Here is a 40,611-nt window from a genome sequence, read left to right on the forward strand (position 1 = left end):
TGGTCTTTCCCGTCCCACCCCGAAGGGGCATGATTGTCCGGGCGCTGTGGTTCGTCGAACCGCTCAACCGGGCAATAATGCCCGCTTTTCGCACCTCTCCTCCCACAGCATCCCGGACAATCATGTCTCGATCCTCGTAATTAATGGGTTCTGACCCTATACAATCTATCAGCAGTTGCTATCGCCCCCAGAACCAAATTCTAGCATCGCATGGGAGACATTGGTGAGCAGGAAAAAGCTGATCGTCGGAAACTGGAAAATGAACGGACTGCTGGCGCAGGTCGCGGAAGTGGGAGCGATCGACAAAGTGGCGGCTGCTCATCCCGGTGTCGAAACCGGCCTTTGCCTGCCGGCTACACTGATTCATCCTGCGAGGGTGTCCGCCCGATCGATCTTTATCGGAGCGCAGGATTGCCATATGGCTGATAGCGGCGCTCATACCGGCTGCCTGTCCGCCGCAATGTTGAAAGAAGCGGGCGCGGATAGTTGTATAGTGGGGCATAGCGAACGGCGCACCGATCAGCATGAAAGCGACGACGACGTCGCGGCAAAGGCCCTCGCGGCTCGGCGCAATGACTTGAATATCATTCTATGCGTCGGGGAAAGCGAGGCTCAGCGCGATGCTGGTCACGCCGAAGCGGTTGTTTCGGATCAATTGCTTGCCTCTTTACCCGATGGCGCTGCGGCGCAATGGCTGTCGGTCGCTTATGAACCGATATGGGCCATTGGCACAGGGCGAACGCCAACGATGGAGGAGGTTACCCGCATGCACCGGTCGCTGCGCGATGCATTGCGTTCGCGGATTGGTGACGAGGCAGACGCCATGCGTATCCTGTATGGCGGGTCGATGAATGGGGCGAACGCCGCTGATCTGCTGGCTATAGCCGATGTTGATGGCGGCCTTGTTGGCGGAGCCAGTCTGACAGCCGAAAAATTCGCGCCGATTATTCAGGCTGCTGCTGCTTCCGGTTGAAGATTGGAGCGGGAGGCGTTATGTGCCCGCTCAAGCAGTTCATTACGGGTTTTGATTTTTCATGTTCACCTTCATCCTTGTTGTTCAGGCCATTGTGGCCGCGGCGCTGGTCGGCGTTATCCTGATGCAGCGGTCGGAAGGTGGGGGCCTGGGCGTTGGCGGCAGTCCTTCGGGATTAATGTCAGCCCGCGGAGCAGCGGATTTTCTGACTCGTTCGACGACAATCCTGGCGACGCTGTTTGTTACGCTCAGTGTGACGCTCGCCGTTATCGCTTCGGTCAAGCATGCGCCGATAGAAATCGACACGTCGCTGTCACGGACAGCACCAGCGCAACCGGCCGGCGATGCACCTGCTGCTAACAGCGACACCGATCCACTGGCTGCCGCGGCCAATGCCGCCGCGCAAAATGACAGTGCAGGGAAAGACGACAGCGTTCCTCTCGCGCACTAATCTGCAAAAAATTCAAATTATTTCACGGGCGGCGGATTCGCACGCTTGCTTGTTGTGACCTTTAAAGGATAAGTCTTTCCTCCCATGGCGCGGTTCATTTTTATCACCGGCGGCGTGGTCTCCTCGCTTGGCAAGGGTCTTATGGCCGCCAGCCTTGCAGCATTGCTGCAAGCGCGGGGTTATCGCGTGCGTATTCGCAAGTTCGATCCCTATCTGAATGTCGATCCGGGCACCATGTCGCCTTATCAGCATGGCGAAGTCTATGTGACCGACGACGGGGCTGAAACCGACCTCGACCTTGGCCATTACGAACGCTTTACCGGCGTGCCGTCGCGCCAGTCCGACAATGTGACGGCGGGCCGTATCTATCAGACCGTTATCACTCGCGAACGGCGTGGCGATTATCTGGGCGCAACGGTGCAGGTCATTCCGCATGTTACCGACGCCATCAAGGCATTCGCGCAGGATGAGATTGAAGACCTGGACTTCGTGCTATGTGAAATCGGCGGCACGGTGGGCGACATCGAAAGTCTTCCTTTTATCGAGGCGATTCGACAGCTTCGTAACGACATTGGTCGGGAAAACACCGTGTTCGTCCATGTGACGCTGGTCCCCTATATCAGCGCTGCTGGCGAGCTGAAAACCAAGCCTACTCAGCACAGCGTACGGGAACTGACATCTCTGGGCATTCAACCCGATATTCTGCTTTGCCGGTGCGAACATCCTTTGCCGGACGGCGAGCGTGCCAAAATCGCGCTGTTCTGCAACGTTCGTAAGGAAGCGGTCATTCCTGCGCTCGATGCGCCCAATATCTATGCGGTTCCTCTGCAATATCATGACGAGGGACTGGACGATGAAGTGCTACGCGCCTTTGGCATCACGGACGCACTGGAACCGGAAATGGTCCAGTGGGTCGACATCATGGACCGCTACAGCAATCCCGAAGGCGAAGTGACCATTGGCGTGGTTGGCAAATATGTTGGGCTGCCTGATGCCTATAAATCTCTGCATGAGGCACTGGTCCATGGCGGTTTTGCCAACCGGGTAAAGGTCAATATCCGCTGGCTCGATGCCGAAATGTTTGAAAATGAGGAGCATCTCGCCGCCCAGCTTGAACCGCTGCATGGCATCCTGGTGCCCGGCGGCTTTGGTGAGCGCGGCAGCGAAGGCAAAATCGGCAGCGTCAAGTTCGCACGCGAACGCGATGTACCCTTTTTCGGTATTTGCCTCGGTATGCAGATGGCCTGCATCGAAGGTGCGCGAAACACCGCGGGTATCGCCAATGCATCCACGACCGAATTCGGTTCTACCGACGAGCCGGTCATCGGCCTCATCACCGAATGGATGAGCAAGGAAGGGCTTCAGCAGCGGCAAGAAGGCGGCGATATGGGCGGAACCATGCGCCTTGGCGCGTATCCGGCAAAATTGTCCGGCAATAGCGTCGTAAGCTCGATCTATAACAGCGAAGAGATCAGCGAACGGCACCGTCATCGCTATGAAGTCAATGTGCATTACCGGGAGCCGCTGGAAAAGGGCGGCCTTATCTTTTCAGGAATGTCGCCTGATGGCGCCTTGCCTGAAATTGTCGAACGGCCCGACCATCCATGGTTCATAGGGGTTCAGTTTCACCCGGAACTCAAATCCAAGCCTTTTGATCCCCATCCTCTGTTCGCCAGCTTCATCGCGGCAGCCGTCAAACAAAGCCGGCTCGTTTAACATCAGGCCGAAGAGGGTTACCTCCTGTGACGAGGGTCACAGAAGAATTTACCATATTTTGGCAACATAATGCTGATAGAACCGATTCGGTTGATTGATGGGGCCAAATGGACGCGCGGGATCTTCACGGAAAATTGCCTGAGCACAGCCTTCTCCATACTTTGGAGGAGTCCGAGCTTTCGCAATTGCTTGATAGTGCAAAATTCCACGATGCGGCCAAGGGTGATGTGCTGTTACGGCAGGGGGATATCGGCGATTCGCTCGTTATCCTGCTCGATGGTCAGGCCCGCGTGACAGTCTACACGGCGAACGGTCGGGAAATCGTGCTGGAATATGTGAGTGCGGGCGCTGTGCTGGGCGAGATTGCATTGCTGGACGGGGGCGAACGGACCGCAAGCGTGATCGCCATGGGGAATGTCCGCTATCTAACGCTCGGTCGGATAGCCTTTGAGGCCTTGCTGGAGCATAATCACAAGATTGCGCTTCGGATCATGCGGGAATTGGCGTTGCGTTTGCGTATGACCAATCAAACGATCGAAAATGATCGCGCTTATGCCGCTGCGCCGCGCCTTGCGCGCTTTGTTTTAAGATTGGTGCGGGCAGACGAAAACCGTGCCAGCCCGCCGGTCATAGCTTTGAGCCAGACCGAACTCGCCATGTTTGCCGGTATTTCCCGAGAGAATATTAACCGCCAACTGGCAATATGGTCACAGGCGGGTATCACCGTTGTCGAACAGGGCGAAATCAGGATCCTGGACCCCGCCACATTGGAAGAGATTGCGGCCTCCGTCGATTAGACGCGGCTGCATGATGGCAGGCTGTCAGCTTTTGCGACCCGGCTGACAGCCTGCCTGATCTACAAAGGAGGCCGCCTCTGGCGGACGGCCTCCTGTTTTCAGCGATCTGCTGCCGGTCAGGCAGCTTCGCGCTCGTCAGTGATGCTGGGTGCATCGCCTGCCGAAATAGAAATTTTCTTCGGCTTCATCGCTTCGGGTACTTCGCGGACCAGATCGACGACAAGCAGTCCGTCCCGCAACTTCGCATCTTCGACCCGGACGAAATCGGCCAGTTCGAAACGGCGTTCAAAGTTACGGTTGGCAATCCCCATATGGAGGAAGTTGGAACGGTCCTGTTCGACCTCTTCCTTCTTGCCAGTGATCTGCAAGAGATTCTGCTGCGCGACAATATCGATATCGTCAGCGCCGAATCCCGCTACTGCCAATGTGATTCGGTATTTATCCTCGCTCAACCGTTCTATGTTGAACGGGGGATAATTGTCCGCCTGTTGCAGGCGGGCGCTGTTTTCCAACAGGTCGAACAACCTGTCAAAACCAACCGTTGAACGGCGGTAGGGCGTAAAATCAAACTGTCTCATCTTCAAATCCTCTTCATCTGAGCAATATGAATACGCAGGCCCATATTGGCGCCCGCTGACTATAATCCGACGCAAAAACGCCCGGACAGAATGGAGATATTTTCGATTTTGCTAATTTCAAGAGTAAGAGAATCTTAAAAACAAACGCCCGGATCGTTTTCGATCCGGGCGTCCATTGACGATTGCTCGTCTCCCCCTTGGCACCGTGTCCTCGATCTGGAAGCCCCCTAAAGCATCAGACGGGACTACGGTATCCCTGAACCACGGCCTCTGACCTGTGTCTCTTGATGTCCTTGCTAAGCCATCGTGCACGGCCATGTCACCGTGAAATTGGCATTGTGGTCCATTTTGGAGTCAGCCTGTGTTCATTTGGCCACGGCCACCAAGGCTGCACATCTTCTTGCCTCTCCCCCTTGCGGTCCCTAAGGCATTCTTACCGCATAGAAAGATCATCAAACACCCTATGATTCTCTCCCGTTACGAATGGATGATCTCCAAACGCTACCTGCTTCCGGGCAAGGGCGAGGGGTTTATTTTTCTGGTTGCGGGGATCAGCTTGGTCGCCGTCATGCTGGGCGTTGCGGCGCTCATTATCGTCATGAGCGTGATGAATGGTTTTCGCGCCGAACTGTTTGACAAAATCGTCGGCCTGAACGGTCATGCGGTAGTGCAAGGTTATGGTGGCCGCCTTCCTGACTGGAAGGATATTTTGAAGGAAGCCAAAGCGACTCCCGGCGTCACCAGCGCTACCCCCCTGATAGAACAGCCGCTGCTCGCCAATTTCAATGGTCGGGTGGAAGCGATTCTCGTCCGTGGCATGACGGTGCCCGACATCCGAACCAATGCAACACTGAAGAACAAGGTCGTTGCCGGCAAGATGAACGGCCTCGTCGCTGGAAGCAGCAAGATCGCCCTCGGCGCTCGCCTGGCCGAAAATCTGGGGGCGCAGGTAGGAAGTCACATCAGCATCATCAATCCGGCAGGCCGTGCCACCCCCTTTGGCACTGTTCCTCGCGAAATATCCTATGAGGTCGCCGCGATTTTCGAAGTCGGCGTCTATGACTATGACAAGGCTTTCGTCGTCATGCCGATGGAGGACGCCCAAACACTTCTGCTGTTGGGAGATGTCGTCGGCATGATCGAGGTTGAAACCGTCAATGCCGATGAGGTGGGCAGCATATTGGCTCCGCTGGCCGAGAAGGTAGCGGGAAGGGCGGTTGTTACCGACTGGCGGCAAATGAACGCCAGTCTGTTTGAGGCGCTGGCCGTTGAGCGGGTGGCCATGTTTGTGGTGCTGTCGATCATCATTCTGGTCGCGGTGTTCAACATCCTGTCTTCACTCATCATGCTGGTGCGTGCAAAGACGCGGGACATCGCTATTCTGCGCACCATGGGCGCTTCGCGTCATGGTTTGCTGAAGATTTTCATGACGGTCGGGATCATCATTGGCGCGCTGGGCACTTGCGCGGGCGTTGCGGTCGGCTTCACCTTTCTCTTTTTCCGCCAGAGCGTCGTCAATTTCGTCCAATTATTGACGGGACAGAATCTGTGGGACCCATCCATCCGCTTCCTGACGGAATTGCCGGCCAAGGCGGACCCTGTCGAAATCATCACCATTTGCGTTATGGCAATGGTGTTCAGCTTCCTTGCGACGCTTTATCCGGCTTTAAAAGCCGCAAATACCGATCCGGTGCAGGTGCTGCGCTATGAATGACATATTGAAGGTCACGGGTCTGTGTCGCAACTTCATTCAGGGCGACGAAACGATCGAGGTCCTGCGCGGCGTGGACCTTGCGGTCGCACCAGGCGAAATCGTGGCGCTGCTCGGTCCATCGGGGTCAGGCAAATCGACATTGCTGCAGGCTGTGGGCTTGCTGGAAGGCGGGTTTCAGGGTTCCATCATGATCGGGGATGAAGAGGCGGCCAACCTGCCGAGTGATGGCCGCACCCGTTTGCGCCGCGACGCATTGGGCTTTGTCTATCAGTTTCACCATTTGCTACCCGATTTCAGCGCCGCCGAAAACGTCATTCTGCCGCAGATGATCCGCGATGTGGAACCAAAAGCTGCTCGCGCACGCGCCGAAAGTCTGCTGGCCTCACTGGGACTGGGTCATCGCCTCACTCATCGCCCCAGCCAATTGTCAGGCGGCGAGCAGCAACGTGTCGCCGTCGCCCGCGCGCTCGCCAACAGGCCTGCACTGGTGCTGGCGGATGAACCAACGGGCAATCTGGATGAACATACCGCCGACATCGTGTTCGGTGAATTTCTACGCCTTGTAAGGGAAGAAGGTTCGGCTGCATTGGTGGCAACCCACAATGAGCGGCTGGCGAAAAAGATGGACAGGGTGTTGCGCCTGCATGAAGGTGTTTTGCAATAGTAGCGTGCAATGGAGCGCATCGCGTGAATGTGCTGGATTTTACGGTAAAACGTCCCGGCGGTGAACCGGCCCCACTTGCCCAATATGCGGGCAAGGTGTTGCTGATCGTCAATGTCGCCAGCAAATGCGGCTTTACCCCGCAATATGAAGGGCTGGAGGCGCTATACCGCAAATATCGGGCTCGTGGTTTTGAAATCCTCGCATTTCCGTGCAACCAATTTGGACATCAGGAACCGGGCGATGCAGAGGAAATTGCCAGCTTTTGCGCCCTTACCTATGATGTCACCTTCCCGCTCTTTGCCAAGATCGACGTGAACGGGAATGAAGCTGATCCGCTCTATACTTACCTGAAGAAGAGCAAGCCGGGTGTTCTTGGTACAAAGCGCATCAAATGGAATTTCACCAAGTTCCTGGTAAACCGCGAAGGCGCGGTCATTGCCCGGTTTGCGCCCACCGTAAAACCCAAGGACCTGGAGAACGCGATACACAGCTTGCTTTCGCAAAGCGCAAACCGGTGGAATCGAAGTTCGCCACATTGAACGATCGTCACCCTGAACTGGTTTGGGAATCATACCGTTGCGACAAGTAGGCTGGGCTCGCCATCATAGCCTCCCTGAAGGGACTATTGCATCATTCGTGCATTTCCTGATTTTCGTCGTTCCCGCGAAGGCGGGAACCCATCTCCCGACGTAAAATCAAGCGGTCAGGTCAGGAGATGGATCCCCGCCTTCGCGGGAATGACGGTAAAATGAAATTATGCAATGATCCCACAGGGGAGAGGGAGATTGGCTACATGTTTCAAGGGCGCAATTGCCAACTTGTTTCAGGGTCGGGGCATAGCGAGGCCGCGCAGGCAGCATGACGAACTTGAGATTCAGGTGATTATGATTGTTGCGGAAGTTCGGTCGAAGCAAGACCCGCTGCGACGGCTTCATCGACATGCTCCAGCCATATGAACTCCAGCTTCTCACGCGCTTTTTCGGGGATGTCGTCATAATCCCTTCGGTTGCGGGCCGGAAGCATGACCCGCTTGATCCCGGCGCTGGCCGCGGCGACCACCTTTTCCCTGATGCCGCCTACCGGCAGCACAAGGCCGCGTAGCGATATCTCGCCGGTCATTGCCGTGTCACTGCGGACGGTTCGGCCTGTCAGCAGGGACACGAGGGCCGTGAACATGGCAACCCCTGCGCTTGGGCCGTCCTTCGGCGTTGCACCGGCCGGGACGTGTATGTGAATGTCATTCTTCTCGAACCGGCCCGCATCAACCCCCAGGCTCTCCGCCCGCGATTTGATAAGGCTGAGCGCCGCCTGAGCGCTCTCCCGCATGACGTCTCCCAACTGGCCGGTCAGGATCAGCCGGCCTGAACCCGGCATGATGGTGGCTTCAATGAACAGGATATCACCGCCCACGGGTGTCCAGGCAAGGCCAGTCGCCACACCCGGCACGCTGGTGCGCTGCGCGACCTCGCTTTCGAAACGCGGTGCGCCCAGCATGGTGGTCAGATTATCCGGCGAAATTTTTACATGCGCCTGAAGATTCTCTGCAACCTGCATGGCGGCATAGCGAAATGCCTTTCCGATCTCGCGTTCCAGGTTTCGCACGCCTGCTTCGCGCGTATAGTTGCGGATGATCTCCGTCAGCGCGCCATCATCGATCTCGGCCTGATCCGCTTGAAGGCCATTGGCCGCCAGTTGCCGTGGCGCCAGATAACGGCGGGCGATGTGCAGCTTCTCGTCTTCGGTATAGCCCGCCAGCGAGATGACCTCCATCCGATCGCGCAGGGCGGGGGGGATGGTATCGAGCATATTGGCCGTAGCAATGAAAACGATGCGGCTAAGATCGAATGGCACCCCAAGATAATTGTCCCTGAACGTGGCGTTCTGTTCCGGGTCCAGCACTTCCAGCATCGCAGCGGACGGGTCGCCGTGGACACCGCTGCCAAGCTTGTCGATTTCATCGAGCATCAATACGCAGTTGCGTGTGCCTGCCCTGCGGATTGCCTGAATGACGTTGCCGGGCAGGGCGCCGATATAGGTCCTCCTGTGTCCCCGGATTTCGGCCTCGTCATGGACCCCGCCCAGGCTGACGCGAACGAACTTCCGGTCCATGGCGCGCGCAATCGATTGGCCCAGCGATGTCTTGCCGACTCCCGGCGGTCCGGCAAAACAAAGGATTGGCGCCTTGCCTTGGGGAGCGAGTTTGCGCACCGCCAGATATTCGATGATCCGCTGTTTGATCTTGTCGAGGTCGTAATGATCCTCATCCAGAATGCGACGCGCCTGTGTTATGTCGATCGGCTCTTCATCCGGCAGTGCCCAGGGCAGTTCTGTCAACCAGTCGAGATAGGTGCGCACCATCCCGTGTTCGGCCGCGGCTTCAGGCATGCGTTCAAGGCGGCGCAGTTCTCTGCGTGCCTGTTCCTCAACCTCGGCTGGCATTCCTGCCTTTGCGATAGCGTCATTTATTTCGGCAATTTCGGCGGATTTGCCTTCGTCCTCGCCAAGCTGGCGCTGGATTGCGGCCAATTGTTCGCGCAGCAAAGCTTCACGCTGCCTGTTGGTGAGTGTCGTTTCGACATCGCGTCCGATTTCCTGCCTCAGGCGCAGCACTTCAAGCCGTTGGGCGAGCAGCCGGGAACTCTTGTCCAGCCGCTCGCGCAGATCTGTTGTTTCCAGGATTTCCTGCTTTTGCTCCGCAGACAGGTCGAGATAGGCCGTCACCAGATCCGCAAGCGCACTGGCCGAACTGATGTTCTGAACGGTCGCGGCAAGTTCTGGAGGCGCCTGCGGCAGTAATTCTATGGCCTCCATGGCCTGCTGCCTGAGGTGCAGCAGTCTTGCCTCAATTTCTGGCGTCGTTTCCTGGCTTTCCTCAATCGGCTGGACGCGAGCGGCGAGATAGGGCCAGCCTTCCAGAAACTCCACGATACGGAAACGCTGCACGCCCTGGACGATGAGATGATGACTCCCGTCGGGTGCCGTTACATAGCGCAATATATTGGCGATTGTGCCCATGTCGTGCATGTCGGCAGGGGAGGGATCGGTTGTCTCTGCGTTGCGCTGCATGACGACGCCGATCGGGCGCTCGGCACGGACGGCGGCCTGCGCTGCGGCAACGGACTTTGGACGTCCTATTGTGAGCGGCAGGGCCAGTTCGGGAAACAGGACGAAATTACGCACTGGCACAATGATGACGGCGTCTTCGGGCAGGTCAGGAGATGGCTGCGTTCCGTTTGGCAATGGATTCGCGGCCTCTTGCGCGGCTTGTTTTTGCACTACATCGGTCATCGCGGGCCTCTTGTGGCTGAAGCTTTCCGGAGGGTGACGACCAGACAGCCATTGCTTTTCAATTGCCGCGCTGCGCCATAGCGTCCCGGCGGTAGCGCCAGCCTTCGCTCAAAACGTCCCTGTGGCAGTTCCAGACGGTGAATGATCGCATGACGCAATTCCGGGGGAAAACGCCTGTGCCCGATGATAACGAGTGTGCCGTCTTCGATTCGCGTGACTACCTGATCAAGATCGACACCCGGAAGAGCAATAATGATCAGAATTTCCTCATCAGTCTCCAGCATGTCGATGGGCGGTTCCCAGCATGTCTGACCAGGTGCCGAACTGCCCGGTGCAAAGCTCTGGCCGTGCAGCCTTTCGAGCTTGCGGAGCATCTCTATGGCCTCAGACCATATCCAGTCGCGCGAGCGGGAATCCATCGCAAATCATCCTTCAGCAAAACTCAGGCGGCAATCCTGGTGGGTATCCAAATCAAAATGCACCACACCAGCGTATCGTTCCTCAGCAGCCCAGGCCTTGCCATACGTATATGACCTTAATTGGGGCGTTCTGATCGTCATATTCGCTTCGGGTTCCCCGGATCTGAGCGCCGGACGCGGGTGCTCATCGCTACTGGTAATGCCAAGGGCAGCATGAAGCGGAACCACTTGCCCGTGCTTTCCGTTTCAACCGGGATTGCGAACGGCTGGCATGCGTCGCGGCTGTACTCGATGGCTACCATACTGGATGCTTTGCCCGATGAATCCGTGCGGGATGGTCTCGTTATTATATTGCCGCCCTTGGGCGCCTCCAGGGCGGAGGCGAGGACGTGCTTGTCTTTGCTGACGATGGAATGCCGGGCATCAGTCGGCGGAAATGCGGGCGTGGATGGACGTGGTGGAACAGCCAAGGTCAGCGGATTACCGATCCGAAGGAGATTGAACGGCTGAAACATATCGGGCTGCCCCCGGCCTATGAACGCGCATGGTTCTGCCCAGACCCGCGCGGTCATATTCAGGCGACTGGTTTTGATGAAAAGGGCCGCAAACAATATCGTTACCACCCCGATTTTCGGGCACAGCAGGAAGCGGGAAAGTTCGCAAATTGCATCTCTTTCGCGCAGAATCTCCCGCGGATTCGCAGACGTGTTGAGCGGGATCTGACGCGCCCCGGCCTGGATCGGACCAAAGTGGTCGCCGCCGTAGTACGGCTGCTCGATGAAAGCGCCATTCGGGTGGGGAATGAGGATTATGCGCGCAAGAACCGCAGCTTTGGCGCGACGACGCTGCGTACGCGCCATGCGCGGCTCAACGGAACCGAGTTGCGGTTACGTTTTGTCGCAAAGTCGGGCCGGAAGCAAACCATCGCAGTCGAAGATCCGTTGCTGACGCGGGTGGTTCGCCGGTGTCAGGATCTGCCAGAACAGCATCTCTTCGCTTATGCCGATGAAGCGGGAGAAATACATGCCGTCAGCTCCAGCGACGTCAACGATTATATCCGCCAAAGCATGGGCCAGAATTTCACCGCGAAGCATTTTCGGACCTGGGCCGCGAGCGTTATCGCTTATGAACAACTGCTTGCCGCGGGCGCGAATGGGTTGCCGCTGCGAAAGATGCTGGAACCTGTCGCTCAGTCATTGGGCAATACTCCTGCCATAGCCCGCAAATCCTATATTCATCCGGCACTGATTGACCTCGCGAAGAATCGAAAGAGAGTTGAGCGACGCGGCCAGCGAAAAACCAAATATTATTCTGCCGCGGAACGGGAATTGATCGTTTTTCTGGAAAAAGCCAATGAGGCGTGAACGAGCCTCCGCTCGTCGGCGCGTCCCCTTTGAGCGGAAGGCGCAGCAGTTGGCAGGCTTGCCGCTACTGCGTCCCCAGCGACGCACAGGAACGTATCGCCATATCGTCAGTTGCTAGGACAAAGGAGAATATCGATGTCTGTCCTTTCCTCTCTTTGGCGCAAGCTGGTTTATATTCAACCTGACGATCGACCCAAAAACCTTGAAGTGGAGCAGGAGAATCTGCGCCAGCCGCAGCGAGCAGGTGAGCCGCCGCGCCCGGCGACAGAATATCCAGGCACAAAGGATTCCACGCGATCGGATCAATTCGAGAAATATCCGGGGTCGGGCGCTGATTTGCAGAATAAGCCGCGCAACAATTGATCTGACACTGATTTAGAAACGCGGCGGGGCAGCCGAAAGCAGCGAATTGAGAGGCATCTGCTGCCCGTCAGATGGCGATAGCACCGTTCGTCAGGCGGGCATCAGGTTCACGGCACTCGGTCTGGCTGGCGGCAAGCCATCGGCTTTTGCCTGGGCAAGCAATTCTTCCTTTCGCATTTCCATCTGGTTTCGCAGATCGGCCAGGTCGACATCCGTTTTGCGGCACTGGGCGAACATGCCCTCTTTGGGCATTTCTTCCTCATGAACATGATGCTTGATCTCTTCCGACAGCACCTTGACCTTGGCATCGAAAAAGTCGCTGTTGGGTGATCCGGCCTCGATATCGTTGATGAGCACCTTCGCGCCGTCATGTTCGACATAGGCTTCGTCAAGCGTTTTATTCTCGATCCTGCCGCGGAAGGCGGGATAGAATATCTCTTCCTCGATCGATGTATGAACCTTCAGTTCGGTGCATATTTCTTTTGCCAGCTCTTGCTTGCGGCTTGTCGATCCCGCCTTTTCATATTGCTCGAAAAGAGTCTCGACTTTGCGGTGATCAGCTTTGAGAAGTGCAATCGCATCCGTGAATTTGCTGTCGCTCATGTTAGCCTCCATAGTGGTTTGCTTTGAATTCCCGGCGGGCCGGGTTGGTTCCCGCCATTTGCGACGAGCAGAAGGCATCCATCAGTCCAGCGTTGCGCGCGCCCTTCAGAGGGATTGTCATGGCCGTTGGGCGCAGAGCGCAGCGCCTGATCACGCTTCATCGAAAACTTCATTTAATTCGGAACTCTGACCTGATCCCATTCGTCTGGGCTTGCAGAGCGGGGCAATTACAAGCGGCGCAGGAGTGTGAAAATGCCTCATCCCTCTCTTAAGATTGCTGGCGCGTCGGCGGCCATCCTCGCGCTCTCGGGAGCTTTTGCGTTAAGGTCTGTACTGGAAGACAGAAAAGAGAAGCAGCGACAAGGCGATGATGCGCCCGGTCGCACGGCCAGGCGGCGCTTTGGTGATTATGCGGTGGCTGGACGCACCGTAACCATCGCTCGTCCGCAGCATGAACTCTATGCATTCTGGCGGGATTTTGAAAACCTTGCCGGCTTCATGGAGAATATCGAAAGCATACGGCGCACCGGAGCGGAAGGGCGTACCCTGTGGACCATTCGGGCACCTGCGGGAAATACCGTCGAAATAGAAACGGAAATTGTGAAGGAAGAAGACGGGCATCTGATCGCCTGGCGTTCCATTCCGGGATCCGATGTAGAGACAGAGGGTCGCGTAACGTTCGAAAAAGCCCCGGGCGAGCGGGGCACGCGTGTCAGTGCCACCATTGCGTATAAACCCATAGGTGGGGCCATGGGTCGGGCTTTGGCCAAATTGTTTCTGCGAGAACCCGAAATCCAGACACGTCACGATCTGAAGCGGTTCAAAATGATGATGGAAGCAGGAGAAATCGCAACTTCGGTCCGACGTCGGGACCAGACACGTGCCGCCAGACAAGCCAAAAAATCACGTGAGAAAGAGGAGGCCTGAACATGCGCGCATTGACATGGCATGGCAGCAAGGACGTTCGCATCGAAACCGTTCCTGACCCGGAAATCATCAATCCTCGCGACGCCATCATAAAAGTAACGTCGACGGCGATCTGCGGATCCGATCTGCACCTTTACGATGGTGTGATCCCCGGCATGCAGTCGGGCGACATACTGGGTCATGAATTCATGGGCGAGGTGGTGGATACGGGACCCAAGAGCAGTCTGCAAAAAGGGCAGCGCGTGGTGGTGCCCTTCACCATCGCATGCGGCGCATGCTTCCATTGTTCCCAACACCAATATTCCGCCTGCTCCAACAGCAATCCTGTCGAAAAACAGGATATTTCCGCAGCACTCTATGGTCATCCGATGAGCGGCCTTTTCGGCTATTCCCATCTGACCGGCGGTTATTCCGGCGGGCAGGCCGAATATGTGCGCGTGCCTTATAGCGACATAGGCCCCGTGGTCGTCCCGGACGGTATGGAGGACGATGAGGTACTGTTCCTTTCTGACATATTGCCCACGGGATGGATGGCCGCAAAGAATGCCGATATTCAGCCCGATGATACGGTGGCGGTATGGGGATGCGGTCCGGTCGGCCTGTTCGCGGTTCAGTCGGCAATTCTGCTCGGCGCGGCGCGTGTGATCGCCATCGATCACTGGCCACACCGCCTGGAGCTGGCACGTCAGCTGGGCGCGGACATCATCAATTTCCGCGAAACCCACGTGCGCGAAGCTCTGATCGAAATGTCCGGCGGCATAGGCGTCGATGCGGTAATCGATGCCGTGGGAATGGAAGCGCATGGCTTTGCCCTCGATAATATGCTCGATATCGCCAAGCAGAAAGTCGGCATTGGCGTAGATCGTGCTTCGGCTCTCAAGCAGGCGCTGCTCGCGGTGCGCCTTGGCGGGCGCGTGTCCATTCCAGGCGTCTATGGCGGCATGACGGACAAGTTTCCGCTCGGCGCACTGATGGAAAAGGGACTGCAGATTCGTACCGGCCAGACTCATGTCCAGGCGTACACCGCCGAGCTGCTCGACCTGATCCAGCAAGGGGAGTTGGATACCACCTTCCTGATCAGCCACCGCCTTCCGCTCGAAGAAGCCCCGCGAGGATATGAGTGCTTCCACGACAATCAGAATGAATGGACCAAAGTTGTCCTCAAACCCCAAATGGAGATGATACACTGAATGATGCCCCAGCAAGTTCGCAATCGCCCATGCATTGCTCCTGGGAACACGGCGCTGCGTTATGTGCTGCTTTCGCCCCAACAGCTTGTAAACCGTCCGGTCAATATTGACCGAGCAGCGCCCGCAATTGATAGGCCGCGACGACGACTCCCCCCTCCGCCTGGGTAGCGCCGGTGGAAGCAGCAATGGCGTCACGTTCTGCATCGAGAAGCGCAAGATGCGGCTTGCTTCCGGTCTGAACTTCCAGCCGGACGCTGCGTAGCGCTTCCTGGCTGGCTTCGTCCTGGGCCTGCCTTGCAAGGCGGACGTCACGCGCGGTTCGCAGACCCTGCCAGGTCCTGATAACCGCCTCCTGTATATCCGCCTGGGCCGCCCGGAGTTGCGCCATTGCCGCATCGCGCTTGCCGTCTGCTTCCTCCACTTTGCCCGCGGTACGCCCACTGTCGAAGATATTCCAGCGTGCACGAACGCCGACCGTTACTGAATCCGCAGCATAGTCAGGGAAAAATTGATCACGGACCGAGGATGCCTCGGCGAAGGCGCTCACCGCTGGAAGATAGCCGGATCGGCTACCACGCGCAGCCGCGTGGGCGGCATCGACCGCAGCGCGTGCCTGTGCGATGCGGGGGCTGTTCGTCATGGCTATGCTCACCGCCTCGTCAAGCTCCGCAGGTGTTGTCGGGGCGAGGGGCAGGGGAGCCAGATCATCGGGAGTGCTTCCCACCAGATTGACGAAATGTGCTCGCGCGAGCGCCTGATCGCCTTCCGCCTGCGCCATGCCTGCCTCTGCTTCGGCCAAGCGGGCTTTTGCCTGCGACACGTCCGTACTGGGACTGTCGCCGGATTGAAAGCGCAGCTTTGCCTGCCGCAATATCTCCGTCATTTCGGATTTGAGCTTGCCATAATGTTCAAGCTGCTTCGCCGCGACCAACACATCGCTATAGGCTTGCGCTACTGACGCGGCGAGTTCTGCCCGCGTCGCATCAACGTGTGCTCGCGCGGCTGCACGGCCCGCCTTGGCCTGACCGATCGCGCCGGAAATCGCGCCGCCGGCGAACAGAGGCTGCTCGATGCCAGCCTGCGCCATTCGGGGCGTTGTGGAGGCAGCCTGAAGGCCGAAAAATCCTCGCGGATCAATCCGGCCAGTACCGATGCTACCGCTCACGCCAAGCAGCGGCAGCCCCGCTCCGCGCGCTTGCGTGACAGCGCCATCGGCGGCGCGGGCCTCTGCTTCAGCCTGAGCGAGGCGGGGCGCATGTTGGATCGCCTCGGCAATGGCTTCATCCAGCGTCTTGGCGTTTGCCGGGGCTGCAAACGCCAAGATGGCTGCTCCGATAATGGCGGCAGCGCATACTCTTGTTCGCGTGCAATCAGCGAAAGGCATGACCTTCCTTGACCCCCAGTCGCTTGAAGACCATGGCGGCAGGGCAGAAGCCCGTGATGCTTGCCTGAATCATGTTAAGTCCGGCAAATACTCCCAGTGCCAACCACCAGGGGTTGAAGACCAGTGCAAGGGTAATGCTCAAAAGGACGACAAAGCCTGCGAAGGCCATGACTGCTCTATCAAGATTCATTCTACCAACTCCTTCTCGTTCGCATCAAAGCGAAGTTTCCTGATGCCCAGCGCGTGGAGCATCAGTTTTTCATAAAAGGGCTCGCTCTCGCCCTTGCGCATTTTGCGCAGGAAGTATTTTTCAAAACCAATCTTGGCGAGGTGAACCCATTTACCCTCCGACGCCCAGTTGAGATTGCGCGGGGGGATTTGCGGTTTGGCAATGAAGGCGACGCCGCCATCGCCGAAATCGGCAAGGCAGATCGCGTTCCAGGTGGCTTCATTGGTGGGGGTGTGCCCGCTAAGTTCCTGTTTCACGTTCTGGGCCACGGCGGTGACCATGCTTTCAATCATGAATCCCGTCTTTGGCACGCCCACCGGTACTGGCGTCGGACCAGTTGGCGGAATGGCGACGCAGACACCCAGCGCATAGATATTCGGGAAAGCCGGATTGCGCTGATGCTTGTCGACCAGGATGAAACCGCGCGGGTTCGTCAACCCATCAATGCCGCGCACCGCCTCGACCCCACGGAAAGCAGGCAACATCATGGAAAAGCCGAAAGGAAGGTCGTGCGTCTTTTTAACCGCACCATCCTCGGCCAGTTCTTCCACATGCATGACGCCTGACTCGACCTTTGTTACTCGCGCATTGGTGATCCATTTAATGTGGCGATTGCGCATCTCGCTTTCGAGCAAACCCTTGGTGTCGCCGACGCCATCAAGGCCGAGGTGCCCGATATAGGGCTCTGACGTCACAAAGGTCATCGGCACCCGGTCGCGTACCTTGCGGCGCCTGAGCTCGGTTTCGACGATCATCGCGAATTCATAGGCCGGACCGAAACAGGATGCGCCCTGAACAGCACCGATCACCACCGGTTTTGGATCAGCGGCCAGCGCCTCGAATTGCTTATAGGCTGCCTGGGCATGGGATGTCTGGCAGATCGAGACGGTGTGGCCGTCGGGGCCAAGACCCTCAATCTCGTCGAAGGCCAAGTCCGGGCCGGTGGCGATAACTAGATAGTCATAAGCAAGCGATGTGCCATCGCGCAATTCCAGCCGCGATTGGGAAGGGTGGACGTGCGCCGCGCCGATGGCGGTAAAACCGATGCCACGTTTTTTCATGACAGGGGGCAGATGAACCTTGATCGCCTCTGGCGTGCGCCAGCCAACAGCGACCCATGGATTGGACGGCACGAACCAGTAATCCTCCGACTCTGCCACGAGTATGACGTCGGCTTTGCTGCCTACGACCTCGCGAATTTCGTAAGCAGCGATGGTGCCGCCAAGGCCGGCGCCCAAAACCACGATTGTCCGTTTATCCGCCATTGTTTCTTCCTTCGGTTCATCCTCTTTGAGAGCTATGCCCTGTCAGTTGACTTATATTAGAAAAATACGATATATGCAAATCCATGGTTATGAAAGCTCTATTTGCGCCAAACCGAACGCCTGGAGACACATGATGTTTGGAAAATCCGCTTCACCAACGACCAAAGAAATTTCCGTGCAGGAACTCGCCGCCATGCTGGCTGAGGATCGGGCGATTGTGATCGATGTCCGTGAACCCGACGAGTTCGGTAGCGGCCATATTCGTGGTGCGATCAACATGCCTCTCTCCCGCTTCGACCCTCGGGCGCTTCCCGACCCCATCGGCAAGCAACTGGTGCTGCAATGCGCCGGAGGAAAACGCTCGGCTCTGGCACTGGAACAATGCGGCAGGGCGGGCTCTGCGGTCGATACGCATCTTTACGGAGGGATTGCGGCCTGGAATGGGGCTAACTTCCCTGTCGTAACCGATTGAAGTGATTTGGGAGAGCAGGGAATGCGCCGTTTGAAGCTGGGAGGCCTGCTCTTGATGCTGGCCCTCGCCGCCTGTGGAGGGGGGCAGGACACCGAGACGGATCAGGCGCAGCGCGTGGCGGGGGAGCGGCTCGTTGTCAGGCCTTCCGAAATCACCGAATACAAGGATGTGGGCGCGGAAATCACAACGGAGAAGCAAGCCGATGCGAGAGCGCGGATTCCCGGTATCCTCATCAGCCTGAACGTCCGTGATGGCGACATGGTGCGCAAGGGGCAACATATCGGCACCGTGTCCGACACCCGCCTTGGGTATGAGAGCAGCGCCTATGGCGCGCAGGCGGCCGCTGCGGCGGCGCAGGCGGCGCAGGCAAAGGCCGAACTGGACCGCACGCGCTTCCTTTACGATAACGGCGTCTATGCCAAGGCCCGGCTTGACCAGGCGAAGGCAGCAGCTGATGCAGCCGCAGCGCAGGTCGCGGCTGCAAAGGCACAGCAGTCGGCAGTGCAAGCCGTCGCGGGGCAGGGCGCGATCTATGCGCCCGCATCCGGTCGCGTGTTGCACGCCGATATCCCCGTGGGATCGGCGGTGGCTCCGGGCATGTCCATTGCGTCGATCACTGCCGGGCAGCCCGTCTTGCGGATTGAGGTGCCCGAGTCCTTGGCGGGGGCGCTGAACAGGGGCGCGTCTGTTATCGCGACCGGCCTCAATCCAGCCGATCAGGAAAATGCGCCGCGCGGGACGGTAACCAGGGTCTATCCAGCAGTATCGGCAGGCCGGATGCAGGCCGATGTCACCGTGCCAGGACTTGATGCGCGCTTCATCGGTCGCAAGGTGACCGTCCTTCTTGAAATCGGGAAACGTAAGGCGATTGCCGTACCCCGGCGGTTCATCACGACGCGTTTTGGGGTCGATTACGCGTTGCTCGCGGTGGGCAACGGTCAGGCCACTGAAGTGCCCGTGCAGGTTGCACCGCTGCCAGAGGGTGGAAAGGTTGAAATCCTCTCTGGCGTTTCGGCGGGCGACACGCTGATCGCGACGAAGGCCGGCAAATGAATCTTGGCATTTCAGGGCGTTTGACACGTGCGACGATCAATTCGCCGCTGACGCCGCTCATGCTGCTAACCGCCATATTGGTCGGCCTGATCGCGATTATGACAATCCCACGGGAGGAAGAGCCGCAGATCAGCGTTCCCATGGTCGACATAGAGGTGGCGGCACCGGGCCTGAAAGCCGCCGATGCGGTCGAACTGGTGGCAAAGCCGCTGGAAACCATCGTCAAGAGCGTCGACGGTGTAGAGCATGTCTATACGCAGGTGCAGGATAATGGCGTCATGGTGACGGCGCGTTTTCTGGTCGGATCGAACGCGGAAGACGCCGCGATCCGCATCAATGAAAAGATCGACGCCAACCGCTATCGCATTCCGGTCGGCATTCCCGATCCCAAAATCACGCTTCGAGGCATCAATGATGTGCCAATCGTAGTGCTGACCCTGACGTCCAAGCGGGATGCTGTGGGCAACTGGAACGATCAGGCGCTTTACGATCTGGCTGTCAAGCTGCGGACGGAAATAGCCAAGGTGGTCGATGTTGGCCTCACCTTTCTGGTGGGTGGTCGACCAGAGCAGATTCGGATCGCGCCCGATCCCGCGAAACTTGCGCTCTATGACGTGCCGCTTGGCCATGTGATCGAGGCGGCGCAGCAGGCCAATCGCGCTTTCCCGGTGGGCAGTTCCTGCGAACAGGGGAAAGCCGTCGATGTGATCGCCGGACGCGCGCTCCGCAGTGTTCAGGACGTCGGCCTGCTCACCGTGCGTTCGGTGAGCGGTGCGCCGGTTTATCTGCGCGATGTTGCCATCGTGACACAGGGGCCGCGCGAGGATCAGGCGCGTGCCTGGCGCTGGTCTCGGGTGGACGGGAACTGGGCGATGGCTCCAGCGGTGAGCCTGGCTGTTGCCAAGCGCGCGGGTGCCAATGCGGTGGTGGTGTCCGACGCGGTGGTGCGCCGGGTGGAGGCGCTGGAAGGATCGCTGATCCCCACAGGCGTCAAGGTCTCGGTAACGCGCAACTATGGCGAGACAGCCAATGAAAAGGCCAATGAGCTGCTTTTCCATCTGGGGCTGGCCACGGTTTCGATTGTTATCCTGATAGGATTTGCGATCGGATGGCGCGAGGCCGGGGTGACGGCCGTGGTTATTCCCACGACCATCCTGCTCACCATGTTTGCGTCAAAGATCATGGGCTACACGATCAATCGCGTCAGCCTTTTCGCGCTTATCTTTTCCATCGGCATATTGGTCGATGACGCCATTGTGATGATCGAGAATATCGCCCGTCACTGGGCGATGAAGGATGATCGGTCGCGCGTGGAGGCCGCCGTGGACGCGGTCGCAGAGGTCGGTAATCCGACCGTTGTCGCTACGCTGACGGTGGTCGCTGCCCTGCTGCCCATGCTGTTCGTTTCCGGGCTGATGGGGCCATATATGGCGCCGATCCCGGTCAATGCCTCCGCAGCGATGATTTTTTCCTTTTTCGTGGCCGTCATCATTGCGCCCTGGCTGATGGTCCGCTTCGCGCGCGATGTGCTGGCGGAGCATGAGGGGCCGCATGGAGGGAAGCTGGGACGGCTTTATGCGAAGGTTGCCCTGCGCGTCATCGGCGAACGGAAATCGGCGCGCAATTTCCTGATCGGCGTGGGGGTAGCGACGCTGGTCGCCTGTTCCATGTTCTATTTCAAGGCGGTGACGGTGAAGCTGCTGCCCTTCGACAACAAGTCGGAGGTGCAGCTTGTCGTCGATATGCCCGAAGGCACCAGTCTGGAGCGAACTGGTCGAGTATTGGAAGAGGCTGCCGCCGTTGCCAGATCCGTACCGGAGGTGGTGTCGATGGAGGCCTATGACGGCACATCCGCGCCCTTCAACTTTAACGGCCTTGTCCGCCATTATTCCCTGCGTACCCGGCCGGAGATGGGCGACCTTATGGTGACGCTGCTACCCAAGGGTGAACGCAGCCGGTCAAGTCATGAGATCGCGCTTGATCTGCGCGAGAGGCTGAAGTCCATAAAGCTGCCTGCTGGCGCATCGATCAAGACGGTGGAAACGCCGCCCGGACCGCCGGTGTTGGCGACGCTGCTGGCGGAAATCTATGGTCCCGATGAAGCGACCCGCCGCGCCACGGCGGAACAGGTCGAGCGTATTTTCAAAAGCGTGCCCTATATCGTCGATGTCGATAACAGCTTTGGTCAGCGCCGCCCGGAGCTGCACCTGGTCCCCGACAGGGCAAAACTCGACCAATATGGGCTTTCCGAGCGGCAGGTACTGGATAGCATCGGAGCCCTCTTCGGCGGGCAGACGGTCGGATATGCGCCGCGTGGCGATGGGCGAGAGCCGCTGCCGATCACCATCGCGCTTGACCAGTCGCAGCGGAGTTGGAGTCAGGCGTTGGCGACAACACCGGTTGCTGCGACCATGGGCCTTGGGGGACCGCGCCTCATCGAACTCGGTGATGTCGTCACGGCGGATGAAAGCGACGGCAGCTATGTGCGTTTCAGGCGGGATGGTCGTGATGCCGATATGGTGACGGCTGACCTTGCGGGGACCTATGAAGCGCCGATTTATGGCATGCTGGCCGTTGACAAGGCTATCGATTCCTATGACTGGAAAGCGCATGGGCTGCAAAAGCCGACGATCAGCCTTCATGGCCAGCCGGAGGACGAGCAAACGACGACGCTGCTGTGGGACGGCGAATGGGAAATTACCTGGGTGACCTTCCGCGACATGGGCGGTGCCTTCATGGTAGCGCTGCTTGGCATCTATGTGCTGGTCGTGGGGCAGTTCCGCAATTTCAAGCTGCCGCTGGTGATCCTGACTCCCATTCCGCTGACGCTGGTAGGCATTGTGGTGGGGCATATGCTGTTCCGTGCGCCATTTACCGCAACTTCGATGATCGGGTTCATCGCGCTGGCGGGCATCATCGTGCGCAATTCGATCCTGTTGGTGGATTTCATTCGCCATACCCAGGGTGAGGGCAAACCATTGCGCGACGTGCTGCTGGAAGCGGGTATGATCCGGTTCAAACCCATCGTGCTGACCGCCGCCGCCGCGATGATCGGTGCGGCGACGATCCTGAGCGATCCGATTTTTCAGGGTCTTGCCATTTCGCTGCTCTTTGGGCTTGCATCCTCCACTCTGCTGACCGTGTTGGTCATCCCAGCGATCTATGTGGTCTTGCGCGATGACGGCCGTCCGGCCACGATTGAACCATGAACGCACCCGTAGATCTCACCGAACTGAACCTTCAGGCCAAAAGCGTTGCCCGGAAGCTGAAACTGCTGGGCAATCCCGATCGACTCGTCATGTTGTGCAAGCTTGGTATGGAAGAGCAGAGCGTGACGGATCTGGTGCGGTTGACCGGCCTCGCACAGTCGAGTGTATCGCAGCATCTGGCGGTTTTGCGCACGGAAGAAGTGGTTGCCTGGCGCAAGGAGGCACAGACCATTTACTATAGTCTTGCCGATGAACAGGTCCGGGCCATCATCGAAGCGCTTTGTGCCATCTGCCGTCCGGATGTTGTGGAAAAGGAAGCCTGATCATGCCCGATTCTGCCATTATCATCTGCCCCGCATGTCAGGCCGCCAATCGCGTGCCCGCTGCACGCCTTGACCAGTCCCCGCGCTGCGGCAAATGCAGTCGACCGCTCTTTACCGGCGAACCGCTTACCGTGACCGGCGATGCGTTCGACCGACATGTAGGCAAGGGCGATATTCCCGTGCTTGCCGATTTCTGGGCAAGTTGGTGCGGTCCCTGCCGTATGATGGCGCCAGCCTTCGCCGCCGCAGCCCGCGACCTTGAGCCACAGGTCCGGCTCGTGAAAGTCGATACCGAAGCGGAGCAAGCCATTGCCGGGCGCTATGGCATCCGGTCAATCCCCACATTGATCCTGTTTCAAGGCGGCCGGGAGGTCGGGCGGCAAGCAGGCGCGATGAGCCAGGCGGCGATCGTGCAGTGGGTGAAATCTCAGGTTCGGTTCTGAACGCCGGAATATGGGCGGACAGTGCACAACGGTGCCGCCATCGCTGTATCTCGTTGGTATAGGGGTTTTTACTGGCTGCACAGCCAGCGCAATTCCCTATGATCGCGAATGCAACGAACTGCAAGGGAGGACATGGCCGAATGGCAAATATCAAAACAGGACTCTCGCTCCGCTTTCATGGCGCAGCCGGGACAGTCACCGGATCATGCATGGAGTTCAGTCTGGGCAAGCAGAGCCTGCTGGTCGATTGCGGCATGTTTCAGGGATCGCGCAGCCTGGAAACGCTCAATCACGGGGCCTTTGATTTTGATCCGGATCGCGTCGGAGCGGTGGTATTGACGCATGCGCATATCGACCATTGCGGATTGCTGCCCAAACTTGCCGCGCAGGATTGGAAGGGAAAGATATGGTGTACGGCGGCGACGGCGGATCTTTTGGAATATATGTTGGCCGATGCCGGACGAATTCAGGAGAGTGAAGCAGAGCGGCGTAACCACCGGCGCGACCGCGCGGGTGAGACGGCCTTCCAACCGCTTTATACCGAAGAGGACGCGATCCGCGCCTGGCGACAGTCGCACGCGGTATCCGTAGGCGAATGGTTTGAGCCTGTGCCGGGTTTCCGTGTCAGGCTATGGAATGCTGGCCATATTCTGGGTTCAGCGTCGGTCGAGATCATGGCGGGCGGTGTGCATGTGCTGTGTTCGGGTGATCTGGGGCCGGAGAACAAGGCGTTCCATGCCGATCCCCATGCGCCCGCGAGTTTCGATTATGTAATTTGCGAGTCCACATACGGCGACCGTGCCCGCGACAAAGTGACCATCGCCCAGAGACGCGATTTGTTGGAGCGAGAGATCAAGGCGGCGCTGGTGCGCGGCGGCAATCTTGTGATCCCTACTTTCGCGCTGGAACGGACACAGGAACTGCTGCTCGACATGGCGCGCCTGGCCGACGCCAACCGTATCCCCGATGTTCCGGTTTTCCTTGATTCGCCGCTTGCCAGCCGGGCGACGTCCGTCTTTGCGCGTCATGCGGACGAGATGGAAGACATCGATGGCGACGATATATTTCACCATCCCTCCATCCATTATGTCGAGGATACCTCTGCATCAATGCGGCTCAATACCATGTCGGGCGCCATCATCATGGCGGCGTCGGGTATGTGCGAAGGGGGACGCATCCGCCATCATCTGAAGCACAATCTGCATCGTCGGGAGTCCACCATATTGTTTGTTGGATTCCAGGCGCGGGGGACATTGGGCAGGGTCATACTGGACGGCGCCAAGCGGGTGCGCATATCAGGTGAGGACGTCAATGTCCGCGCGCAGATCCGGCGGATCGATGCCTATTCGGCACATGCCGACCGGGAGGAACTGCACGCCTGGATCACGGCCCGGCGCCCTATTGCCGGAAGCCTGTTCCTCAGCCATGGCGAACCTGAAGCTGTGGCGTCACTTCGCACATTGGTGCAGTTGGACGATGCGGCGACAAGTATTATCGCCCCACAAATCGGCGAGACATATTCATTGGTGGCGGGCGTCCCGGCCAAGCGGACGCAGACCGGGAGGGTCGAACTTGAAGAGATCGTCGGCACCGACTGGCAAAACGAATATGCCGATTTCGCCGCCAACCTGAAACAGCATCTCGGCAAGATCAGAAGCGAGCAGGCACGGAAACAGGCGCTGGCCGATATGCGAAGGGTGCTGGACAGCTATAACAACTTTCGTGATGAGAAGAGGCAGCGTCGTACCAGTCGTGGCCGGGCTTAGAATGTGATGAGTTTAGGTTAACCCCTTCGTCCCGAGCCCCTCGGCTATGAGCGCATCGGCAAGCAGGGGTGCGATTGAGACGCTCGCTGTCGGTCCTGCCACGCTGTCGGTGGTTTGGATACGATTGACGCCATTTTCGCGGATGGCGACCAGATCGTCCTCGCTCGCCAAACAGTGTGTGGCCAGCACTTCAATATGGGAGGCGCCAGCGTCGCGCAGCAAGCTTGCCGCGGCGATCAGGGTCATGCCACTGGAAATCACATCGTCGACCAGGATGGCCGGGCGCCCACGCACCTGCTCCAGCCCGTCGATAGCCAGCTCGACCTGACGGTCGCCACGCCGTTCCTTCCGCCCCACCAACATGTCGAGACCAAGCGGACCGGCTATGCTCTGTGTCCATTGCCGTGACTCGCTATCGGGGCCGATGATGATGGGCGCTTTGGCACGATCGATCAGTCCGGCGAGCAGTGGCGCCGCCGAAAGGCTGACTGCTGCTATACCCGGCACCACCTCTTGTAGCGAGGCGACCCGGTGAAGATGTGGATCGACCGTCATCACCGCATCGAAATGTTGAGCGATCAGGCGGCCGATGATGCGCTGGCTGACCGCTTCCCCATGTAAAAAAGCCATGTCTTGCCGCATATAGGCCAGATAGGGGACGATCAGTATCACGCGCCGTGCACCGCCGTCCCGGGCGGCCTCTGCGGCGAAGATCAACTCGATCAGCTTTGCATTCGGATCGTCGAGGGACCTGTAAAGGATAACCGTTTCCGCGCTTCGGGGCACGCGCACAAGGCTTTCCTGGTCGGGGAAGTGGTGCACCGCCACTATGCCACATGGCAGGTCAAGCTGTCGGGCCAGCCCCGCCGCCGCCGCAGCGCTTTCGGAAAAGCCCAGAACTATGGCATTCACTGCGTCACCTCATATCCTGAATCTTCTGTTGCCAGTTCGCGCGCAAAGCCAAGGCCAGTCACGGAATGGGCATGGATGCGGTACAAAGGTTCACCCTTGCACACCTGTGCGCCGACTTTGTGCAGCAAGTCTATACCTGCCCCCTTGTCCATCGGGGCACCGGCTAGGCGCGCGATCCGTGCTATACGCTGGCAGTCTATGGCCGTAATCGGACCTTCGCGCAAAGAGCAGACTTCATGCGTATAGCTGCCCGGCGTGAAGTTGACGGCCTGTCGCCCCTGGGCATCGATCAACCTTTCCATCGCCGCCAGTGCTGCGCCGGACGCCAGCAATTCCTTCGCCCGTGCATAGCCTTCTCCTCCCCGCAATGCAGGATCGAAATCGAGCACATGCCCGGCGAGCAGAAGCGCGTGTTCACGCAGATCCTCCGGCGCATCCGCATCGTTGCGCAGCACCGCCATGACGTCTCGTGCTTCCAGAACCGGTCCAATGCCGCGGCCTACGGGTTGCGACCCATCGCTGAACACGATGTCGATGACGATGCCCAATTTATGTGCGACATATTCGAACAGCTTCCGCAGGCGCACCGCATCCCTTTGCGAGCGGACCTTGGCGGTCGACCCGATCGGTATGTCCAGAACAAGGTGGGTCGATCCGGCAGCGAACTTCTTTGAAAGGATGGAAGCCACCATCTGTTCGAAAGTGTCGATCCGCAGCGGCCGCTCAACCGAAATCAGCACATCGTCGGCAGGTGACAGGTTGACCTTTCCTCCCCACGCCAAAACCGCTTTTTCACGCGCAACCACCGCCCGCATTTCATCGGCGCTAAGGTCCACATTGGCCAGCACTTCCATCGTATCGGCCGTGCCGGAAGGGGAGGTTATCGCGCGCGATGAAGTCTTTGGCATGACAAGCCCGTAGGCGGCAACGATCGGCACGACGATCATCGACGTGCGATTGCCCGGAATGCCTCCGATACAATGCTTGTCCACCACCAGCGGCATTTTCCAGTCGATCTGGGTCCCGACCTCGGCCATGGCGCGAGTCATCGCCAGTGTTTCCTGTGTGGTCATGAAGCTGGCGCATGCCACCAGAAATGCGCCAATCTCCATCGGCGAATAGCGGTGGACAGCAATATCACGGATGATCGCGGCGATTTCGCTGTCTTCCAGTGTGTTGCCGTCGATCTTGCGGCGGACCGATTCCAGGCTGGCCGGCGGCTTTGCCTGCGCAATATCCACCAATGATCCTTCCGCCAGCCCCAATCTGCGGAATGCCTGTTCTCCAAGTCCGATTTCTCCGGCTTCCAGGATGTCACTCCCATCGACGAGCGCCAGCGTCGCCAGGATTTCGGTACTGCCATTGTGAATCCGGATGGTACGCAGTGCCTTGAATTGTTCGGCGGAATAGCCGTTGTCATGTCTGTGGAGAAACGCCGTATTTTCAGGGTAAGTATCGATGGCAATTCTTTTTATTCTGAACATTATTGTGGCCTCCGGGGCAATCTGCCGCTCTGTTTTGAGGCATGGTCGACGCTTTTGGTATCCGTACATTCCGCATGTCAACGATGGGCGGGCATATCAGGTCTCGATGACATAGAGCCGCTCGACATCTTCCCTCCGGGCGAGCTCGGTTCCCGGCGTAATCAGGGCGGCAGCGCCTGCGGCCAGGCCGAAACGGACCGCTTCGCGCAACGGCAGATCGCGGGTAAGGCCCAAAACCATCGCGGCGACCATGCTGTCACCTGCGCCAACAGCGCTCTGAATGGGAACGTCGATTGCGGCAAATCGCTCTTCGCTGTCACCGGTGACCAGAAGGGCTCCACGAGCACCCAGGGACAGGACGATAACTTCCGCCAAGCCCTGTGTGATTAGCAACCGAGCTGCCTTCACTTCGCCAGCCTCGCCATGGATATGGAGTCCAGTCAGGGCTTCGAGTTCACGCAGATTGGGCTTCAACATATAGATGCCGCAGTCCGTCGCTTGTTTGAGAGCTTCGGCGGACGTGTCGATGATAAGCCGTGCGCCGGTCCGGGCACATAACTGCCCAAGCTGTTTCAGAAAATCAGGGGCAATAGCGGGAGGGAGGCTGCCACTTACCACAAGGATTGCCGGAACCGGGTTCAGCGCTGCCAACTGGTCAAGGCATTGCGTCTGCTCGGCGGTGGAGAGTTGTGGTCCGGGCAGGACAAACCGATACTGCGCTCCGCTCTTCCTTTCATCCACGGTAAAACTCTGTCGCGTGACGCCGGATATGGGGATGGTGCTGCAAGATATCTGCTCTTTCGTCAGTAAATCCGAGAGCATCTCGCCCGATGGTCCGCCAACCGGGAAGACGGCCAGTGCATCGCCGCCAAGTCGCGTCACGACGCGTGCAACGTTAATGCCTCATCCCCCCGGATCGTAGCGGGGTGCAGAGCAGCGCAGTTTGTCGGCAGGGCGGACGCTATCGGTTCCCGTTGTAATGTCGAGCGCCGGATTCATGGTGAGCGTGGCGATAGTTACCATAGCACCTCTTTGGGTCTGCGCATGTTCCATCTGGATCAGGCAAGACAGAACGATATCGATCCCGGCTTTGATAAGCAATTACGCGCCAATCTGATGAGTATCTCGTGCCAGATGCGCCCCATCATTCTCAGATTGAATTCAAGCCTTGGTTGCTGTAATAATGTAACATTGGAGGGCCGACAGGGCGTGGCAGTTAATCGTAGATCATTTCTATTATCAGGCTTCAGTTTTGGTGCGGCAATTGCATTTTGCCGACCGGCGCTGGCGGCCGATGGCAATTCTCCATTATTCCGTCAGGCCCGCGCTGCGCTTGACCAATATGCACCGATGGTTCGTTTTGACGATGTTGTAGGTATTACGGATTTTGCGCAGCCATCGCGCGCGCCGCGCTTTCATCTGCTCGACATGGGCAGTGGTCGGGTGTCCAGTTTTCTGGTCGCGCATGGCCGTGGGTCCGATCCTGCCCATAGCGGCTGGTTGCAGCGTTTTTCCAACGAAGCAGGTTCCAATTGCTCGTCCCAGGGCGCCTATCTGACAGGAGCCTATTATACAGGCGCGCATGGCCGATCCATGCGCCTTGCGGGGCTGGATGCGACAAACGATGCGGCGGAAGCGCGTGCGATCGTCGTTCATGGCGCCTGGTATGTCAGCCCCGCTATGGTGCGCGATCATGGCAAGCTGGGTCGTAGCGAAGGCTGCTTTGCGTTTGCCGAAAACGAACTGGAAACAGTGTTGGACCGGCTTGGCCCCGGACGCTTGTTGCTGGCGCGCAAATTCTGATCGGCGCGCGCTGCGTCAACCCGCCTCATCAAGCTTGGCACGATCCGTTAGTGCATCAATCACCAAATCATCGCGGCCATACAGGTCGTCATGCAGGACGACCCCCCCGGCTTTATCGAGATCGGCCGTGAAGTACCCGACATAAATGGGAATGGGCCGGGGCAGGTCTATTTTCGTGTTCACGCGAGAGGCCACTGTCGCGTCAATCGCCGCCCGGTCCCAGCCCCTTACATCGGCAAGCAGCGCTTGGGCCAGATCGAAGGGATGTTCTGTCCTTATGCAACCATGACTGAAGGCCCGAACAGGTCGTTCGAACAGGGCTTTGGCAGGCGTATCGTGAACATAGATCGTATAGGGATTGGGCATGACAAGCTTGATCTGCCCCAGCGAATTGCCGGGGCCGGGCGCTTGCCGGACCTGCAATCGTCCACCTGTCCATGTGGCGACATAGCCTTTCGCCTTTGCTTTGGCCGGATTATTGCGGACAAGCGCGCCCACGCTTTCGGCAATGATGCTTTGCGGCACGTTCCACCATGGATTGAGGATGAGACCTGTGACTTGCGTCGAAAATTGCGGCGTCGGTGTTGATTGCTTGCCTACAATGACGCGATGGCGCGCAACGCGATTGCCATCATGAACCAGGTCGAGGGTAAATCCCGCGACATTGATCAATATATAGTCCTCCCCAAGTTCACGCGGCATCCAGCGCCAGCGTTCCATATTGGCGCGCAGTTTTTGAACGGTCGCCTGATCGGTCGCAGGTGTGCGCGCCAGCATGGCCTTGAGTGCCCGATATTCGGGGTTAGTGGGCAGCAGCGAGGACAAGGCCGGGCCAACGCGGTGCACCGAGAGCGCCGCCATCATCAGGTCATTGATGGCAACCATGTCGGCGGTGGGGCCGGAAATATGCCATGCAATTCGATCTTGTCTATCGACATGCCCTTCCATCAGGTCTTTCGCAACGCGCTGGAAAATACCTGAAGCAACTGTGTCCATGGCAACCGGACTGCCCCCGGAAATGGCGGCCTGAAGCTGCGGCGGATCATAGTCGGCGGGCTCCAGTCCGTCTGCGCCGATGTGGACGATGAAATCAAGCAGAGCCCGCGCATCGTTTGTGGACCAGTAGGTGGGCGACGGCATGGCTGGCTGTGGCCGGTCAGGCATGGACTGCGCTTTAAGAGCAGGCGGAGACAATATCATTCCGGCAGCCGCGACGATCATGATGATTGCGTATCTGATTATACCTGCCACGCCCAACACCTCATTCCACCCAACTCACATTCGCTCTAGGGCAGCAGGCAGTGGCGGCTCTATCCGTATCAACCCGTATTCAGAGAGCAGGTGATAAGCTGAGAAGAGCGCTTTGGCGCTTGAACGGCCAGCTCCGTCAGGCGCAGCGCTGATAGCTGAAGCTGCCGTCTTTGTCGGTCCGGACCATTGTTTTGCTGCTATTTGTGAGTTTCAGGTTTTCAAGCTTGGTCCAGCTTTGACCTTCGCCGGTAAAGGCAAATTCCGCGGTGAAGTTCTCGGCATAACTGCCCGTCACTTTGACCGGCGTGGCGCGCGATTCGTAGAAGTCGATGCGGTCGGCAGAAATTGTGATCAGTCCCTTTGCGTCACCGCGCGTGGAGGTACAATCATTGCCGTTCATGCCCCAGCGCCCATGGAATGCAGCCGGGATGGTGGCATTGCTGTCCCTGTCGCTCCGCATAGTAGCATTTTCGTTTTCCGGCTCGCTCGATTTGCCGTTCGGTGTGTTGGGCGGTGTAGTCTGGCTCTTTACGGCGACACCATTTGCCGCCTGATTGGTGATGCTATCGGTTTTGGCGGACTGGTCCTGGCATGCAACGAGGAAAACAGCGCCAGTTACCAAGGTGACGATCAATCTGGGCATGAGATTCCTCCGCTCTAACCCGCGCCACGTGCGTCAGGCGACGTAGCGGCCGAATATGAAAGGTCTCGACTGCGCAGCCGCAGCCGAAATGCGAGATCCAGCAGAGCGAAGCCGGAAGCCATCGCACCCACTGCCACCATCCAGACCAGCGATCAGGCAAGGCGTTTGAACCGACAATCCGCCTGCTCAATGCGGCTGTCAACTGGCAACTGCGTCGAGCTTTAGGCGCCGGAGGCGCAGGGCGTTACCTATTACGGAAACCGAGCTCAGGCTCATCGCTGCCGCGGCGATCATGGGGCTCAACAGCAACCCGAAAGCCGGGTACAGCACACCTGCCGCCAACGGAATGCCCAGCGTGTTATAGCCGAAGGCGAAAAGCAGGTTCTGCCGGATATTGCGCATTGTTGCGCGTGAGAGCCGGATTGCCTGCGCCACGCCAAGCAGGTCGCCGCGAACCAGCGTCACGCCGGCGCTTTCCATCGCAACGTCGGTGCCGGTGCCCATCGCAATGCCCACGTCGGCGGCGGCGAGCGCGGGGGCGTCGTTGATCCCGTCCCCAGCCATGGCCACTCGGCGGCCATCGGCTTTCAGTGCCTCGATCTTGCGGTGCTTGTCTGCCGGAGAGACATTCGCCTCGACCTCGTCGATGCCGAGTTGCTGCGCCACCGCTTCGGCCGTGGCGCGGCTATCACCCGTCAGCATGACGATGCGGATGCCGCGACGGTGAATGGCCTTGATTGCAGCGGGCGTGGTGGGCTTGATGGGGTCCGCCACGGCAAGCAGCCCTGCCGGGCTTCCGTCGATTGCCACGAACATGACGGTCTGTCCCTTTGTGCGCCCCTCTTCCGCTGACGCCAGCCAGTCCTCGTCGGCAATACCGATTCGGCGCATCATCTTTTCGTTGCCAATCGCGACGCGCTTTCCGGCGACGTCCGCCTCGACTCCTTCGCCCGTTGTCGAGGAGAGGCCGGTCGCTTCATTCAGCGCAATACCGCGTGCCTTCGCGCCTTCGACAATGGCTGCGCCCAACGGATGCTCACTGCCCTGCTCAACGGCAGCGGCAAGAGCGAGCATGTCGCTTTCCCTCACATTTCCATGGCATGTGACGGCCACGAGATCGGGTTTGCCTACCGTGAGCGTGCCGGTCTTGTCGACGACGAGGGTATCGATGCCTTCCAATGTTTCCAGCGCTTCAGCATTGCGGATCAAGATGCCGTGCTGTGCGCCCTTGCCAGTGCCGGTCATGATCGACATCGGCGTGGCGAGTCCAAGCGCGCAAGGGCAGGCGATGATCAGCACGGCGATGGCATTGACCAACGCATAAGCGAGGGCCGGACTTGGACCCCATATCCCCCAGACTGCGAATGTAATCACCGATACCGCGACGACCGAGGGCACGAACCACCCCGCGACTGTGTCTGCAAGGCGTTGAATCGGCGCACGGCTGCGTTGTGCCTCCGCGACCATCTGCACGATTTTGGCGAGCATGGTGTCCTTGCCGACGCCGGTCGCCCGCATGACGAAACCACCAGTCTGGTTGACTGTGCCGCCGATGACGCTGTCGCCGATGCTCTTTGCGACCGGCAATGGCTCGCCGCTGATCATCGATTCATCGATATTGCTTGCGCCTTCCTCTATCGTGCCGTCCACCGGAACCTTGTCGCCGGGCCGCACGCGCAGGCGGTCGCCTTCGGCCAGTTGATCGAGCAAAACCTCCCGCTCGTCACCCGGTCCAAAAATCTTGAGCGCAGTCGGCGGTGCGAGTTCGAGCAGGGCGCGCAAGGCACTGGAAGTCGAACCGCGCGCCTTGAGTTCCAGAACCTGTCCCAGCAGAACGAGTGTGGTGATCACGGCGGCAGCTTCGAAATAGACGCCGACTCTGCCGCCATGGTCGCGGAAGGCGGGTGGAAACAGGCCAGGCGCCGCCGTGGCCACGACGCTGAACAGATAAGCGACCGCCACGCCAAAGCCGATCAATGTGAACATGTTCAGGTGACGTGTCTTCAATGATTGCCATGCACGCACGAAGAACGGCCATCCGCCCCAGAGGACGACCGGGGTCGCCATCGCGAATTGCAGCCATTGCATCCAGGCGGGTTCGATGATCCGGGCAAGGCCAAGACCCGGCACCATATCGCCCATGGCATAGGCGAAGAGCGGTATGGTGAACAGCGCGCTCCACCAGAAGCGGCGGCGCATGTCGATCAATTCCGGATCGGGCCCTTCATCCAGCGAGACTGTTTCCGGCTCCAGCGCCATTCCACAAATAGGGCATGTGCCCGGTCCGATCTGTCGAATTTCCGGGTGCATGGGACAGGTGAAGATCGTCCCTTCGGGTATATCCTTTGCTGCGCTCTTATGCGCTTCGGATGCGAGATGATCGCAATGCTGGTGTTCATGGGCCATCAGAAGAAGGCCCTCACGTGCAGCAGCAGCGACAAGCCACGGAGGCGGTAACCGGCGGCCGACGAAGTGACAGGGGAGAACGAATCGATCATGTCTTACCTAACTCCTGACTCACGCAATATATACCCCATTGGGGTATTGCAAGGGAGCGCTTGGTAAGGTGCTGAACCGTAATAGCGCGCGATCATTTATTAAGATTGGTGATAATCGGTCGCGGGCTGATCCTGTAGTGAAACGGCAATAACCATCGCTGCCCTTCGGGGCGACTAGCGGCGGTGGCGTTGTGGATATCAAGATCAGGTTCTGAGGAGGGTGGGTCAGGCGAAAGTGGCCATCACCCGGTTGTCGACCGGGTGATGGCAATTTGACGCGCGACCGCTCGGGTCGCAACGACGGTCGCGCGTCTCAGGCGCCGGTTCCCGGATATAGGGGCAGGAACCGGTGCAAGACCGTAAGGGGGTTGGAGTTTCAGGAAGGGCTCTTACGCAGCGGGGCTTTGGCGCAGGACGGGTTTGTGTTCACTGTATGTTATTCCCGCACGCCTCGCATATTCGCGTGCCAGGCTCATATGGGCGAGGCGCGCGAAGCTGTCCTGGGCCATCTGGGCCATGCGGCATTCCTCTTCGCTTCTGTGGATATAATATTCGCGATCTTGATCGGTTGTCATGGGATGTCCTTTGGGGATCGAGGGGGCAGCGCTGACGGGATAGGGCTTGCTGGCACGGGGCAGGGGCATGAATGGCTCCAGGTCATGTATCAGGGTCTCAGCCGTCGATGGCAGCCCAGAACTGCGTCATTAACCGTCGGGATTCCTCAGGCGACAGTCTGCGCCTGGGTTTGGATGAAGGAGGACTATGATGAGCCGATCTTGTTCCAGGCAGTAAGTTCCCGGGCCTGTGATCGCTCTCCTTCCGCTGGTATGTCATGATTGAAGCTATTTCCTGGAATTACTGTCCAAATGGCGAATAGCGACCTTTGACTTCGAACATTGCCTGGAACATCTTTTTGATCGTTCCGAATTACTGTTTCAGCAATACTCGATTTGTTCTCAAATTAACCCGTTCTATCAGTCCGCGCAAACGCTTTCCTTGTGCTGTGGCGAACATTCATCGGCAAACTGCCCTGAATGCACGACGAAGCGAAAATGGAACTCTCATGAATAAGGCGGGACAGAAATTTTGCCTGAAGCCTTGGAACTTTGGACGTCAGTTTCTGCTCGCTTCGATTTGGAGGGGGCCGCCACCCTGGAAGTTTGCTGCATGGTATAGGGTGACACACCGATCAATCGTTCATATTCTGCCTCTGCCAAGCCATAATAGCCGCCCGTCAATTCCTCTAGCCCTTCCCGATCAGTGATCGTGATCCACCCCCTCATCGAATGGATCAGGCCCGCAGCTTCCAACTCATGGAGCGCAACCGTCACACCGGGGCGACGAACGCCAAGTAGTATACTCAACAGTTCATGCGTTATAGGCAGTTCGTTGCTGTGTATCCGATCATGGGCCATCAATATCCAGCGCGCGAGCCGGATTTTGACATTGGCATTGCTCTTGACCAGCGCTGTTTGAGCCATCAACACAATAAAGGCTTGAAGGTAGCGGCACAGATGCTCTTTCAAGCTGGGGCTAAGCTCCATCAAGGACCATAGTGTCGCCCGCTCAATACGCAGGCATGAACCAGGAATCAGCACCAGAGCGTCGTGAGGCGACTGATCGACGCCAAGTAACAGCGAAAGGCCCGTCATTCCGCTACGCCCCACCAGGCCAAGTTCTTCTGTATGGCCGTCAAGGGTGTTGCCCATGATCGCCACCAGTCCCTTCTCGATAAAATATGCGGCTTTGATCGGTCGATTTTTCCGTTCAAGCAGGTCTCTGCTATGGATCTCTCTGCGTTGCAAATGGGGCTGAATGAGCTGCTTGTCTTCAGCTGTGAGCCTTGAAAGAAGGATATTGGAGGATGCCCCTATATCCAATGAAATGTCCTCCGTCATCATTTCCCCCTTGTTCACCCGTTCGGTGACTTATGTCATTCTATATGAAGTCTGCCCCAATATGAGACAGAATACAGCCATATGTTCGTATTCGTACAATGACTGGTCATCAGGACGGGCGGAGGCAGCTACTCTGGCGGACCCGGTAGGCAGGATTGCCGCTGCTGCTGTATCCGCATCAGTACAGGAACGTATCGCCATATCATCAGTTCCTGAAGTCGATATCGATATCCGTTCTGACCGCTCGACATCATACACTCTCCATGGACGGAAGAAAATCTGCCATTGGAAAAGCATTCCGCAAAAATGGATTGAAATCAAGATTATGGAGCGTTCCTGAGAGCCTGAACTGGTGAGGGGAGCAGTGGAACTAATATTCCTGCCGGGCGGTTTCACGACAGACATAAAATTTCCCGTCCATGGAGGAGGAAGCCGTCGACGCGCATTCACAACTTTCCGGTCGCCATATTTTGATAGTGGAGGATGAATTACCGCTAGCTATGGATATGGAAGACCTGCTGCTGGAGGTCGGCTGCGACGTCATCGGCACTGTGCCGACAGTGCAGGGGGCTCTCGCCATTTTGCGTCATCAGCGGCCCGAAGCAGTTCTGCTCGATCTTAACCTTGGTGAAGACAGTAAAGCCTCCACTGCCGAGGAATTGAACAGGCGGTGCATACCGTTTCTGATTGTAAGCGGTTATGGACGAATGCGGGAGAAGGAACCCGCCTTATGCAATGTACCGCTTGTGCAAAAGTCATGGAACCGCAGCGAACTGTTGGACAGCCTGCGGGATGTTCTTGATGAAACCAGCAGCACGACCGGCTGACATGGGGCGGCGTAAATCATGGAGCATATTGAGCTTTCTCCAGCCGTGGCATCTCATCGGCCGGTTCTGCCAGAAATATTTTCGTCACACCCGTGTCGCACCATGGCATTCAAACGAGGAGACAAAGATGTCCAGGATTATCGCTCTGTCAGGAAGCCTTCGCAGGCATTCTTATAATTCAGGCCTGTTACGCGCGGCCCGGCAATTGATGCCCGATGGCGTTGCGCTGGAAATCGGAACGATTGCAGATGTGCCATTATACAATGGTGACATAGAAGAAGAGGAAGGCATCCCGGCGGCGGTGACACGTCTGAAGGATGCGATTGCCGATGCTGATGGCCTGCTGCTCTCTACGCCCGAATATAACAATAGCATTCCCGGTGTATTCAAGAACGCGATTGACTGGATCTCTCGCCCGCCGGCGGACAGCGCCCGCGTTTTCCGGGGCAAGCGCGTTGCGATAATCGGAGCATCGCCGGGCGGATTTGGCACCGTGCTCGCACAAAATGCCTGGTTGCCGGTTCTGCGGACGCTTGGGGTAGAGTTATGGAATGGTCGTCGACTGATGGTATCCGAAGCGGGCCAGATCTTCGATGCCGAAGGTAATCTGGTCAACGAGTCAATCAGGAATCACCTCAAAGCCTTTCTTGAAGAATTCGCGGCGGTACTCGGGGAATAACGGTTAGTGACGAACGAGCATCGCCGCCTCGGCCATGCGCCGGTTGGATGTCATGCCGATGTTTCAGAGGCCTTTACCCTGCTTTTTGCTAGAAGTTACAAATGCAGGGTAATTCCTTGAAAAACTTTATCTTACCCTGCATATAGAGGCCAATCAAGAAAAGCAGGGTAAATATGAGAGCTGTCACTCCGTTCAGCGACGAGCAGGCGCGAAACCTGATCAACATTCGCCAGCAATATGAGGTATGGCGCGACGCCGAGCGTGCGCTCGCCGATATGCCCTACAATCTGCGCATCAAGGAAGTTTCCGGAATCGCCTATCTCTATGAGCTCACCGATCGGGAAGGCAATATGAAGAGCCTCGGTCGGCTGGACGACGAGAAACAGGCGCAATTCGATGCATACAAGAACAACAAGGAAGAGGTCAAAGCGCGCATCGAATCCAGCCGGACGATGCTCGCCGAGCGCGCGCGCATTTACCGCTCGCTCCATTTGCCCATGCTCGATCCGGAAGCGGGAAAGATCCTGCGCGAGGCCGACCGACGTCACCTTCTTGGCAGTCACCTGATGGTGGTCGGAACGAACGCAATGCCCGCCTATCATATCGAGGCGGGCGGCGCGATCCGCGACGTCCCCGAGGAAACGTTCGACTTTGATCTTGCATGGACCGCCGAACCTCCGGCTGTCGAGATATCGGCGATCTGGATGATGTTGAAGGCGGTGGACCGGACATATGCCGTCAACACGGAGCGCCAGTTCCAGGCACGGAATGCCAAGGCATATGAGGTCGAGGTCCTGGCTGCCCCCAGCACGATCGATGGGATGTTTCGCAAGGATCGGCCCAAACCAATCCCGCTCCCCGAGCAGGAATGGCTGCTGCTCGGTCGACAGGTCGATCATGTCATAATTGCTCGTGACAATGCGCCAGCCCGTATCGTGGCCCCGGACCCGCGCTATTTCGCTTTGCACAAGCTCTGGATGGCGGAGAAGACCGGTCGGAATCCACTTAAGCGGCCCAAGGACGAGAAGCAGGGCATGCTGCTACTCGACGCCGTGGCGGAAGCCATGCCTCACTATCCGATGGACAAGTCATTTGTCTCCGGCCTTCCCGCCGCGCTTCTTCCGCATTTCGATCGCTGGAAGGCCCAGTGGCAAGGGGAGCCGGCATCATCCTGGTAGTGATCGGTTTCCCCTAAAGGATCGGTGCCGAGGCTACGCGTCGCTTCACTCGTTCCGTCGCTATTGCATTGTAGAAACTTCGCCGCCGCAAAAAAACCGCCCCAGAAGGGACATACTTATCGAGCCTTTGGCGATCCGCATTCGTAGGCTGCGCGAATGATCGGGATCGGGCAGTCGACGCTTTACCAAGATATCGCGGCAGGCGTGATCGAGACGGACGAGATCGACAGTCCATCCTCGTGCCGACAGACGCGCTGTGGGACTTTATCAAGCGGCGGCGCGGGGAAGCGCTGAGCGCTGCTCGGCGGGTGACATTGGCGATTGATGACAAACACGCCGTATCCGCAAATGCATGCCGGAGCCAAATTGGAGCCAAATTTCGTATTTTGGCTCCGGCGTGGCTCCAAGATCGAATATCTATTCCATAACAGATTGTTTTATAAAAGAAATTTTGTGGACGCACCAGGGCTCGAACCTAGGAGCCGCTGATTAGGAGTTTCACTAAGTGCCTGATTTTACTGTATTAATCTACCCCGATCTTGTAGCGTAACACATTGGCAATGCGAATCTTTGGTGTAGTGATGCGTTCGGATCGATTTCACTCTGTTGCATTCAATTGCACGCGTCTGATGCCCTAAAAATGCCCCGTTTGGATAGCTGCAAAGCGAGGCTGGGAGCGCCATCTCGACGGGTTACTACAAACGCATATTTGTGGTAATGTGGGGATCGGGCAATATGCGAGGTTCCCATGAGTCGACTGACGATAGATATTACCGACCAGCAGCACCAAAGCCTAAAAGCCTTGGCCGCGTTGCAGGGCAAGACGATCAAGCAATATGCCATTGAGCGCCTGTTTTCCGCCGGTGCGGGGGAAGATACGGCGTGGCAGGAATTGAAAACGCTGCTGGGCCAACGGATCGCCGAAGGCTTGGCAGGCGGCGTGTCCACCAAGAGTATCGATGCCATCGTTGATGAAGAGCTGGGCCGGGATAGCCGCGCTTGACCGTAGGCTATGTTCTGTCGGCGGCGGCGGAAGCCGATCTGCGCGACGTTATCCATTATACACGCAAGCAGTGGGGTGATGCGCAGACCCGCAGCTATGTGGCCAAGCTGCAAGCGGGTATGGAAAGCGTCGCGGCGGGCGACGGCTTCTTCAAGGACATGTCCGCGCTCTATCCGGGTTTGCGGATGGTCCGTTGCGAGCATCACTATATCTTTTGCCTGCCGCGCGATGATGCGCCTGCCCTTGTGGTGGCCTTTTTTCATGAGCGCATGGATCTGATGGTGCGACTGGCGGCGCGATTGGGATAAATCCCCGCGCCGAATTTCACAGTTATCGTGCCGTTCCTTTTGCTTGGCCTATTGAAGGCAAAGACATTTTTTGAAGTGATCGGCTAGGAGGTTCAGGCGGGGGGCGAATGGAATCACTCAACTTCGACTTTCTGGCCAAGCACGACGGGCGTTTGGTAACGCTGGGGGCTCGCGGAACGCTATTTCCGCGACGATCCCTCGACGGCCATCGTCAAGTTGCGCCAGTTCGCCGAGTTGATGACCAAGCTGGTTGCTGCCCATCACGCCGTTTACCGCGACGAGCGCGAGAGCTTTGAGGAAACGCTGCGGCGGCTGTCCTATGACCGGCTCATTCCGAAAGAAGCGGCTGACATTTTTCATGCGCTCCGCAAGGCGGGCAACACCGCCGTGCATGAGGTAAAGGGCAATCATGCCACCGCTTTGACCGCGCTCAAATTCGCTTGGTCCCTCGGCATCTGGTTTCATCGGACATACGGACGGGATACTGCCTTTTCTGCTGGCGCGTTCGTTCCGCCCCCCGAACCGGTCGATGCCACAGCCGCGCTCCGCGAAGAAATCGAAGCGCTCCGCCACAAGGTCGCGGAAACCGAAGATGCCGCAAGGCGTGCTCGCCGGGAAGCGGAGGAACACGCCCGTGCGCGTGAGGCGATTGAGGAACGGCTGAAACGCGAAGCCGAAGAGCGGGCGACGTGGGAAGCATTGGCGCAGGAGGTCGAGGCAGAGAAGGCCGCCATCGCGGAAAAGCTTGCAGCACTACAGGCCACGGCGGAAGCCGCCCCGCGCATGGAACTGGTAACCCTTGTCGAGCTTTCCTCTGCGCCACTATCAGGAAAGCGCGATCCGGGCGGTGGAAAAGGCGCTGTCAACGTCGGGGTAAAATTGTGCAAGATTCCGGTGTAAAACTGTACCAGTTGGATTGAACAAAAAGCCTCAGAT

At 58.1% G+C, this 40,611-nt stretch carries 39 protein-coding genes; 24 read left to right on the forward strand and 15 right to left on the reverse strand.

Annotated features, from left to right (window positions below; translation table 11 throughout):
- Positions 1-223 precede the first annotated feature (223 nt).
- The 4 genes from tpiA to L3X40_RS13805 all read left to right on the forward strand — a co-directional run bounded on the left by tpiA (position 224) and on the right by L3X40_RS13805 (position 3,937).
- Positions 224-973, forward strand: a complete 750-nt coding sequence (gene tpiA / locus L3X40_RS13790) for a triose-phosphate isomerase (RefSeq protein WP_237366128.1) — start codon at positions 224-226, stop codon at positions 971-973.
- Between the two features lie 61 nt (positions 974-1,034).
- A complete protein-coding gene (secG, locus tag L3X40_RS13795; protein WP_237366129.1) occupies positions 1,035-1,424 on the forward strand; it encodes a preprotein translocase subunit SecG in 390 nt (129 codons plus the stop codon).
- An 84-nt stretch (positions 1,425-1,508) separates the two neighbouring features.
- Positions 1,509-3,140 (forward strand): CTP synthase, encoded by a 1,632-nt coding sequence (locus L3X40_RS13800; RefSeq protein WP_237366130.1) that lies wholly within the window; start codon positions 1,509-1,511, stop codon positions 3,138-3,140.
- Between the two features lie 107 nt (positions 3,141-3,247).
- Complete coding sequence (locus tag L3X40_RS13805) at positions 3,248-3,937, forward strand: Crp/Fnr family transcriptional regulator (protein WP_237366131.1); 690 nt, start codon at positions 3,248-3,250, stop codon at positions 3,935-3,937.
- 116 nt (positions 3,938-4,053) lie between these two features.
- On the opposite strand, the gene L3X40_RS13810 is transcribed toward L3X40_RS13805, so the two are convergent.
- Positions 4,054-4,515 carry an Hsp20 family protein gene (locus L3X40_RS13810; RefSeq protein ID WP_237366132.1) on the reverse strand — a complete coding sequence of 154 codons (462 nt, stop codon included), beginning with the start codon at positions 4,513-4,515 and terminating at the stop codon, positions 4,054-4,056.
- 463 nt (positions 4,516-4,978) lie between these two features.
- On the opposite strand from L3X40_RS13810, the gene L3X40_RS13815 reads away from it, so the two are divergent.
- The 3 genes from L3X40_RS13815 to L3X40_RS13825 are packed head-to-tail and all read left to right on the forward strand — an operon-like array spanning position 4,979 to position 7,432.
- Positions 4,979-6,229, forward strand: a complete 1,251-nt coding sequence (locus L3X40_RS13815; RefSeq protein WP_237366133.1) for a lipoprotein-releasing ABC transporter permease subunit — start codon at positions 4,979-4,981, stop codon at positions 6,227-6,229.
- Positions 6,222-6,893, forward strand: coding sequence for an ABC transporter ATP-binding protein (locus tag L3X40_RS13820; protein ID WP_237366134.1), 672 nt, complete (start codon positions 6,222-6,224; stop codon positions 6,891-6,893). The genes L3X40_RS13815 and L3X40_RS13820 overlap by 8 nt, the downstream gene beginning before the upstream one ends.
- A 23-nt stretch (positions 6,894-6,916) precedes the next feature.
- Complete coding sequence (locus L3X40_RS13825; RefSeq protein WP_237366135.1) at positions 6,917-7,432, forward strand: glutathione peroxidase; 516 nt, start codon at positions 6,917-6,919, stop codon at positions 7,430-7,432.
- 343 nt (positions 7,433-7,775) lie between these two features.
- On the opposite strand, the gene lon is transcribed toward L3X40_RS13825, so the two are convergent.
- Positions 7,776-10,181, reverse strand: coding sequence for an endopeptidase La (lon, locus tag L3X40_RS13830; protein ID WP_237366136.1), 2,406 nt, complete (start codon positions 10,179-10,181; stop codon positions 7,776-7,778).
- Positions 10,178-10,600, reverse strand: coding sequence for an Hsp20/alpha crystallin family protein (locus L3X40_RS13835; protein WP_237366137.1), 423 nt, complete (start codon positions 10,598-10,600; stop codon positions 10,178-10,180). The genes lon and L3X40_RS13835 overlap by 4 nt, the downstream gene beginning before the upstream one ends.
- Positions 10,601-11,013: 413 nt before the next feature.
- Here L3X40_RS13835 and L3X40_RS13840 point away from each other — a divergent pair, with 413 nt between their 5' ends.
- Together L3X40_RS13840 and L3X40_RS13845 are read left to right on the forward strand one after the other, a co-directional pair.
- Positions 11,014-11,964 carry a DNA topoisomerase IB gene (locus tag L3X40_RS13840; protein WP_237366166.1) on the forward strand — a complete coding sequence of 317 codons (951 nt, stop codon included), beginning with the start codon at positions 11,014-11,016 and terminating at the stop codon, positions 11,962-11,964.
- A 135-nt stretch (positions 11,965-12,099) separates the two neighbouring features.
- A complete protein-coding gene (locus L3X40_RS13845; RefSeq protein WP_237366138.1) occupies positions 12,100-12,327 on the forward strand; it encodes a hypothetical protein in 228 nt (75 codons plus the stop codon).
- 90 nt (positions 12,328-12,417) lie between these two features.
- Here L3X40_RS13845 and L3X40_RS13850 read toward each other — a convergent pair whose 3' ends face one another.
- Positions 12,418-12,930 (reverse strand): hemerythrin domain-containing protein, encoded by a 513-nt coding sequence (locus L3X40_RS13850; protein WP_237366139.1) that lies wholly within the window; start codon positions 12,928-12,930, stop codon positions 12,418-12,420.
- A 252-nt stretch (positions 12,931-13,182) separates the two neighbouring features.
- On the opposite strand from L3X40_RS13850, the gene L3X40_RS13855 reads away from it, so the two are divergent.
- Both L3X40_RS13855 and L3X40_RS13860 read left to right on the forward strand, forming a co-directional pair.
- Entirely contained in the window at positions 13,183-13,857 is a 675-nt protein-coding gene (locus tag L3X40_RS13855) for an SRPBCC family protein (RefSeq protein ID WP_237366140.1), read from the forward strand.
- A gap of 2 nt (positions 13,858-13,859) precedes the next feature.
- Positions 13,860-15,047, forward strand: coding sequence for a zinc-dependent alcohol dehydrogenase (locus L3X40_RS13860; protein ID WP_237366141.1), 1,188 nt, complete (start codon positions 13,860-13,862; stop codon positions 15,045-15,047).
- Between the two features lie 100 nt (positions 15,048-15,147).
- On the opposite strand, the gene L3X40_RS13865 is transcribed toward L3X40_RS13860, so the two are convergent.
- From L3X40_RS13865 to L3X40_RS13875, 3 genes are read right to left on the reverse strand one after another with little or no spacing between them, the layout of a single operon-like run.
- Positions 15,148-16,368 carry a TolC family outer membrane protein gene (locus L3X40_RS13865; RefSeq protein WP_237366142.1) on the reverse strand — a complete coding sequence of 407 codons (1,221 nt, stop codon included), beginning with the start codon at positions 16,366-16,368 and terminating at the stop codon, positions 15,148-15,150.
- A 49-nt stretch (positions 16,369-16,417) separates the two neighbouring features.
- Complete coding sequence (locus tag L3X40_RS13870) at positions 16,418-16,621, reverse strand: YgaP family membrane protein (RefSeq protein WP_237366143.1); 204 nt, start codon at positions 16,619-16,621, stop codon at positions 16,418-16,420.
- Positions 16,618-17,925 carry an NAD(P)/FAD-dependent oxidoreductase gene (locus L3X40_RS13875; protein WP_237366144.1) on the reverse strand — a complete coding sequence of 436 codons (1,308 nt, stop codon included), beginning with the start codon at positions 17,923-17,925 and terminating at the stop codon, positions 16,618-16,620. The genes L3X40_RS13870 and L3X40_RS13875 overlap by 4 nt, the downstream gene beginning before the upstream one ends.
- Positions 17,926-18,100: 175 nt before the next feature.
- On the opposite strand from L3X40_RS13875, the gene L3X40_RS13880 reads away from it, so the two are divergent.
- From L3X40_RS13880 to L3X40_RS13905, 6 genes are all read left to right on the forward strand, one after another.
- Positions 18,101-18,397, forward strand: a complete 297-nt coding sequence (locus L3X40_RS13880) for a rhodanese-like domain-containing protein (RefSeq protein ID WP_338331145.1) — start codon at positions 18,101-18,103, stop codon at positions 18,395-18,397.
- A gap of 21 nt (positions 18,398-18,418) precedes the next feature.
- A complete protein-coding gene (locus L3X40_RS13885) occupies positions 18,419-19,450 on the forward strand; it encodes an efflux RND transporter periplasmic adaptor subunit (RefSeq protein ID WP_237366146.1) in 1,032 nt (343 codons plus the stop codon).
- A complete protein-coding gene (locus L3X40_RS13890) occupies positions 19,447-22,659 on the forward strand; it encodes an efflux RND transporter permease subunit (protein WP_237366147.1) in 3,213 nt (1,070 codons plus the stop codon). Before L3X40_RS13885 ends, L3X40_RS13890 begins: the two co-directional genes overlap by 4 nt.
- The gene (locus tag L3X40_RS13895; RefSeq protein WP_237366148.1) at positions 22,656-22,982 is read left to right on the forward strand and encodes an ArsR/SmtB family transcription factor; all 327 of its coding nucleotides are present in this window, start codon (positions 22,656-22,658) and stop codon (positions 22,980-22,982) included. Before L3X40_RS13890 ends, L3X40_RS13895 begins: the two co-directional genes overlap by 4 nt.
- A gap of 2 nt (positions 22,983-22,984) precedes the next feature.
- Positions 22,985-23,425, forward strand: coding sequence for a thioredoxin TrxC (trxC, locus tag L3X40_RS13900; RefSeq protein WP_237366149.1), 441 nt, complete (start codon positions 22,985-22,987; stop codon positions 23,423-23,425).
- 209 nt (positions 23,426-23,634) lie between these two features.
- A complete protein-coding gene (locus L3X40_RS13905) occupies positions 23,635-25,191 on the forward strand; it encodes an MBL fold metallo-hydrolase (protein ID WP_445177195.1) in 1,557 nt (518 codons plus the stop codon).
- A 12-nt stretch (positions 25,192-25,203) separates the two neighbouring features.
- Here L3X40_RS13905 and L3X40_RS13910 read toward each other — a convergent pair whose 3' ends face one another.
- The 3 genes from L3X40_RS13910 to L3X40_RS13920 all read right to left on the reverse strand — a co-directional run bounded on the left by L3X40_RS13910 (position 25,204) and on the right by L3X40_RS13920 (position 28,487).
- Positions 25,204-26,103, reverse strand: coding sequence for a ribose-phosphate diphosphokinase (locus tag L3X40_RS13910; protein WP_237366151.1), 900 nt, complete (start codon positions 26,101-26,103; stop codon positions 25,204-25,206).
- Positions 26,100-27,587: a thymidine phosphorylase family protein gene (locus L3X40_RS13915; RefSeq protein ID WP_237366152.1), complete on the reverse strand. Its 1,488-nt coding sequence runs from the start codon at positions 27,585-27,587 to the stop codon at positions 26,100-26,102. Before L3X40_RS13915 ends, L3X40_RS13910 begins: the two co-directional genes overlap by 4 nt.
- A gap of 96 nt (positions 27,588-27,683) precedes the next feature.
- Positions 27,684-28,487 (reverse strand): 1-phosphofructokinase family hexose kinase, encoded by an 804-nt coding sequence (locus tag L3X40_RS13920; RefSeq protein WP_272907953.1) that lies wholly within the window; start codon positions 28,485-28,487, stop codon positions 27,684-27,686.
- Positions 28,488-28,631: 144 nt separating this feature from the next.
- On the opposite strand from L3X40_RS13920, the gene L3X40_RS13925 reads away from it, so the two are divergent.
- Positions 28,632-29,390 (forward strand): murein L,D-transpeptidase catalytic domain family protein, encoded by a 759-nt coding sequence (locus tag L3X40_RS13925; protein WP_237366154.1) that lies wholly within the window; start codon positions 28,632-28,634, stop codon positions 29,388-29,390.
- A gap of 15 nt (positions 29,391-29,405) precedes the next feature.
- Here L3X40_RS13925 and L3X40_RS13930 read toward each other — a convergent pair whose 3' ends face one another.
- From L3X40_RS13930 to L3X40_RS13950, 5 genes are all read right to left on the reverse strand, one after another.
- The gene (locus L3X40_RS13930) at positions 29,406-30,641 is read right to left on the reverse strand and encodes a L,D-transpeptidase family protein (protein WP_237366155.1); all 1,236 of its coding nucleotides are present in this window, start codon (positions 30,639-30,641) and stop codon (positions 29,406-29,408) included.
- A gap of 136 nt (positions 30,642-30,777) precedes the next feature.
- Entirely contained in the window at positions 30,778-31,284 is a 507-nt protein-coding gene (locus L3X40_RS13935; RefSeq protein ID WP_237366156.1) for a hypothetical protein, read from the reverse strand.
- A gap of 198 nt (positions 31,285-31,482) precedes the next feature.
- A complete protein-coding gene (locus L3X40_RS13940) occupies positions 31,483-33,690 on the reverse strand; it encodes a copper-transporting P-type ATPase (RefSeq protein WP_237366157.1) in 2,208 nt (735 codons plus the stop codon).
- A 481-nt stretch (positions 33,691-34,171) separates the two neighbouring features.
- A complete protein-coding gene (locus L3X40_RS13945) occupies positions 34,172-34,426 on the reverse strand; it encodes a hypothetical protein (protein WP_237366158.1) in 255 nt (84 codons plus the stop codon).
- A gap of 417 nt (positions 34,427-34,843) precedes the next feature.
- The gene (locus tag L3X40_RS13950; protein ID WP_237366159.1) at positions 34,844-35,683 is read right to left on the reverse strand and encodes a Crp/Fnr family transcriptional regulator; all 840 of its coding nucleotides are present in this window, start codon (positions 35,681-35,683) and stop codon (positions 34,844-34,846) included.
- A gap of 416 nt (positions 35,684-36,099) precedes the next feature.
- Between L3X40_RS13950 and L3X40_RS13955 the strand changes: the two genes are divergently transcribed.
- From L3X40_RS13955 to L3X40_RS13980, 6 genes are all read left to right on the forward strand, one after another.
- Positions 36,100-36,507 carry a response regulator gene (locus L3X40_RS13955; RefSeq protein ID WP_237366160.1) on the forward strand — a complete coding sequence of 136 codons (408 nt, stop codon included), beginning with the start codon at positions 36,100-36,102 and terminating at the stop codon, positions 36,505-36,507.
- Between the two features lie 127 nt (positions 36,508-36,634).
- A complete protein-coding gene (locus tag L3X40_RS13960) occupies positions 36,635-37,186 on the forward strand; it encodes an NADPH-dependent FMN reductase (RefSeq protein ID WP_237366161.1) in 552 nt (183 codons plus the stop codon).
- A 173-nt stretch (positions 37,187-37,359) separates the two neighbouring features.
- A complete protein-coding gene (locus tag L3X40_RS13965; RefSeq protein ID WP_237366162.1) occupies positions 37,360-38,364 on the forward strand; it encodes a GSU2403 family nucleotidyltransferase fold protein in 1,005 nt (334 codons plus the stop codon).
- Positions 38,365-39,112: 748 nt separating this feature from the next.
- The gene (locus tag L3X40_RS13970) at positions 39,113-39,367 is read left to right on the forward strand and encodes an antitoxin (RefSeq protein WP_237366163.1); all 255 of its coding nucleotides are present in this window, start codon (positions 39,113-39,115) and stop codon (positions 39,365-39,367) included.
- Positions 39,364-39,675, forward strand: a complete 312-nt coding sequence (locus L3X40_RS13975; protein WP_237366164.1) for a type II toxin-antitoxin system RelE/ParE family toxin — start codon at positions 39,364-39,366, stop codon at positions 39,673-39,675. The genes L3X40_RS13970 and L3X40_RS13975 overlap by 4 nt, the downstream gene beginning before the upstream one ends.
- A 216-nt stretch (positions 39,676-39,891) precedes the next feature.
- Entirely contained in the window at positions 39,892-40,575 is a 684-nt protein-coding gene (locus L3X40_RS13980; protein ID WP_237366165.1) for a DUF4145 domain-containing protein, read from the forward strand.
- The last annotated feature ends 36 nt before the right edge of the window (positions 40,576-40,611 follow it).

The organism is Rhizorhapis sp. SPR117, assembly GCF_021742065.1.

What these genes read in the sequence shown, in the direction of transcription:
- secG (WP_237366129.1), top strand. Translation starts at nt 1,035, where the DNA reads ATGTTCACCTTCATCCTTGTTGTTCAGGCCATTGTGGCCGCGGCGCTG.
- L3X40_RS13800 (WP_237366130.1), top strand. Translation starts at nt 1,509, where the DNA reads ATGGCGCGGTTCATTTTTATCACCGGCGGCGTGGTCTCCTCGCTTGGC.
- L3X40_RS13805 (WP_237366131.1), top strand. Translation starts at nt 3,248, where the DNA reads ATGGACGCGCGGGATCTTCACGGAAAATTGCCTGAGCACAGCCTTCTC.
- L3X40_RS13810 (WP_237366132.1), bottom strand. Translation starts at nt 4,515, where the DNA reads ATGAGACAGTTTGATTTTACGCCCTACCGCCGTTCAACGGTTGGTTTT.
- L3X40_RS13815 (WP_237366133.1), top strand. Translation starts at nt 4,979, where the DNA reads ATGATTCTCTCCCGTTACGAATGGATGATCTCCAAACGCTACCTGCTT.
- L3X40_RS13820 (WP_237366134.1), top strand. Translation starts at nt 6,222, where the DNA reads ATGAATGACATATTGAAGGTCACGGGTCTGTGTCGCAACTTCATTCAG.
- lon (WP_237366136.1), bottom strand. Translation starts at nt 10,181, where the DNA reads ATGACCGATGTAGTGCAAAAACAAGCCGCGCAAGAGGCCGCGAATCCA.
- L3X40_RS13835 (WP_237366137.1), bottom strand. Translation starts at nt 10,600, where the DNA reads ATGGATTCCCGCTCGCGCGACTGGATATGGTCTGAGGCCATAGAGATG.
- L3X40_RS13840 (WP_237366166.1), top strand. Translation starts at nt 11,014, where the DNA reads ATGCCGGGCATCAGTCGGCGGAAATGCGGGCGTGGATGGACGTGGTGG.
- L3X40_RS13845 (WP_237366138.1), top strand. Translation starts at nt 12,100, where the DNA reads ATGTCTGTCCTTTCCTCTCTTTGGCGCAAGCTGGTTTATATTCAACCT.
- L3X40_RS13850 (WP_237366139.1), bottom strand. Translation starts at nt 12,930, where the DNA reads ATGAGCGACAGCAAATTCACGGATGCGATTGCACTTCTCAAAGCTGAT.
- L3X40_RS13855 (WP_237366140.1), top strand. Translation starts at nt 13,183, where the DNA reads ATGCCTCATCCCTCTCTTAAGATTGCTGGCGCGTCGGCGGCCATCCTC.
- L3X40_RS13860 (WP_237366141.1), top strand. Translation starts at nt 13,860, where the DNA reads ATGCGCGCATTGACATGGCATGGCAGCAAGGACGTTCGCATCGAAACC.
- L3X40_RS13870 (WP_237366143.1), bottom strand. Translation starts at nt 16,621, where the DNA reads ATGAATCTTGATAGAGCAGTCATGGCCTTCGCAGGCTTTGTCGTCCTT.
- L3X40_RS13875 (WP_237366144.1), bottom strand. Translation starts at nt 17,925, where the DNA reads ATGGCGGATAAACGGACAATCGTGGTTTTGGGCGCCGGCCTTGGCGGC.
- L3X40_RS13885 (WP_237366146.1), top strand. Translation starts at nt 18,419, where the DNA reads ATGCGCCGTTTGAAGCTGGGAGGCCTGCTCTTGATGCTGGCCCTCGCC.
- L3X40_RS13890 (WP_237366147.1), top strand. Translation starts at nt 19,447, where the DNA reads ATGAATCTTGGCATTTCAGGGCGTTTGACACGTGCGACGATCAATTCG.
- L3X40_RS13895 (WP_237366148.1), top strand. Translation starts at nt 22,656, where the DNA reads ATGAACGCACCCGTAGATCTCACCGAACTGAACCTTCAGGCCAAAAGC.
- trxC (WP_237366149.1), top strand. Translation starts at nt 22,985, where the DNA reads ATGCCCGATTCTGCCATTATCATCTGCCCCGCATGTCAGGCCGCCAAT.
- L3X40_RS13905 (WP_445177195.1), top strand. Translation starts at nt 23,635, where the DNA reads ATGGAGTTCAGTCTGGGCAAGCAGAGCCTGCTGGTCGATTGCGGCATG.
- L3X40_RS13915 (WP_237366152.1), bottom strand. Translation starts at nt 27,587, where the DNA reads ATGTTCAGAATAAAAAGAATTGCCATCGATACTTACCCTGAAAATACG.
- L3X40_RS13925 (WP_237366154.1), top strand. Translation starts at nt 28,632, where the DNA reads ATGTTCCATCTGGATCAGGCAAGACAGAACGATATCGATCCCGGCTTT.
- L3X40_RS13935 (WP_237366156.1), bottom strand. Translation starts at nt 31,284, where the DNA reads ATGCCCAGATTGATCGTCACCTTGGTAACTGGCGCTGTTTTCCTCGTT.
- L3X40_RS13940 (WP_237366157.1), bottom strand. Translation starts at nt 33,690, where the DNA reads ATGGCCCATGAACACCAGCATTGCGATCATCTCGCATCCGAAGCGCAT.
- L3X40_RS13945 (WP_237366158.1), bottom strand. Translation starts at nt 34,426, where the DNA reads ATGCCCCTGCCCCGTGCCAGCAAGCCCTATCCCGTCAGCGCTGCCCCC.
- L3X40_RS13950 (WP_237366159.1), bottom strand. Translation starts at nt 35,683, where the DNA reads ATGATGACGGAGGACATTTCATTGGATATAGGGGCATCCTCCAATATC.
- L3X40_RS13955 (WP_237366160.1), top strand. Translation starts at nt 36,100, where the DNA reads ATGGAGGAGGAAGCCGTCGACGCGCATTCACAACTTTCCGGTCGCCAT.
- L3X40_RS13960 (WP_237366161.1), top strand. Translation starts at nt 36,635, where the DNA reads ATGTCCAGGATTATCGCTCTGTCAGGAAGCCTTCGCAGGCATTCTTAT.
- L3X40_RS13965 (WP_237366162.1), top strand. Translation starts at nt 37,360, where the DNA reads ATGAGAGCTGTCACTCCGTTCAGCGACGAGCAGGCGCGAAACCTGATC.
- L3X40_RS13970 (WP_237366163.1), top strand. Translation starts at nt 39,113, where the DNA reads ATGAGTCGACTGACGATAGATATTACCGACCAGCAGCACCAAAGCCTA.